This window comes from Citrobacter sp. BIDMC107 (assembly GCF_001037575.1).
GTDB lineage: Bacteria > Pseudomonadota > Gammaproteobacteria > Enterobacterales > Enterobacteriaceae > Citrobacter > Citrobacter freundii.
In genome coordinates this window covers 2,948,033-3,005,703 of the sequence record NZ_KQ089848.1, presented here as the reverse complement: position 1 = coordinate 3,005,703, position 57,671 = coordinate 2,948,033, and the positions used below count along the sequence as shown (strand labels likewise).

Here is a 57,671-nt window from a genome sequence, read left to right as displayed (position 1 = left end):
CATCGCCGACTATCTGCTGAACCATCGTCGCTATGCCGACTTCAGCAAAGCGCAATTTATTTCCGTAAACTGGATAGCGATCCTGTCCGTTGCATTGGGCATTGCCGCAGGTCACTATATTCCCGGTATTGTGCCCGTCAACGCCGTACTTGGCGGCGTATTCAGCTATATCCTGCTGAATCCACTTTTCAATCGCAGCCTTGCTAAATCACCAGAGGTCAGCCATGCAGAATAATAACATCACCCTTCGTCAGGCACGTTTACAGGGACGCGAAGGATTGTGGCAGCTCACGATTGAAAACGGGCGCTTCAGCCGGATTGAGCCACAGGACACCGCCACGTTACCGCAGGGCGAAGTGCTTGATGCCGAAGGCGGCCTGGCCATTCCACCGTTCGTTGAGCCACATATCCATCTGGACACCACGCAAACCGCAGGCGAGCCGAGCTGGAACCAGTCTGGAACGTTATTTGAAGGCATTGAGCGTTGGGCCGAACGTAAGGCAATGCTCACGCACGAAGACGTCAAAGCGCGCGCCATGCAGACGCTGAAGTGGCAGATGGCCAACGGCATCCAGTATGTCCGCACGCACGTTGACGTTTCCGATCCAACGCTGACTGCACTGAAAGCCATGCTGGAGGTGAAGCAAGAAGTCGCGCCGTGGGTAGAGCTGCAAATTGTCGCCTTCCCGCAAGAGGGCATTCTTTCTTACCCCAACGGTGAAGCGCTATTAGAGGAAGCCGTGCGTTTGGGCGCAGACGTCATTGGCGCGATCCCCCACTTTGAATTTACGCGTGAATATGGCGTTGAGTCTCTGCACAAAATTTTCGCTCTGGCGCAGAAATACGATCGGCTTATCGATGTGCACTGCGACGAAATTGACGATGAGCAGTCACGCTTTGTTGAAACCGTCGCGGCGCTGGCGCATCGTGACAATATGGGCGAACGCGTGACCGCCAGCCATACCACGGCAATGCATTCCTATAACGGCGCGTATGCTTCCCGCCTCTTTCGCCTGTTGAAAATGTCCGGCATTAACTTTGTCGCGAACCCACTGGTAAATATTCACCTGCAAGGGCGCTTTGATACGTATCCTAAACGTCGCGGCGTAACGCGCGTCAAAGAGATGCTGGAAGCGGAGATCAACGTCTGCTTCGGCCATGATGACGTCTTCGACCCGTGGTATCCGCTGGGCACCGCCAATATGCTGCAGGTACTGCATATGGGATTACATGTGTGTCAGCTGATGGGATACGGACAGATCAACGATGGGCTGAACCTGGTTACCACCCACAGTGCGAAAACTCTGCACCTGCAGGATTACGGTCTGAACGTGGGAAACTCCGGAAATCTGGTGATTTTAGCGGCAGAAAATGGGTTTGACGCGGTTCGTCGCCAGACGCCTGCACGTTATTCCATTCGTCACGGGCGAGTCATTGCTGAGACAGTGCCAAGCCAGACCACGCTGCATCTGGCGCAGCCGGAAGCGGTGACGTTTAAGCGCTAAGTTGTTCTATCCAGTGTCGGATGGCGCAAGCCTTGCCATCCGACACGGTCTCTCATCGTCAGGCTTGTAATAAGCTGGCGCGCACCTTGATCACGACCTTTTTGATTTCCCCCGGCCCTCCCACCATACAGCCCGGTTTATGCGGCTCGCCCGGCATAAAAATCGCAAATCTTCCCGGCTTCAGTACGATCGCCTGCTCATCGGCAATCTCGCTGCACAGCTGATAGTCGTCCTCAACATGCATCTCATCGCACTGGCGAGCAGAATCGGTCATCCCGAACAGAATACGTTCTTCGCCGGACAACAGCACCTGAATATCAATGTACTGCTGATGCAGTTCCGCTTTCTTTTGCTCTGGGCTCTGCGTCGCAAACTGCATGACATTCATAAAAATAGTATCGCCCTGCAACGCGTAGCGCCCTGGGGTCTTCTCCTGAGGATTCGCCGCAATGGCAAGCGTTAATGCCTGCTGCAAGACCGGATGTAATCCGGCAGAGGGCAGTGAACGCAACTCATCTGACATCATAATCAATCTCCCTGGGCCAACAACGCGGCCCCCAGTAATCCAGCGTCATGGCGGTAATGCGCTGCCAGTAATTCCACGTGATAGACCAAAGGCTCTTGTGCCAGATAATGTTCCACCAGCGCCAGATACCCTTCAGCCAGCCCAACGCTGCCGCCGATCACCACAATCTGGCAATCGGTCGTGGCCTTCACATCGGCGACAAGCCTTGCCAAAGTACGCGCCGAGCGATGGATCAACCTGCTTGCCTGCTCATCTCCTTGCCCGGCGCGGCTAAAAATGGTTTTGGCATCGCATCCAGCAAGTGTACCTTCGGCTGCAGCCGCGATCCCTCGACCGGAAGCAATCGCCTCGACGCAGCCCATACGCCCGCAGCCGCAGGCCGGTCCATTGAGATCCGCCAGCGTATGTCCTAAGTGCCCAGCCAGACCACCAGACCCGGTGAGTAACTTGCCGTTGCTGATCACGCCGCCACCGACGCCTGTCGACACGGTGATAAACACCATGTCGCTTATCTCATCCGCCATAGCGTGGTATTCCGCCCAGGCCGCTGCCTGTGCGTCATTGACTGCCAGCGTCGGCAGGCCGGTGATTTGTTCCAGCGTTTGTGTTAGCGGAAAATGCATCAACCCGCCAAGGTTATGCGGATTCAGCGCCAGTAAAGCCCCCTCACGGATAATCCCCGTCGAGGCGATCGCCACCCGATTAGCACGCCCCTGTAGCGGTGCAACCAGTGCTTGCAGCGCAGCGCGCAGCGCCTCCGGCGTTTTGCTGGCGGGCGTCAGCAATTCACGCCGCTCGCGAATTTGCAGATTACTGTCTAACAGCGCGGCAGCCAGTTTGGTACCGCCGATATCAATTGCCAATGTGGTCATGACACCGCCTTCTGCATCGCGGTGATACGCTTTTTATCCCGTTGCTCAAGTAACGACATACTTCTTCCCTTACGCTAATTGCCCGGTTCAACACCGGGCAATGGGATTAACTTTTGGATTTCACCATGGTGCTTTTGTCACCGCCGAACGGTACAGCCCCGCTAAACGGTCGACCATCAATGGCATCATGCGTACGTAACGCTTCAGGACGCAGCCAGCGCTGTACGCGGGACGGCATATCGAGACCAATCAGCAGGATCACCACAAATGTCAGACCGAAAGAGAGCGATCCCAGCGCGGTGCCCAGATCCAGACGTTGGGCAATCAGCGCGCCGATGATCGGTGCCAGAGCCCCCCCCAGCGCGCCCACGTTATAGGTGAAGCCCAGGCCCGCCGCACGCTGGTCGGTATCGAAATAGCCGCCAATCAATTTTGGTAAGATCCCGGAGATCCCCTGGCCGAGCATTTGCTGGAAAAACAGCAGCAAACCCAGTACCCAGACGTTTGAACCGCCTATCGCAAACACCGGAATAATCAGCAACTGCGAGGCCAGCAAACTGCAGACATAGGCTTTACGCGTACCCAGCCAGTCGCCAAGAAAACCGCCGACGCAACAACCGACCGCCGCACCAAAACCGCTAAAGAAGAGCACTCTGGCCACCGTGGAAGGATCGTACAGCAGTTCGGTTTTCAGATAGGTTGGCAACAGTGCCTGAATCGGCCACGAGTACAGGAAGGCGAATAGTACGACCACCATCAGCATGACGCCCGTCGGCCAGCGCTTCCCGCTGCTTTGCACCATAAAGCTAATGAAAATAAACGCACATATCAGGCCGAGGACCGCCACTATAGCCGCATTTTGCAGGTCGCCAGCAAAGCAGAACCACAGCGCGGTTGCAGCGGCGATCGTCATCAGAATATTAATTACCCGATGCTCGCCCCGGTAGAGAATATCCACCATCGTGCGCACTGGCGCTTTGCCTTCGTGTTTCTCTTTCCAGTCTTCCGCTTCCGGAATATTTTTACGCAGCCACAGGGCGAAGATAATTGGCAGGATGCCGATGAAGAACAGCGCACGCCACCCCCAGACCGGAACTACCAGGCTGTAGACCTGCGCGGCGATCACCGCGCCAACAGAGAAACCGGAAATCAGGAAGCCACTGGCTTTATTTCGCAGGTGTTTAGGCCAACTTTCAATAACATAGGTTGCACTGGAGCCGTACTCACCCGCCATTCCCATACCGATAACCAGACGGGCGATAAACATGGTGGTGTACCCCGGTGCGAAGCCGCAGGCCAGCGTCCCCACGGAGAACAGAATGATGCTGGTGACCATCGCCAGGCGACGTCCGTAACGGTCGCCCATTGCCCCCAGCATTAACCCGCCAAACCAGCGGGAGATAAAGGCGGCGGAGATCAAACTAGCCGCCTGCACCGTCGTCAGTCCGAATTCACCTTGTACTTCCGTCAGTACAAGGGCGATTAATACAAAATCAAAACCATCAAGCAAATATCCCAGCCAGGCGGCGGAGAATGCCCGCCATTGTGCCCGATTGAGATGGCGATACCACGGGATGCTCTGGGTAGAAGTACTCATTTTACTCTCCCGACGATCTTTGTTGTTGTGCCGGGTGGTGGCTTTGCCTTACCCGGCTTACGGTCGAAAAATCCAGGCCGGGCAAGCGAAGCGCCCCCGGCGACCCGCGATTACGCCTTTTCCGCCAGCAGTTGGTTTGCCAGCGCTTTCAGTTCCGGCAGATAGCGTTCATCTACCGGAGCAAAGGGTTTACGGCACAGTGGAACAGAAACCACATCCATATAGTGCAGTACTGTTTTCAGGCCGCGGAACACGCCAACTTTAATGAGCAGATCGATAACCTTATTGCACTCGGTTTGCAGCTTTTGCGCCGTGCGAATATCACCTTCTTTGAGCGCTTTCACAATTCCCTGATAACGCCATCCCATGATGTTGTAAGTGCTACCGATACCACCATCTGCGCCTGCTAGCAGTCCAGAAGCGAAGATCTCGTCATAACCGTTATAAAGCACCAGATCGGGATGAGCGCGGCGGATCTGTTCCATCTGATAGAGATCGCCAGAAGTTTGCTTCAGTGCGCCAACGCCCGGCAACGTCACCAGCGTGTTGATCTGATCCAGCGTCAGTTTTACGCCGCTCAGTGCCGGGATGTTATAGACCACCATCGGTAAGCCATCGGCGGAATCAATAATTGCGCGGTAGTGATCGCAGTGCTCTTCAAAGCTGAACGGATAATAAAACGGCGTGACGGCCGAAACCGCATCAAATCCGTAGCGATGCGCAGCGCTCGCCAGCTGTTGGCTCTCTTCGGTGCTCACCGTGCCAACATGGGCGATCAGCGTCACCTTGCCTTTTGCTTCTTCAGCAACAATTTCCAGAACCTGCTCTCTTTCAGCGCGGTTCTGGACAAAAGCCTCACCCGTTGAGCCACCAACGTAGAGCCCATCGATCCCCTGCCCAATGTTGAAACGCACCAGACGGCGCAGGCTCTCGATGTCCAGTTTCTGTTGGTTATCGAATGGAGTTAACAACGCTGGCATTACGCCTTTTAAATTTCTTGCCATAACGACCTCTGACGATGATTAGTGTTATCTGACTGCATACCTGTATACCTGTTATACCAGATCAAATAAGCAGCAATACAATAGAGAACGCTTATAGTGCGATCTACCTCACTAAACACTTCATCCTTCGAGCCGCCTCTGCGTTGGCTGCGTTCGCTCACCCCTGTCACATAGTTATCTATGCTCCAGGGGACTCGCTCTCTTGCCGCCTTGATGCAACTTGAATGATTTTGGGTTTAAAAGATCGTCAGGATCGCGATTACTTACGCAATTTTTTACTTTTGCTGAAGGCGTGCCAGGTTGCGGAAACGCTATTGAGATGTTCTTGCAGTGCACGGTCTGCTTCTTCAGGATCGCGCTGACGAATCGCATCGACAATAGCGATATGCTGCTGATAACTCACGTTATTGTGTTCATACAATTCTTGATCGGCAACGGCCGGACGGGCAGCAATTAACCAGTCTAACAGCGCAACATGGATCGCCATAAAGATGGGATTGCCCGGGATCTCCGCCAGTACGCGGTGAAAATCAACGTCCGAACGGATGAACAACGTATTGTCATCGAGCGACTGGCTGTTGATCTCCAGCGCTTTCGCCAGCCTGTCGATTTGCTCATCCGTCGCATGTTCGGCGGCGTATCGAACCAGGCTTGATTCAAAGAACAGTCGCAACTGCTCGAAGTGGGCAATGCCGCCGGGATGTGCGAGGAAATCTTTCGCCATACCAGACAGCTCGCTGATGATGGTATCAGCTGAAGGACGCGAAACGCGGGCGCGCTCGCCGTTGTTGATTTGTACCAGACCTTTGCGTTTTAACGCGGCCAGCGCTTCTCGTACAGAAGGACGGCCCACGTTAAAGAAGGCCATCAGCTCCCGCTCAGACGGCAACTGTTCGCCCTCGCCAAATTCCCGACGACGAATCATCTGCTCCAGTTCTTCCTCAACCATTTCAGACAGTTTTTTACGCGCAAGCGGGCGATTGCGTAAGCTACGGCCAATGGTGGATGGAGAGTCTTCAGCTTGCGAATCAAATGCGTTCATAGGGTCCATTCAGCTAAGTCGTGGTGACAAACAACAGCGGGTTTATCCTAACACAGGATCGAAAGCAGGGTGAAATGATGGTCGATCCGCCCCCGCTGGCTTATTGATAACATACGTAACAGCAATATTATTTTAAGCGAGTATCTTCCGCCTATTTTTAATTGAATAGAGTTATATCATCTTCATGAAATTTATGAACATTAACGTGATAATTTATCATAACCATCTATTTTATAACGATAAATAATTAAACCCTCGAATTAAAAATAAGATATTCACTCCATAAAAAATGCCCAGAAAAATATAACATCCGTTGGGATAACAGCGTTATTACCGGATTTATCTTCTTCTCTGGCATGGAGTGAAACAATGTTCGGCATCATTATCTCTGTCATCGTTTTATTAACGATGGGTTACCTGATCCTCAAAAACTACAAACCGCAGGTCGTGCTGGCCGCCGCTGGGATCTTCCTGATGATCTGCGGAGTCTGGCTGGGCTACGGCGTGTTGGTCGCTGACGATAAGAGCAGTGGCTATCTACTGGTCGATATTTACAACGAAATTTTGCGTATGCTCTCCAACCGCGCAGCCGGACTGGGGTTATCAATCATGGCAGTGGGTGGTTATGCCCGCTATATGGATAGAATGGGAGCCAGCAGAGCGATGGTTAGCCTGTTAAGCCGCCCGCTCAAGCTAATCCGCTCACCCTATGTTGTGCTTGCCGCCACCTATGTTATTGGTCAGATCATGGCGCAGTTCATTACCAGCGCATCCGGGTTAGGTATGTTGCTGATGGTGACGCTGTTCCCAACGTTGGTCAGTCTTGGCGTGAGCCGTTTATCCGCTGTTGCGGTCATTGCCACTTCGATGTCGATTGAATGGGGCATTCTGGAAACCAACTCTATTTTTGCCGCGCAGGTCGCGGGTATGAAAATCGCCACTTATTTCTTTCAATACCAGTTGCCCGTCGCGTCGTGTGTCATTGTCGCCGTCGCCATTGCGCATTTTTTCGTTCAGCGTCAGTTTGATAAAAAAGCCGCACCGGAAAGCAACGGATTTGCTGAACAAAAGACGCTGGAAAACGTACCTCCGCTCTATTACGCCATTCTACCCGTCATGCCGCTGATCCTGATGCTAGGCTCGCTTGCCCTTGCGCAAATGGGGCTAATGAAAGCAGAGCTGAATCTGGTGGTGGTGATGTTGATGAGCATGACGCTGACTATGTTTGTTGAATTCCTGCATAAACATAATCTGCGCGAAACGATGGATGATGTGCAGGCTTTTTTTGACGGCATGGGGACGCAGTTTGCCAACGTTGTCACGCTGGTGGTCGCCGGTGAAATCTTTGCGAAAGGGTTGACGACTATCGGGACTGTCGACGCCGTAATAAAAGGCGCAGAGCATTCCGGTCTTGGCGGCATCGGTGTGATGATCATCATGGCGGTGGTCATCGCCGCCTGTGCGATTGTCATGGGGTCAGGCAACGCACCGTTTATGTCTTTTGCCAGCCTCATTCCGGATATTGCCGCCGGGCTGCATATTCCTGCAGTAGTGATGATTATGCCGATGCATTTTGCCACTACGCTTGCCCGCGCGGTGTCACCCATAACCGCTGTAATTGTTGTGACATCAGGTATTGCCGGCGTATCGCCCTTTGAAGTGGTAAAACGTACAGCAATCCCGATGGCAGTAGGATTTGTGGTGAATATGGTAGCCACCATCGCGCTGTTTTACTGATCCCGAAGCCAGAAAACAGAACAGGCCCGAAAGGGCCTGTTTTTTTATTTCACTATTTATTTCACTACGCGCAGCGCTGGACGCCCACCGCGAGGTGGCGGCGGAGTGTCATCAGGATCGTTGTCGTCGCCATTGTCAGGCTTATCGCCATCAATGACCGACATGACTGTTTCACTCTCAAAACCAGACGCGTCGTTGTCGTCATCATTTAAGCTGGCGACATCTTCATCGTAGGCGGCTTCCGGTTCGAACATCGTACCAGCGCCATTTTCACGTGCATAAATTGCCAGAACAGCAGCCAACGGCACAGACACCTGACGCGGCACACCACCGAAGCGCGCGTTAAAGCGCACTTCATCGTTAGCCAGTTCCAGGTTGCCCACCGCACGCGGTGCAATATTCAGAACAATTTGCCCGTCACGCGCATATTCCATTGGAACCTGCACGTCCTGGAGCGTCACATCCACCACCAGATGCGGCGTGAGCTGGTTGTCTAGCAACCACTCATAGAATGCGCGCAGCAGATACGGACGGCGTGGTGTTAGCTGTGGCAAATCCATACAGGTTAACCCCGGCCCAGACGCATTTCACGTTCAGGCTCAGTCAGAGAAGCCAGGAAAGAGTCACGTTCGAAGACGCGAGTCATGTACCCTTTCAGTTCTTTCGAACCTGCACCGTTGAATTCAATACCCAGCTGCGGTAAACGCCACAGCAGCGGCGCCAGGTAGCAGTCTACCAGGCTGAACTCATCGCTCAGGAAGTAAGGTTTCTGGCCAAATACTGGCGCAATTGCCAGCAGTTCTTCGCGCAGACGCTTACGCGCGACTTCGGCTTCAGATGCAGAACCGTTCACGATGACATTCATCAGCGTGTACCAGTCTTTTTCAATACGCTGCATGTACAGGCGGCTTTCACCACGCGCAACCGGGTAAACCGGCATCAGCGGCGGATGCGGGAAGCGCTCATCCAGGTATTCCATAATGATGCGAGATTCCCACAGGGTCAGCTCACGATCCACCAGTGTCGGTACGCTCTGATTCGGGTTGAGGTCGATCAGATCCTGAGGTGGATTGTCCTTCTCCACGTGCTCAATCTCGAAACTAACACCTTTCTCAGCCAGCACAATGCGGACCTGATGGCTATAGATGTCAGTAGGACCAGAAAACAGCGTCATTACCGAACGTTTGTTGGCAGCGACAGCCATGAAAACCTCCAGGTATATTCAGAATTTTTACTGCTACCAGCCACTCAGTGGCCAGCCAGAAGTGATGTCACCCAGACTCGGGAAAGTCATTGCTGTTCAAAATACAAACAAAAAATGAACGATACCGGACATTTGGGCAGAAAATTGGATGATAGTTTACCAGATTTTGTGACCTTTGTGGTGAGTCGATTCTTGAAATGGGGAAAAAGAGGTGGCAATCAGCGGATTACCGTGGATCTGAGGCGAGAAATAACGATAAAAAAACCCGCCAAAGCGGGTTTTTTCGCAAATTGTCGTCTGCCGAAGCAGAGTACAATTAACGTTTGGAGAACTGAGGACGACGACGTGCTTTACGCAGACCGACTTTCTTACGTTCAACCTGACGAGCATCACGGGTAACGAAGCCAGCTTTACGCAGTTCGCCACGCAGGGACTCGTCGTACTCCATCAGAGCGCGGGTGATACCGTGACGGATCGCACCAGCCTGACCAGAGATACCACCACCTTTAACAGTGATGTACAGATCCAGTTTCTCAACCATGTCGACCAGTTCCAGCGGCTGACGAACTACCATGCGGGCAGTTTCACGACCGAAGTACTGTTCCAGAGAACGTTGGTTGATTACGATTTTACCACTGCCCGGTTTGATGAAAACGCGAGCTGCGGAACTTTTGCGGCGACCAGTGCCGTAGTATTGATTTTCAGCCATTGCCTATAATCCCGATTAGATGTCAAGAACTTGCGGTTGCTGTGCCGCGTGGTTGTGCTCGTTGCCAGCGTAAACTTTCAGTTTACGGAACATAGCACGACCCAGCGGGCCTTTTGGCAGCATGCCTTTAACCGCGATTTCAAGCACACGCTCAGGACGGCGAGCAATCATCTCTTCAAAGGTCGCTTGTTTGATACCACCGATGTGGCCGGTGTGGTGATAGTACACTTTGTCAGTACGCTTGTTGCCGGTTACAGCAACTTTGTCAGCGTTCAGAACGATGATGTAATCACCGGTATCTACGTGCGGAGTGTATTCCGCTTTGTGCTTACCGCGCAGGCGCAGAGCCAGTTCGGAAGCCAGACGGCCCAGAGTTTTACCGGTCGCGTCAACAACATACCAGTCGCGTTTTACGGTTTCTGGTTTAGCTGTAAAAGTTTTCATTAAAAGCTTACCCAAATAAATAAGTTACACGTTGGTGAACACCCAAACGTTTTGTCAGTTGAGGTTCACACGACATTGTCCAGCAAACCTACCCCTTCGAATAGCCTATGCCGGCGCATAGAAAGTTTTGGGAAAAAAACTCTCTCGTAACGTGGGGTCGCAAGATTATAGAGAAGTCAGGGTCAAAGATCGACCCCTTTATGTGATTTGCGGCAGGTTTAACCGGCTAAATGTTCCCGCTTCAGATACTCTTCGCTTTGCATCTCCTGCAAACGCGACAAACAGCGCTGAAATTCAAACTTCAGACGCTCGCCCTGATAAATTTCATAGAGTGGCGATGCCGCGCTGACCACCAGCTTGACGTGGCGTTCGTAAAACTCATCCACCAATGCGATAAAGCGCCGCGCTTCACTCTCCATCAGCGGAGTCATGACCGGCACATCAGACAACAGTACCGTGTGAAACAAACGCGACAGCGCAATGTAGTCATGCTGGCTACGCGCATCAACACAGAGTGTGGTAAATGACACCGCCAGCGTTTGGTTTTCGACGGCCAGCGTCTGCATCGGACGATGATTGATCTCCAGCGTCGGCGCATGTTCACCTTTGGTTCCCGCTAATGCCAGCCAGAGTTTATCCATCTGTTGGCGGGTTTCCTCATTCAGTGGCGACAGCCACAAATGCGCCTGCGTTAAGGTGCGCAGACGATAATCGACGCCAGCATCAACATTCATGATGTCGCAATGCTGTTTGATAGCATCAATGGCAGGAAGAAAACGCGCGCGTTGTAAACCGTTGCGATACAGCTCATCGGGCGGAATATTGGAGGTCGCCACCAGCGTAATGCCACGGGCAAACAGTGCCTTCATCAGGCCGCCGAGTAGCATGGCGTCGGTAATATCAGAAACAAAAAATTCGTCAAAGCACAGCACGTCCGTTTCGGCCTTAAAGCGATCGGCGATGATTTCCAGCGGATCGCTCTGCCCCTGTAAGGCAGTAAGCTCTTCATGCACACGCAGCATAAAACGGTGAAAGTGCAAACGCTGTTTACGTTCGCCCGGCAGACTATGGTAGAACAGATCCATCAGCCAGGTTTTTCCGCGCCCAACTCCGCCCCACATATATAAACCACGCACCGGTGTGTTGATCGGCGACTCACGCTTGCCCAGCAATTTGCCAAAACGCGCCATCAGTCCGCTCTCCTGCGGCGCAGGTCGCGCTGGCGTCGTAAGTGCCTGGAAAATTGTTTCCAGTCGATTCACGGCTTCTTGTTGTACATTGTCGGGCTGATGACTGCCGTCGTTGAGGGCTTGCTGGTAACGCGATGTCGGGGAAAGGCTTTGCATGATGTTATTGTTATTCCTTGAGAATCGATGTGCCGTCGCTCACGGTTGACGAAAAAAAGGCCGTTCTACATTACGTGATATAAACACGGGATTCCACTTCTACGGGATTAGCGGTTATAGTGGCATAATCAGGCGCAGGCATGGAGCCTAAAGCCAACACCCTACGGAAACACAAGACAACGGGAGATGTTCATGACCTGGGAATATGCGCTAATTGGGTTAGTCGTCGGTATCATTATTGGTGCTGTAGCCATGCGTTTTGGTAATCGGAAATTACGCCAACAGCAGGCATTGCAGTACGAACTGGAAAAAAATAAAGCTGAGCTGGAAGAGTACCGTGAAGAACTGGTGAGCCACTTTGCCCGCAGCGCTGAATTGCTGGATAACATGGCGGACGATTATCGTCAGATTTACCAGCACATGGCGAAAAGCTCCAGCAACCTGCTGCCGGGTATGTCGCCGGAAAACAACCCGTTCCGTAATCGTCTGGCAGAGTCTGAAGCAGGCAACGATCAGGCGCCGGTTCAGATGCCACGTGACTATTCTGAAGGGGCATCTGGCCTGCTGCGTAGTGGCGCAAAGCGCGACTAACCGCACATCGTTAAGAAATTTATTGGGCGCAGCAATTGCGCCCTCCGCTTCTCTTCCCGTCCCAGCTATTATTTAGTCGTTAGCCTCATTGTGACCAAACCGAAAATTCAATAACATCAAACTGTTTTGAATCATCTTCCGTTTACTCAAGGTACGAGAGCAGGATCCATGAAAAAACAAACCCAGCTGTTGAGTGCATTAGCGTTAAGTGTCGGGTTAACTCTCTCGGCGCCATTCCCGGCCGTTGCGTCGATTCCCGGCCAGGTTCCCGGTCAGGCTGCGCTCCCCAGCCTCGCCCCGATGCTGGAAAAAGTGTTGCCAGCCGTGGTGAGTGTAAGGGTCGAAGGCACCGCCACTCAGGGGCAGAAAGTCCCGGAAGAGTTCAAAAAGTTTTTTGGCGATGAACTTCCCGATCAACCTTCACAACCTTTTGAAGGACTGGGTTCAGGTGTCATTATTGATGCCGCCAAAGGCTACGTCCTGACCAATAACCACGTTATTAATCAGGCGCAAAAAATCAGCGTTCAGCTTAATGATGGTCGTGAGTTCGACGCAAAGCTTATTGGCAGCGACGATCAGAGCGATATCGCACTGCTACAAATTCAACACCCCAGCAACCTGACGCAAATTGCCATTGCTGACTCTGATAAACTCCGCGTGGGTGATTTCGCAGTGGCTGTGGGTAACCCGTTCGGTTTGGGTCAAACAGCCACCTCCGGCATTGTATCGGCTTTGGGTCGCAGTGGGTTGAACCTGGAAGGTCTGGAAAACTTTATTCAGACTGACGCCTCTATCAACCGCGGTAACTCCGGCGGCGCATTGCTTAACCTCAACGGTGAGCTGATCGGTATTAACACCGCGATTCTGGCCCCCGGTGGCGGCAGCATCGGTATTGGTTTTGCAATCCCGAGCAACATGGCGCGCACGCTGGCACAGCAGTTGATGCAGTTTGGTGAAATCAAACGCGGTCTGTTGGGTATCAAAGGCACCGAGATGACTTCCGATATCGCCAAAGCGTTCAAACTGGACGTACAGCGTGGCGCGTTTGTCAGTGAGGTTCTGCCTAACTCCGGCTCCGCAAAAGCGGGGGTGAAATCAGGTGACGTCATTACCAGTCTCAACGGTAAACCGCTTAACAGCTTCGCCGAACTTCGTTCACGTATTGCGACAACCGAACCGGGGACTAAAGTCAAACTGGGCCTGCTACGTAACGGTAAACCGCTGGAGGTTGAAGTCACCCTAGATACCAGCACATCATCGTCCGCCAGCGCAGAGATGATTGCGCCTGCGTTGCAAGGGGCCACGCTCAGCGACGGTCAGTTAAAAGATGGTACCAAAGGCATCAGAATTGATAACGTTGAAAAAAGCAGCCCTGCCGCACAGGCCGGACTGCATAAAGATGACGTTATTATTGGCGTTAACCGCGATCGCGTAAACTCGATCGCTGAAATGCGTAAAGTGCTGGAAGCGAAACCGTCGATCATTGCCCTGCAGGTGGTGCGCGGTAACGAGAGTATTTACCTGCTCCTGCGTTAACGCATGCAACCGGACATCAGCCCCTCGTGTGATGTCCGGTAAACTCGTGATATGCTGCAGCCGTTCCCTTTATTAATGACGCCGCCATCATGTTTGTGAAGCTTTTACGTTCGGTCGCGATTGGTTTAATCGTCGGCGCTATTCTGCTGGCCGCGATGCCCTCGCTGCGCAAAATTAATACGCTTACCGCACCGCAGTTCGACAGTGCAGATGAAACGCCCGCCAGCTATAACCCGGCGGTTCGCCGTGCAGCTCCTGCCGTCGTTAACGTTTATAACCGCAGTATGAACAGTACAGCGCATAACCAGCTTGAGATCCGCACGCTCGGCTCAGGCGTTATCATGGATCAGCGCGGCTATATCATTACCAATAAGCACGTCATTAACGATGCCGACCAAATCATCGTCGCATTGCAGGACGGTCGCGTATTTGAAGCGCTGCTTGTGGGGTCTGATACGTTAACCGACCTTGCGGTGCTGAAAATCAACGCCACTGGTGGACTGCCGACAATTCCAATTAATAACAAACGCGTGCCGCACATTGGTGACGTGGTACTCGCCATCGGTAACCCGTACAACCTCGGGCAAACCATCACCCAGGGGATTATCAGTGCCACCGGTCGTATTGGCCTGAACCCTACGGGGCGGCAAAACTTCCTGCAAACCGATGCCTCCATCAACCACGGTAACTCCGGCGGCGCGCTGGTCAACTCGCTGGGCGAGTTGATGGGTATTAATACCCTGTCATTTGATAAGAGCAACGATGGCGAAACCCCGGAAGGGATCGGCTTTGCTATTCCTTTTCAACTGGCAACCAAAATCATGGATAAGCTGATTCGTGACGGGCGCGTGATTCGCGGCTATATCGGCATCAGCGGCCGAGAAATTGCGCCACTGCACGCCCAGGGCGGCGGGATGGATCAAATTCAGGGGATTGTGGTTAACGAAGTAGCCCCGGACGGTCCGGCAGCGCAGGCAGGTATTCAGGTTAACGATCTGATTATCTCGGTCAATAACAAACCGGCGGTATCTGCACTGGAAACGATGGACCAGGTGGCAGAGATTCGACCAGGTTCAGTTATCTCCGTGGTCGTGATGCGAGATGACAAGCAGTTGACGCTACAGGTCACGATTCAGGAATATCCGGCGACCAACTAATACGGATATAAAAAAACCGGAGCAAGTGCTCCGGTTTTTTACTTTTGGGCAGTTCGTTACTTAACGAACTCTTCGCCCAGAGTGATATCTTTCTTCAGCGTATCCAGCATACCTTCCAGCGCAGCTTGTTCAAACGCGCTCAGCTTGCCGATAGACTGACGCTCTTCTACGCCGTTTTTACCCAGCAGCAGCGGCTGAGAGAAGAAGCGAGCATACTGACCATCGCCTTCAACGTAAGCACATTCAACCACACCTTTTTCGCCGCTCAGTGCGCGAACCAGTGACAGTCCGAAACGTGCTGCGGCCTGACCCATAGACAGGGTTGCAGATCCGCCACCGGCTTTAGCTTCCACAACTTCAGTACCCGCATTCTGGATACGTTTGGTCAGGTCAGCTGCTTCTTGCTCGGTGAAGCTTACGCCAGGAATTTGTGACAGCAGCGGCAGAATGGTCACGCCAGAGTGGCCGCCAATAACCGGGACTTCAACGTCGCCAGGCTGCTTGCCTTTCAGTTCCGCAACAAAGGTGTTGGAGCGGATGATGTCCAGCGTGGTCACGCCAAACAGTTTGTTCTTATCGTATACGCCTGCTTTTTTCAGGACTTCTGCAGCGATAGCAACGGTCGTGTTCACCGGGTTGGTGATGATACCGATACATGCTTTCGGACAGGTTTTAGCAACCTGCTGCACCAGATTCTTCACGATACCGGCGTTAACGTTGAACAGGTCGGAACGATCCATACCCGGTTTACGTGCGACGCCCGCGGAGATCAGTACTACATCAGCACCTTCCAGTGCAGGGGTAGCGTCTTCGCCACTGAAGCCTTTGATTTTCACAGCAGTAGGGATATGGCTCAAATCAACGGCCACACCAGGCGTTACTGGAGCGATGTCGTACAGGGAGAGTTCTGAACCTGAAGGCAGTTGGGTTTTTAACAGTAATGCTAGCGCCTGACCGATACCACCAGCAGCGCCGAGGACTGCAACTTTCATCCTAAACTCCTTATTATATTGATAAGCAAAGTGTCTATTGCTCCGCGGCGGCGACCTTAATTCACAAATCCAACGAATACAACAACCACGCGTCAAGAATGCGTAGTCACGCAAATTTGGCTTTTATGCATTTAACTTACGTAAAATAAAACCTAAGTTACGTAATTCAAAACCACCCGCACAGTAGAGCAACTTTCCAACAGGTGCTGACAATATACCCTACCCACCTCTCAAAACAACATCAATTTGATAACATTTAATTTACTTTTAACCTTATTTGCGAGCCGTGACACAGGCATGTTTCTTGATAACGAAATTTGATAAAATTCCGCTCTTTCATAACATTATTTCAGCCTTGAACAAGGCAGACTGTTTGCATAAAAATTCATCTGTATGCACAATAATGTTGTTTCTACCGCCATATTACGGGTGACTTATGCGAAGCTCGGCAAAACAAGAAGAATTAGTAAAGGCGTTTAAAGCGCTGCTTAAAGAAGAAAAGTTCAGCTCTCAAGGCGAAATCGTCCTCGCGTTGCAGGATCAGGGCTTTGATAATATCAATCAGTCCAAGGTTTCACGCATGCTGACCAAATTTGGCGCCGTGCGTACCCGCAATGCGAAAATGGAAATGGTGTACTGCCTTCCGGCGGAGCTGGGCGTGCCTACGACCTCCAGTCCGCTGAAAAATCTGGTGCTGGATATCGACTATAACGATGCGGTCGTGGTTATTCATACCAGTCCTGGCGCTGCTCAGTTGATTGCACGTCTGCTGGACTCATTGGGGAAAGCGGAAGGTATCCTGGGTACGATTGCCGGTGACGATACCATCTTTACCACCCCAGCTAAGGGTTTTACGGTAAAAGATCTGTACGAAGCCATTCTGGAACTGTTCGAACAAGAACTGTAATACCGCCTCCCCGTCGCCTCGCGGCGGGGGAAAACACTCTCTTTCTACCCCCTTCCGTCTATTTTTAACTGCTATTCATTTAACAAATGGTGCGTTTAACCGTCAAAAACCATTCACATAGTGAATGCGAAGGCTTAAAAACGCACATTTTGCAAAAAATCATATCCAGTTGATTTTATTTGATTTATTTCTTTTAAAATGTTCGAAACGCTCTTTTTAATTCCATTTGGTTATAAAAAATATTTTCCTTAACACCTAATACCCACAGAAACAATTAGCGTGGTATTAATTTATTAAGTTATTAGTGTATACTTGATTTTGTGATGAGGGTCACGAAACGCAGACCCCTATAAAAGAATTCGACGAGGTAAATATCATGAAAATCAAAACCACTATTGCAACCTTAAGCCTTCTTTCTGTTCTCTCCTTCGGTGCAAGCGCCGCGGTTACTCAGGTGAACTCACAAGAAGCACAGAATCTGCAATCTATGGGTAGCATCTCCGTATCTCAGATCGGTAGTTCACCAATGGACATGCGTCAGGCCATCGCCGCTAAGGCTGAAAAAGCAGGCGCCAGCAGCTATCGCGTCACCGAACTCCGTGAAGGTGCTCACTGGCACGCTACTGCAGAACTCTACAAATAAACCCTCGTCGTCTAAGTCCGACGACTTGCCCCCGCCTGCCGGGGGCTTTTTTATGTCTTACATTGAGTGACGAACGTTAAAACGCAACTGCCCTTCCAGCTCTTCTTCCGCTTCATCGAACAGTAAAATCAGCGCGCCGTATCGTCTGCGCAGCTTGTCCGGTAAATGGACAAATTCAATCTCCAGCGGCAACGGTAAAACTTCCCCGATAACCACCTCCCACAGAGAATCTAAATCAACCACCTTCTCCCTGGCGAGACCGAACGTGCGCGTAAACTCACGATAGAAATCACCCTGGTCTTCTATCTCGTCAAAATCAAATGTATAGATATTCATCTATAGCCACCATCCCGACGCCAGCCACTCTACAGACCGCCAATATGTAGGGGTCTCTCGCATTTTCAGGTAAGTATAGCCATAAAAAAACCGACGCTTTTAGCGTCGGTTTTCAACTCTTAATTACTGACCAGCGCATGCTGGTATTTGTGCAACATCCCACTGAGTCGTTTTACCGGCTCGGTCACCTGTGGTGGTGCTTGCCAGATGATTAATTTCTCCTGATAGATCTCAAGCTCTTCCAGCAACTGGCTAAAGTAGCGTCGGCGCTTGTCGTCATTTCCTGCAGAAATCACGCGATCGGCAGTGCGTCGAAGCTGGCGATGGAATGCGGAGAGATCTTCGTTTACCGGCACCGGCGCATCGCGCAGGCGCTGGTGTGCGATGATCATGGTCAGCGCCAGGCGAAACTTCGCCAGGTCGCCCGGAAATTTGTTCATCAGCAAAAACAGCTGCTGATAAAGCGCCGGGAGGTGGTTTTCTTTACGACGTACCACGTTGGTGGTCATCGCTGAAACCGCCGCCGAGACAAACTGGTTGAGCAACACACGACCCGTTCTGTCACGAGAGTTATCACGCACCAGCAGAATGACGATAAACGCCAACATGCAGCCAACAATCTGCCCCAGTGCACTGTCAAGGAACTGGCTAAAGTGGAAGGTCATCGGGTTATCCAGCACGATGATATTAATGGTGCTGGCCAGCGCCCCCATCGAACCCAGCCGTCGTTTCTGTACTTCAATCCCCAGAAAGAATCCCAGCACTGCCAGGCTCAGGCACAGCAACAACATGCTTTGCTGCGTATTAGGGATAATCACCAGGAAATAGAGTGCCCCGAGCGGTAACGCCGCCAACGTACCGTAGATAAAGTCTATCGCCACCATGCGCGGGTTGGGCAAACGCATTGCCAGCGAGGTGACGACCGCAATCATCACCATTGCGCCGCTGCCGGATGTCCAGCCGGTCCACAGCCAGAATAAGGTTCCCAGCACACAAGAAAGCGTGGTGCGCCAAAAGTTAACCATCGCATGGTGACGCTCGGCAGATTCCACTTTCACCACCGGTTCACCTTGCAGGATCTCTTCTTCGATAGCGCTAATTTTGGTGTTGCTGACAACTCCACGTTTAAGTAACAGATAGCGCGTTGCCGCCCCGGCCCAGGTGTAAATTGTGACAGGTGTGTCACGTTCACCGGTCCATGCAATCACCCGACGCATCCGCTTCAGCTGTTTATGGACATCCTGTACCGTTTCAACCGGCGTATCGAACAACTCGCGGAAGGTATCGGTGATCAGTTCTGGTCGGGTGTTCTGAATAAGATAGGTTTCGCAGGATTGTGTGATAAGCGTAAGCGACAGCGTATTCAATGCCTTGAGTCTGCGGTTAGCCCGCACCCAGCGCGAGGACTCCATATTCAGGTTACTACGCATCCCTTCCAGCGCCGCCGTACGCCGGACTAAATCTCCCCAGGCTTTGTCTACTTCTTCACTGTCGCCATGCTTAATGCACAGCTGCATAAGCTGATATTGCGCCACCAGCAGGCTATCCAGTTCAACATCAATCTCCTGCTTCACCGAACGGGGCGAAAAGAGCAGGTCGGCAACAATGGCACAGACAATACCCATCACAATTTCACTACAGCGTTCGAGCGCAAATTGCGGCGTCAGCAGCGGTTCAGCCTGGATAGTAATGACGATGATCAGCGCCGTATAGCCTGAAAGCCCCCAGGCATAAGAGTTTTCGATCTTCACTAACGACGAGATCCAGGTACAAAAACCGGCCCAGATACAACACACCAGGATCATCAATAGCGGGGCGCGGATCATGCTGATGATAATGATCAGGGCGGCAATACAGCCGATAAATGTCCCGACAATACGCAACATGCCTCGATAGCGGATAGCACCTGAATAAGGTTCTCCGCCAGCGGCAAAGGCCGGACCTGCCGCCACAATGGCCGCGGTCAGCACCGCCCAGCGCGGGGTCTCAAGCTGGAAGTGAAAGCCAACGAACAGCGCCAGTACAATCGCGCAGGCCAGTTTTACCGCAAAGCGGATATGCTGGTTGGCAATGGAGAAAATACCCATCGCGATTAACCAAACTCGCGCAGGCGGTGCGCCATTTTACGGAAGAAAGATTCCTGGCTGGCATCGCGATCCTGCTTGCCGGTAATGACTACGGTCGCCGTCGTCCCGGCAGGCCACAAGGTTCCCTGCTGCTCATCAAGACGAATTCGCACCGGCACACGCTGCGCCAGACGCACCCATTCAAGATTGGAGTCAATGGTCGCCATACCCTTGGCGTCCCGCGTGCTGCTGGCATTCGTTACGCCAGCCGCCACGCTATCAACCGTGCCCTTCAGCACATTATTACTGCCAAGCGGAGTGATTTCAGCGCGATACCCAGGGCGGACGCCTTCCAGTTTGGTTTCTTCCATATACGCCAGCACATAGAAAGAATGCTGTTTGACCAATGCCACCGCCGTGGAACCGCGCGTGATAAATTCGCCGCTATAGACATTCAGGTTAGTCACCCAGCCGTCTGCTGGCGCTCGGATAACGGTACGTTCCAGATCTAATTTCGCCAGGTCGCGGGTCGCTTGTGCCTTCGCAAGCTGGTGTAATACGGTTTGCAGGACGTTGTTTGATTGGTCAATCTCTTCACGAGACATAGCCTGCACGCCCAGTCGGTTACGACGACCGGCCTCCTGGCGTTTTTCCTGCGCCAGTACCTGATAATAGGCCACGTCAGCTTCGGCCTGCTCGAGGGCTTTCTTATAGCGTGGCTGGTCGATAGTGAACAGGATCTGATCCTTTTTCACCAGTTGGTTATCATGGATGTTAACGTTGGTAATAAGGCCCGCAACATCCGGCGCAATCGCGACGACATCGGCGCTGAAACGCGCATCACGCGTCCACGGCGACTCGGTGTAGAACACCCATGCGCGAAAAATAGCGATGAAGGCCAGAATGACCAGTATCACGGTAATGGCCGTGCGGGAGAGTTTTCTTGTTAGTGTTTTCACTTCAACCTCAAACGAACAGGCGCGTTATTAAATAGAACAGACAGCAATACAGCGCGGTGTTAAACAGAGCCGGATGCCAGACAAAATCATAGATGCCAGTCGGAACAAGCACCCGACGCACCAGCCAGAAAATCGCCAGTGACAAAAGTAATTCGAAAAAAATCGGTGGGAAGGACAGACCAAACACCACGATAACGGGAAACAGACTCATGTTGACCTTGGTAACGTAAGAGAGTGCAGATGATAGATTTTCTAGCGTATGTCACCGCAGAGAAGGGCAAGGATGAGCCAGGCGAGAGCGACATAGCCGTTATTTGAATAATAATATATTAACGTAACTGTTATGCTGTTATCTATATTATGTGATCTAAATCACTTTTAAGCCAGAGTGAACAATGGAACGATTAAAACGTATGTCGGTGTTCGCCAAAGTTGTCGAAATGGGCTCCTTCACTGCCGCCGCAAGACAGCTACAAATGAGCGTTTCATCGATAAGCCAGACGGTCTCAAAACTGGAAGATGAGCTACAAGTCAAGCTGCTAAACCGCAGCACGCGTAGCATTGGGCTAACTGAAGCCGGTAAAATATATTATCAGGGCTGCCGGAGAATGCTGCACGAAGCGCAGGATGTTCACGAGCAACTCTATGCCTTTAACAACACGCCCATCGGCACTCTGCGCATTGGCTGTTCTTCAACTATGGCACAAAATGTCCTCGCCGGATTAACCGCCACGATGCTGAAAGAGTATCCGGGATTGACGGTAAATCTGGTGACCGGCATCCCGGCCCCGGATTTAATCGCTGATGGTCTGGACGTGGTTATCCGCGTCGGCGCGTTGCAGGACTCCAGCCTGTTTTCACGCCGTTTGGGGGCTATGCCGATGGTGGTCTGCGCGGCGAAAAGCTATCTCGCACAGTTTGGCACCCCGGAGAAACCTGCCGATCTCAGCAACCACTCGTGGCTGGAATACAGCGTGCGCCCGGATAATGAATTCGAGCTTATCGCTCCGGAAGGAATTTCCACCCGCCTGATCCCAGAGGGTCGTTTTGTGACTAACGATCCGATGACATTGGTGCGCTGGCTGGCCGCAGGCGCGGGCATTGCCTATGTACCGCTGATGTGGGTGATCAATGAGGTCAATCGTGGCGAAGTGGAGATTCTGCTTCCCCGCTACCAGTCGGATCCGCGTCCGGTCTATGCGCTGTATACCGAAAAAGACAAATTGCCGCTCAAGGTGCAGGTGGTGATTAACTATCTGACAGACTATTTTGTCGATGTAGCGCAGCTGTTTCAGGGAATGTATGGTCGGGGAAAAGAGAAATAAAAAAAGTGTAGGCCGGATAAGGCATTGACGCCGCATCCGGAAAGATGCCCGATCGCACTGGTGCTTATCGGGCATACATCATGATGTTATGCGGTGCCACCCACGGTAAGGTTATCCACCTTCAGCGTGGGCTGACCCACGCCCACCGGCAGGCTCTGCCCTTCTTTACCGCACACGCCAACCCCGTTATCCAGTTTCAGGTCGTTACCCACCATCGAAATCTGCTGCATCGCTTCGATACCAGACCCAATCAGCGTCGCGCCTTTCACCGGTTTGGTGACTTTACCGTTTTCAATCAGATATGCTTCAGACGTAGAGAACACAAATTTCCCGGAGGTGATATCCACCTGGCCGCCGCCAAAGTTAGGCGCATAAATACCGTATTCAACGGATTCGATGATTTCCTGCGGCGTAGATTTCCCCGGCAGCATATAGGTGTTGGTCATACGTGGCATCGGCAGGTGCGCGTAAGATTCGCGGCGACCGTTACCCGTTGGCGCAACGCCCATCAGGCGCGCATTCAGTTTGTCCTGCATGTAGCCTTTCAGAATACCGTTTTCGATCAGCACGTTGTACTGACCCGGCGTGCCTTCATCATCAATAGCCACAGAGCCACGACGGTCCGCCATTGTGCCGTCATCCACCACGGTGCACAGTTCTGACGCTACCAGCTCCCCCATGTGACCGCTGAATACCGAGGTACCACGGCGGTTAAAGTCGCCTTCCAGACCATGACCGACCGCTTCATGCAGCAGAACGCCAGGCCAGCCAGCGCCGAGTACTACTGGCAGCGTACCAGCAGGCGCAGCTACCGCAGAGAGATTAACCAGCGCCATGCGTACGGCTTCTTTCGCCCATGCGTCAGCACGAACTTCACCATCAAGGTCGCCCAGGAAATAGTCATAGCCAAAACGACCGCCGCCACCGCTGGCGCCGCGCTCGCGCTTACCGTCCTCTTCCACCTGTACGCTTACGGACAGGCGTACCAGCGGGCGAACGTCAGCGGCCAGCGTACCGTCGGTCGCTGCTACCAGGATCAGTTCATAAACACCGGTCAGGCTGGCGGTTACTTCCTGGACGCGCTTGTCGGCGGCACGCGCCACGCTGTCTACGCGGCGCAGAATATCCAGTTTCTCTTCGCGGCTCATGCTCTGCAGGGGATCAACCGAGGTGTAAAGCGCCTGATGCTCCACAGCTCCCAGCGTTTTTACTTTGCCGTCACCGCTGTCACGCACGATAGTACGGGCAGCATGAGCACTCTGCTCCAGCGCCAGCAGGCTAATCTGGTCTGCATAGGCAAACCCTGTTTTTTCGCCGCTGATGGCGCGCACGCCAACGCCCTGATCGATATTGTAAGAACCATCTTTAATGATGCGGTCTTCTAAAACCCAGGATTCGTGATAGCTCGACTGAAAATAGAGATCGCCGTAATCAAGACGGCGTTCGGCCAGTTGGCCCAGGATGGCAAACAGATCCTGATGTTTCAGGCCATTTGCCGCTAGCAATTGTTCACTTACCAGGTTCAGACTCATCGTTTTGCTACTCATTAGTTACTGTTGTAGGCCTGATAAAACGCGCCAGCGTCGCCATCAGGCACTTCAATGCCGGATGGCGGCGTGAACGCCTTATCCGGCCTACGGACTGCGGTAGAGGATCTATGTTGAGATTGGGGCAATTACTCGCCCCCGTCAAATTATTGCTGGCTTTCTTTGCGCGGCTGACGCAGAACTTCGTTAATCTGCGGCTTATCGACCGGACCGGTGATGCGATAGCGCAGAATCGACACTTTGCTCCACAATGGTCCCAGAACCTTACTGGCAGCAAACACCGCCGCGCCGACAATCGGATTGACAGCAAACGCAGCGGCAACGCCTACGGTGGCAGAAATTTCCGGCGCGACAATGGCTTCCATATCCAGCTCCCGGCGTACCAGGTTCACCGAGCCTTTCATCGCAATGTCTGCCTCCAGACCGTCCACCAGCGTGTCATCGGTATGCATCACGCCATCTTTGATCCAGGCCGTGCTGCGAATCGAATCGAAATAGAAACCTTCGCTGAAGGTGTCGCTGAAATCAAAACGCAGTTTACGCAGCAACGCATCAAAGCTCAGCAGTCGCAATAGTTGCCCCGCATGTCCGGTGCTGAGTTCAGTAAGCTCACCTTTGCCCAACCGGGTACGCAAAATCCCATTCAGCGAAGCTTCATCTGGATCCCATGGCGGGTTACGCCAGTGCAGGTCATACTCCACGTTGAACGAAGAGTTACGAATCGGGGTCGATACGCCAAAGAAACTGGCAGCGGAGTCAATTTTACTGCCGCTCAGTTTACCCTTCAGTGATGTTCGTTCTTTGCCCGGCGCGTTCACCCACACACCATCGGTGGTCAGTCTGGCAAAGCCTGTATCCAACAGACCGTTACTCAGCGTTAGCGTGTCGCCTTTAATCGCCACATCGGCGTCAATGCGCCCGTATTTCTGTCCCCACATCCAGCACTCGGCACAGCGTAACTGAACATCCGGCCAGCCGTGGAAGCTGACGTTGCCCACGGCGGAAAACGGCGAGGCTGGAGTACTATTCAGTGGTGCTTTCGTCGGCGACGCTTTCGCCGCGCTGGGGTTGTAATAAAGATACTTAATATTGGCCAGCCACGGCGCATTATTGCGCATAGCCAGCGTGGCATTAATTTCACGTCCCTGCGCCTGCACGATGGAGCCATTGCTCGCAGGCTCAGACACGATACTCAAGTTATTCCACTGCTGACCGCCCAGGGATAACGATGGCGTACGCACCGTGATGCGCTGCGGGAAGTTGGCGTTGGTGCCAACGTTATCTGCTGCGCCTTTCTGGAACAACGCCAGCCATTGCGCGCCATCCATAGGGGGAAGGTTAAGCTCAATGCCTTGCTGATCGGGTAACGCGGGCACGGTGCGACTTTCCGACGTCCAGATTGCGCGGTCAAGCGTCAGTTTCTGATTCAGCAACCAGCGGCTGTTAAAGTGGTTCTTACTGCCCGCGTTGCCGGTCAGTGCAAAACTGCGCAGATTGCCGTTGGCCTTAACGTTCACCGGTAATGCCTCACCGGCTGCCTTATTCAGCGGAGCAGGTAAGTGGCTACTTACATTCTTCAGGTCGCCTTTAAGCTCAATGTCGTAGGTCGGTCCGGCATGATACGGAAGATCGATACCCACCTTGCCATTCCACGCCATGCTGCCGCTTAAGGCATCGTTGACCTGCGCTGGTAAAATCCCCATGCGGGTTGGCTGCCAGTCGCCTTGCAGGTTCACGGCTACCTGATAGGCTTTCGCCCCTTCGGTGGTGGAGAAGTCGACGTTCAGCGGCTGATTAAACCAGTTCGCCGTCATCGGCTCGCTCTTCAGATCGCCGTTGATAAAGCTGAATTTACCATTCAAATTCTTCAGCGTGCTGTCGAGCGGTTTAATAAACAGGCTGTTATTACGCAGGTTGACATCGCCTTTGGCGGTAACCAGCGAGCCGTCTAGCGGAATATCCAGATGTAAGCGAGCATTCACATCGCCGTCAATCTGCAACTGCTCAAGCGTAGCGCCGAGGGAGTCCTTCAACGGCGTCTCATCAAAATAAGGTCCGACCGCCTTGCCCGGCCCGTTGATATCGGCATCAATCAGCAGTTTTTCTTTAGCATAGTCGGGAATATTAGCCGTCAGGTTACTGGCCTTCACGCCGCCTAAATTGACGCTATCCGTCTTCATCCACAGACCATCGTTAATGAAGTTCAGTTCAATATTGAGATCGGTTAGCGCAGGCCAGTCGGGTTGGAAAGCAAATTTCGCGTTACGTAGCGGCACCAGAACCTGAAATTGCCCTTCGTTGTGCAGATACGGGAACAGATGCGGGTTACCGCCATACACCAGCGTGGCGTTATCCGCTTCGCCGCCCTGAATAGCGCCGCTGAGGTAGTCAACCAGCTCTTTGCCCATCAAGTTTTCCGGAAAATAGCGCCAGGCCTGAGAGCCGTCGTCGGTGCTAATGCCAGCCAGAATGCCTAACCACGGTTCATCTCCAGTGGGCTGCAGATAGCGAAAACCACCGCGTGCGCGTACCGCTTTCGCTTTAACATCGATGTTGCGCCCATCTAACTGAAAACCTTTATCATTTTTCAGCCAGCTTAGCGTCGCCATGCCGTTCTCTATTTCCAGCGGCGCGCGGAAGACAGTTTCATACGGCATTTTGGCTTGCTTCATGGAGGCGGTGAGCATCCCATTTTCAACGCTGCCCGCAAGCGTACCGGAGAAATGTTCTGCCCCCGGCAGCAGCTTCCACTGTTTCCAGGCCAAATCGGTCCACGATGACAGGAAGCGGGTTTTTTCTGTCGCCTGTAACGGGATATCCAGCGCCAACACATCGATCTTGCCACTTGGTTGCGTGGCCCGCCAGATATCACCCAACGCTGGTGATAACCTGGACGCCATCGGACGTAGCCCTTCTAACCCGGCCAGTTCCAGATTGCTGGCGCGAATGCGTAACTCGTCGCTGCGTTTGTTATTCTCGCCACCGACTTCCTGCTCAGGGATCCATGCCAGCGTTAATGCACCGCTCGGCCAGGGTTTATCATCCATGGTAATACGAGTATCGGGAATAGAGAATTGCCAGCCCGCCTCTTCACGGCTGATGTGCGCCGTCAGATTATCGACGGAGAGCGTGTGCGTACGATTTTCACCCAGCCAACTTGCTCCACCTTTTTTCAGCCAGACATCGCCACCAGAAACGACGCCTTTACTGATCGTCATCCATGCTTCCAGGCTAAAACGCGCGGTTTGCAGGGCGACATTATCCTGCATCCATTTGCCCAGCCATGGTTTGACGTCGATGTCGTCTGCCTGCAGCCAGACCCGACCGTTATTCAACAGCCCTTCGTCATCACGCAGATCCATACGCACCTGCATAACGCCGTGCTGTCCGGTCAGGCTGGAGAGGCTGACCTGACCCTCGGCGCGATGCCGATTTTTACCGTTCAGCCAGGTAAGCTGTGGGATCGCCAGTTCAGCACGTTGACCTGAGAGGGTTATAAAGCTGATATGACTGTCGCGTAGATCGAAATGATCAAACTGACGCAGGAAGAGATTGCTGAGATGGTCGGTTTCAATTCCATCTCCGCCTTCACTACGCTGGATAGGAGTATTGGTGCGCAACTGCAGTTGCCAAAAGGTGAGATCGCGAAACTGCCAACGCATGTGCAGCAAACTTTGCCAGACATCCAGCGCCAGCGTGACGCGTTTTACCGAAAATTCTCCCCCATCTTTTAGCTGCGCATGGATATTACGCGCTTCAAGCGTAGGACCGAAATTTTGCCAGCTGGCAGAAAGCTGACTGGCGGAAACAGGTAGACCTGTAGCGGATTCAATCTTGCCAAGAATGGCTGGACGCCAGCTATCAAGATGAGGTAACGCAAGGCGCAGTCCACTGACCAGCAGCGCTGCGATGACAACGAATGCGGCTCCAGTGAGCAGTAATATCCCCGGCAATCGCCTCACGCACCTCTCCTTGTCTACCAAAAAATATGACTCACACCCCTTGAGTGAATATTGCCGGATGACGGCGCTTGCGCCTTATCCGGCCTACATGCGCGGGTGCCACTACACGATTTACATCATGACGACGTCGAACTGCTCCTGGTTATACAGCGGTTCGATTTGTACTTTGACCTGTTTGCCGACAAAGATCTCAACCTCCGCCAGCGCATGTGACTCTTCACCTTTCAGGGTTTCAGCCACTGCCGGAGAGGCATAAACCAGGAAACGATCGGAGTCATATGCATGGTGTACCCGCACGATTTCGCGCATGATTTCATAACATACGGTTTCCACCGTTTTCACCGTACCACGCCCATGGCAGGTTGGACACTCGTTGCACAATACATGTTCCACGCTTTCACGTGTGCGTTTGCGCGTCATCTCCACCAGGCCCAGCTGTGAAAAACCGTTAATGCTGGTTTTTACACGATCCTTGCTCAGAGCCTGCTCCAGGGAGTGCAGCACCCGGCGACGGTGATCTTCATTATTCATGTCGATAAAATCGATAATGATAATGCCGCCGAGGTTACGCAGACGCAGCTGACGAGCAATGGCCTGCGTTGCTTCAATATTAGTATTAAAGATAGTGTCGTCGAGATTACGATGCCCAACAAACGCGCCGGTATTGATGTCGACGGTGGTCATCGCTTCAGTTTGATCGATGATCAGATAACCGCCGGACTTCAGCTCAACTTTGCGTTCCAGCGCGCGCTGGATTTCATTCTCTACGTCAAAGAGATCAAAAATAGGCTGACGCCCGCTGTAATGTTCCAGCTTGCTGGTCATCTCGGGGATATATTCCGCCGTAAATTCCAGTAACGCCTCATAGGTCAGACGGGAGTCGACGCGGATGCGGTCAAGCTGCGCATCAGCAAAGTCACGCAACACGCGCTGTGCCAGTGCCAGTTCACCGTACATCTGGTAGCGCGTTTGCGGGCGCTTTTTACGCTCCATGACTTTTGTCCAGACGCGTTTCAGGTAGGCAGCATCCGAGGCCAGATCCTCTTCGCATACGCCTTCTGCCGCCGTGCGAATGATGAAACCACCCTGCTCATCGCAGTAATCCGCCACCACTTTTTTCAGACGTTCTCGTTCCGTTTCGCTTTCGATACGTTGGGATACGCCAACGTGCGAGGCCCCCGGCATAAAAACGAGATAACGGGAAGGAAGCGTGATGTCCGTCGTCAGGCGTGCGCCCTTCGTTCCCAAAGGATCTTTTACCACCTGCACCATCAGATCCTGACCCTGGCGCACCAGTTCAGAAATGTCGCGTACGGTGAACTGTTTTTGTTCTTCACCCGCCACGCATTCGGTGTGCGGCATGATGTCAGAAGCGTGAAGAAATGCGGCTTTATCCAGTCCAATATCTACAAAAGCCGCCTGCATACCCGGAAGTACACGACTTACACGACCTTTGTAGATATTGCCTACGATTCCGCGTCGCGCCTCACGTTCAATATGAATTTCCTGCAGAATACCGCCATCAATGTAAGCCACCCGAGTTTCCGATGGCGTTACGTTTACCAACAATTCAGCCGTCATGTTTATCCCTTTTCTCACGCAGTGCGTTAAAATTGGTCAGCAACTCATACGTTTCTACCAGCGGTAAGCCGACTACGGCGTGATAGCTGCCATTTATCTTCCTGACAAAACAGCCACCCAACCCTTGAATACCGTATGCACCTGCTTTATCCATTGGTTCACCGCTGGCAACATAACCCGCGATGTCCTCATCGGTTAGTGCTCTGAATGTCACTTCCGTCACTACCAGGCAGTCCAGACTGTGCTGGCAATCGGCCAGTGCCACGGCCGTCATAACTTGATGCGTTTTGCCCGACAGTTTGCGCAGCATTGCTGCGGCGTGGGCAGCGTCGTGCGGTTTTTCCAGCACTTCGCCATTAAGGATAACGATGGTATCCGCACCCAATACCGGCAAATCGCGCGGTGCCAGCGCTACACCAGCCTGCGCTTTTTCGCGCGCCAGACGGGAAACGTACTGCTGCGCACTTTCCTGCGGGTGCCGCTGTTCTTCAATCCCAGGGATCAGCCGTTCAAACGTAACACCAAGCTGAGCAAGCAACTCCTGACGACGTGGAGAACCTGAAGCAAGATACAGAGTATTCATATCAACCTTATTGCACCGCAAACTGCTGACGGACTTTACGCATCAGTAAGAATAGCCATGGCCAAAGCACGCCATTCACTACACTACTCCAGAACACTTCAGGTCTGAAAGAGACGTTGATCACTAAAAACTCGGCCCAGAAAACAATAATATCCACGACCAGTGATAACAACATGACCACCAGCGCCTGTTGCCAGAGCGCGAGGTTTCGGAATAGCTGGAATTTCAGCGCGACCAGATAAGCAATGATACTCATCGACAATGCGCGCACGCCAAGCGTGGAGCCGCTGATGAGATCCAGTATGGCACCCACCACAAATCCCGTGCCCACATTTACGCGATGCGGCAGCGCCAGGATCCAATACAACAAGATGAGCAGTACCCAGTTTGGCCGGAAAACCAGAATGTCATCCGGCCAGGGCATGACTTGCAGCAACAGTGCAATAAGGAACGAGAGCCAAATCACCCAACGTCCCTGGCTACGATAGCTTGCCACTTACTGTCCTCCCGGCTTACGCGGAGCAGGTTGTGGCGGCGTGGTATCCACAGGCGCAGAAGTCACACCTGTTGCAGGAGTTGGCACTGGCGCAGGCGGCCCCATGGCATCTGGTGCTGGCAGAACTTGCGGCATCATTTGCATCAGACGTTCATTGGCAACGCGGTGTACTTCTTCCGGCGTCATCGGGTTCGCGCCATTACGATCGGCACCCCACAACAGCAACAGATAGCGCAAACGCTGCAGACCCGCGGTCGGGCGAGCCTGAATCACGGTATAAGCGCGCTGAGTGTCCAGCTTAACGGAAGAAACAACAGCAACCGGATAACCTTCAGGGAAACGTCCGCCCAGACCCGAGGTGACCAGCACATCGCCAACGCGAATGTCGGTATTGGCCGGCAGGTGTTCGAGCTGAAGATCGTCAGTGCAGCCGTTACCCGCAGCGATCACGCGAATATCGTTACGCAGAACCTGAATGGGCAGCGCATGCGTCGCATCGCAAATCAGCAGCACGCGGCTCGTCAGTTTAGCCACCGCCACGACCTGACCCACAACGCCTTTGTCACTAATAACCGGCTGACCTTCGTAGACGCCGTTAACGCTCCCCTTGTCGATCACCACCTGATCGCTGTAAGGGTCATTAACCGTTGAGATGACCTGCGTCACCATCTTTTGTTCGTCCTGACGCAATGGCGATCCCAGCAGCTCACGCAAACGCGCGTTCTCCTGTTTGTATTGCCCCAGCATCAGCAGTTCGCTATTTTTCAGCAGCAGTTCCTGACGCAATGCCCGGTTTTCAAGTTCGAGTTGGTCACGCGAAGCCAGCGTTTGCGACACGCCGTCAAGTAATTCACGAGGACCATTTGAGATAAAGTAGAAAGGACTGACGGCGGTATCCATGTACGTTCGGATTTGACTAAACGTACCCAAGCGGCTGTCGGCAATAATAACGCCGAGCGCCACCAGCACCGCCAGAATAAGGCGAATCTGTAGCGAAGGGCCACGGCTAAAAATTGGCTTCATAGTCTATGGGTATTCTCGTATCAGAGCGGAAGGGCAACCCGCGGGGGCTACCCAACCTGCATCCGATTACTCTTCGCTGAACAGGTCGCCGCCGTGCATGTCGATCATTTCCAGCGCCTTGCCGCCGCCGCGCGCCACGCAGGTCAGCGGATCTTCAGCAACAACAACTGGAATACCGGTTTCTTCCATTAACAGACGGTCAAGGTTACGCAGCAGCGCACCGCCACCGGTCAGCACCATACCGCGTTCGGAGATGTCAGACGCCAGTTCCGGCGGGCACTGTTCCAGTGCAACCATTACCGCGCTAACGATACCGGTCAGCGGTTCCTGCAGGGCTTCCAGAATCTCGTTGGAGTTCAGGGTAAAGCCGCGCGGAACGCCTTCAGCCAGGTTACGACCGCGAACTTCGATTTCGCGCACTTCGTCGCCCGGATAAGCGGAACCGATCTCGTGTTTAATACGTTCTGCGGTCGCTTCACCGATCAGAGAACCGTAGTTACGACGAACATAATTAATGATGGCTTCATCAAAGCGGTCGCCGCCAATACGAACAGAAGAGGAGTAAACCACGCCGTTCAGGGAGATAACGGCAACTTCAGTGGTACCACCACCGATATCAACAACCATTGAACCGGTTGCTTCAGAAACTGGCAGACCCGCACCGATCGCAGCCGCCATCGGCTCTTCGATCAGGAAGACTTCACGAGCACCTGCGCCCTGAGCTGATTCACGGATCGCACGGCGTTCAACCTGAGTTGCTCCAACCGGTACACACACCAGTACGCGCGGGCTTGGGCGCATGAAGCTATTGCTGTGCACTTGCTTGATAAAGTGCTGGAGCATTTTTTCAGTCACGAAGAAGTCAGCGATAACGCCGTCTTTCATTGGGCGAATTGCAGCGATATTGCCCGGCGTACGACCCAGCATCTGCTTCGCATCATGACCTACTGCAGCCACGCTTTTCGGCGAACCGGCACGATCCTGACGAATGGCCACAACAGAAGGCTCATTCAATACGATGCCTTGTCCTTTTACATAAATAAGGGTATTCGCGGTACCCAGGTCAATGGACAGGTCATTGGAAAACATGCCACGAAATTTTTTCAACATACTAAGGGATAATCCTGAAAGCTGGGGCGGAAAACAAAATCCGCTTACTTTACCAACCACACGCAGCAGCGACAAGGCGCAAAAATCATCTGCTACGGTGAAAATTAGTGCAGTTCGTTTCCTTTGTTACAAAACCGGCCTGAGTCCATCAGGGCTGAATAAATCAGCAGCACTCCTCGCTTTTGTTTGCAACCTGTCAAAGGTCATTCACCTGCATGTTTGCTGTTACAACCTGGCGAGCAGGCAAGCACACCCCCAGAAGGCACAGCGCGCGTTATTCTACGTGAAAACAAATTAAACGGCAGGTTAAACCGAGTATCTTTGCGAATATTTTTTCACGTTAGTGTCAAGTGGTTGTGATGCAGCAAAAAAATCCCCTTGCCCACCCGCAACTCCGCGTTCTGTCAGCGTATGCCACTCACTACGCGAACGTACGCCCGTAGCGTAAACCTGCGTGGGTGTTCCCGAACAGGCCTCCACCAGGCTTTGAACCAGAAGCTGATTTTCCGTTCGCTTATCAATGTTCCTCACCAGACTTGGATGCAGCTTCAATAACTCAACGTTAAGCTCTTTAATCCAACTGGTGCTCACCAGCGTTAACCCCGCCTGCGTAACGGCAATACGCACGCCCAGCGCATTCATCAATCTGATGACGGGCTGTAACCGGCTGATATGTTGACAGACATCTGCCTCAGCAAGTTCAATAATTATGCGTTTGCGTAATGATTTTTCGCACTGCATCAGCGTATCACGCAGCCAGCGCTGAAAACGTGGGCGAATAAGCGATTCAACCGTTATCTGCATCGCCAGATTTTCCTGCGGCCAGTAACCCAAAAGCAGGGTCAGACGGCTTATCTGCAAACGGTCATACTCTTCAGCCAGGCCAAATTGAAGGACCATCGGCATATATTCCGCCGAAATGACCTCTTCGTTACCATCAAAAATACGGCACATCAGCTCCCGATGGTGCACCCGCCCTTCACGGGTTACTGCAGGCTTTTGATAAATTCTCGGCCCGCCCCGGCTGAGCATCTGTTCGATCAGCGTTCGCCAGCGTACGTTGCCCCGACCTTTTTCCGGCAGCGAGTCATCATAGACCGACCAGCTATTTCCACCCTGCAATACCGAATTCCGGGTGGCTGCTTCAGCATGATCCATCACTTGCTCCGGCGACTGACCGCTGCGGCAAACGCAAATGCCAATATGAACCATATCGGCACGATCGATCATTTTATTAGCCGGAAGTGCATCTACCGCTTTTAATAATTGCCCGGCAATACTTTCCGCCTCTTTCAACGTGCGGTGTGGCAGCAGGATGGCAAAATCGCTACGGTGGTAGCGCGCCAGCAACGCGCCCGGATAGCGCGTCATAAAAGTCGACAACAAATTGATCAGCGTCGAGATTTGTTCTTCCGCGAGGGTGATTCCCCAGCTATCGCGCAGCAGCGTAAAGTCCGGCAGGCGTACCATCATCACGACGCCATGCGAGCCTACTTTTTCCTGATCTTCCAGCAGCGTGGCCAGTTGGTTATCAAAGAACAGGCGGTTACTTAGCCCAGTTTTTGTATCCTGCGCGACATAGGAACGAATCAGCGTATCCAGGCGGCTGCGTTGCTCGCGAGCATTTTGAATTTCAGTCAGCAGCATATCGAGCGCACTGCTGGTGCGCGCAGGCCATTCATAGACCGTTCCCCGCACGTTTGGCCCACGTTCGCCGTTCAGAATACGTGTGGAACGAATCTCCAGCAGCTCCTGACCCGAAAGCTGGCGCTGAAGCCAGCGCACAGACAAAAAGAGCATCAGAATAATGAAAGCAATGGCTATCGTGAGCGGTGCGGTGGTCAGCAGCGAATGGAAATAGTTACCCATCGGATCCTGATAAACCAGACGCAATGACATGCCCGGATGCTTGACCAACGGTACGGTGATCTCGCGGTAGAGATTGTTCGTCCCTGCCGGTCGGTAGCTACTGGTGCGCGAGTGGTCATACACCACGTGTTCGCCCTGCAACAGTTCGATGCGCACGATATCAACAGAAACCATCAGCTCATCGATTTGCGGGGTTAACGCAACGACATCTCTGGAGACCAGATGCGTATCAATCGCCGTCGCGACCGCCTGCACGCGCGTGGTGAACTTATATTGAATAGCGTTATAGAAACTCAGCGAACAGCCGATCAGAGTCACGAAGATCGTTAACCCAGTAAGCAGCGTGACAAAAGCTGAAAATTTCGTCGTTAATCGCATCCTTGTGTTAACTCCGACAGTTATGAAACAGGCCTGAAAGTGATAAAGCGACCCAAAAATGCAAAACTGAACGCAAAATCCGTCCATTTATACATACAGTGTGGGCATACTACCAAATCAGGTATATCTGGCAATTTATTGCGCAGAATCGGCATCATGTTTTGATTAGCGAGTATAGTCTTCATTAATAATTTTCCAATCCACTATACGAATTGAGGACAGGTTATGCAGGCTTTGATCTTAGAACAGCAGGACGGAAAAACCCTCGCATCCGTTCAACCCCTCGACGAAAATCAGCTACCTGAAGGCGATGTTACGGTGGATATCCACTGGTCAAGCCTGAACTATAAAGATGCTCTGGCTATCACTGGCAAGGGTAAAATCATTCGTAATTTTCCGATGATTCCTGGTATCGATTTCGCCGGTACCGTGCGTGCAAGCGAAGATCCCCGTTTTCATGCGGGTCAGGAAGTGTTACTGACCGGCTGGGGCGTGGGTGAAAATCATTGGGGTGGACTGGCAGAGCGCGCACGCGTGAAAGGCGACTGGCTGGTTGCGCTGCCAAAAGGACTGGATGGGCGTAAAGCCATGGTCATCGGTACCGCCGGCTTTACCGCTATGCTGTGCGTAATGGCGCTTGAAGATGCAGGTATTCGCCCGCAAGACGGTGAAATTGTCGTCACCGGCGCCAGCGGCGGCGTGGGCAGCACAGCCGTTGCGTTACTGCATAAGCTGGGTTATCAGGTTGCGGCGGTTTCGGGCCGTGAAAGCACCCACGACTACCTGAAAAGCCTGGGCGCTAACCGTATTCTTGGCCGCGATGAGTTTGCCGAGTCTCGTCCGCTGGAAAAACAGCTGTGGGCTGGCGCGGTGGATACCGTTGGCGACAAAGTTCTGGCAAAAGTTCTGGCGCAGATGAACTACGGTGGCTGCGTTGCCGCCTGCGGCCTGGCGGGTGGTTTCGCTCTGCCGACCACGGTGATGCCATTCATTCTGCGTAACGTTCGCTTGCAAGGTGTGGACTCGGTGATGACCCCGCCGGCACGCCGTGCAGAGGCCTGGGCGCGTCTGGTTAAGGATCTGCCGGAATCTTTCTATGCTCAGGCGGCAACGGAAATTACGCTGGCGGATGCGCCGAAGTTCGCCGATGCCATCATCAATAACCAGGTGCAAGGCCGTACGCTGGTGAAGGTGAAGTAACAGGCCCTGGCGCAGAAATTTACACTTAATTAACCAAATTTCGCGGCACATCTACAGACTCCCTGCCATATTAACTACGCGTCCCCTGTCAGTTATGACGCGTAAGCCGGGAGTCTGTTATGAAGAAATTACGTCCATTTACAGAAGCCGACGTCACTGACGAGTCGGCTTTTTTTATGCAGCGTCGCCAGGTGCTGAAAGCACTAGGGATCAGCGCAGCCGCGTTGTCTTTACCCCACCCTGCTCAGGCTGACCTTCTGAGTTGGTTTAAGGGTAATGACCGCCCGCCCGCACCTGCAGGTAAGCCGCTTGATTTCAGTAAGCCCGCCGCCTGGCAAAATTCACTTCCTTTAACGCCTGCGGATAAGGTTTCTGGCTACAACAACTTCTACGAGTTCGGTCTCGATAAAGCGGATCCGGCAGCCAATGCAGGCAGCCTGAAAACCGATCCGTGGACGTTGCAAATCAGTGGCGAGGTGGCAAAACCACTCACCCTCGATCACGATTCGCTGACCGCCCGTTTCCCGCTGGAAGAACGGATTTATCGGATGCGCTGCGTGGAAGCCTGGTCAATGGTCGTGCCGTGGATTGGCTTTCCGTTACATAAACTGCTGGCGCAGGTTGAACCCACCAGTAACGCAAAGTATGTCGCGTTCGAAACGCTGTACGCACCGGATGATATGCCGGGACAGAAAGATCGCTTTATTGGTGGCGGGCTAAAGTATCCCTATGTTGAAGGACTGCGTCTGGATGAAGCAATGCACCCACTCACACTGCTTACTGTGGGGGTTTATGGTAAGGCCCTTCCGCCACAAAATGGCGCGCCCATTCGCTTAATTGTGCCGTGGAAATATGGATTTAAAGGCATTAAGTCGATCGTGAGTATCAAACTCACGCGCGAACGCCCTCCGACAACCTGGAATCTGGCCGCGCCCAATGAATACGGATTTTATGCCAACGTGAATCCGCATGTCGATCACCCCCGCTGGTCCCAGGCCACTGAGCGTTTTATTGGCGCAGGCGGTATCCTGGACGTACAGCGTCAGCCCACGCTGATGTTTAACGGCTATGCCGAAGAGGTTGCATCACTGTATCGCGGACTCAATTTGCAGGAGAATTTTTAAGTGCGTCTGACCGCAAAGCACATTATCGGGCTGAAAGTTTGCCTGCATCTTGCCGGATTATTGCCGTTTATCTGGCTATTTTGGGCGGTAAATCACGGCGGCCTGAGCGCCGATCCGGTCAAAGATATCCAGCACTTTACCGGTAGGACAGCTCTGAAATTCTTGCTGGCGACCTTGCTGGTCTCTCCACTCACGCGCTACGCTAAACAGCCATTATTGATACGCACACGTCGTCTGTTAGGGCTATGGTGTTTCGCCTGGGCAACGCTGCATTTAACCAGCTACGCGTTACTGGAGCTGGGCATTAATAATCTGGCGTTATTAGGGCGGGAATTACTTACGCGACCTTATTTAACATTGGGCATTGCTAGCTGGGTCATATTATTCGCCCTCACCTTAACGTCTACGCAAGCTGCACAGCGAATGCTGGGTAAAAAATGGCAGTATCTGCACAACTTCGTCTATCTTGTGGCGATCCTGGCACCCATACATTATCTGTGGTCGGTAAAAATTATCTCCCCTCAACCGATTATTTATGCAGCGCTCGCGGCGGTGCTGTTAGCGTGCCGTTACAAGAAGTTTCGCCAGTGGTGGCGGTAGTTTCACGTTATGTGCAGTGCGTTGCAAAACACGGACGATCCGATTTTCTTTACATGTTAACGGTTGATTATCTTCCCTGATAAGACCAGTATTTAGCTGCCAATTGCTACGAAATAGTTATAATGTGCGACTTTGCTATCCCCGGTAGCGTTTTTAAAGCGCTGAAAGGGTGACAATCGCATATTGAAGGTATATTTTGTCTTTTACCCGAAAATGGCAGAAGATAGCCGCACAATGACTAACAAGTCTGGCAATCTCATTTAATGGCAGCAGCACCCAGTGCAGCGCCTGAGATGCGTGGCATCTTGTCACTCACTGTTATAAAAATGCTATACAGACGGCGGTAAAACGCTTGTCACAATCTCACTAAACAAAGAGTACGGAACCCACTCATGGATATTCGTAAGATTAAAAAACTGATCGAGCTGGTTGAAGAATCAGGCATCTCCGAACTGGAAATTTCTGAAGGCGAAGAATCTGTACGCATCAGCCGTGCAGCGCCAGCTGCAAGTTTTCCGATGATGCAACAGGCTTATGCTGCACCAGTGATGCAGCAGCCAGCTCTGTCTAACGCTGTCGCACAAACTGCCTCTCCAAGTATGGAAGCTCCGGCAGCAGCGGAAATCAGTGGTCACATCGTACGCTCCCCAATGGTTGGTACGTTCTACCGCACCCCGAGCCCGGATGCGAAAGCGTTCATCGAAATCGGCCAGAAAGTGAATGCGGGCGATACCCTGTGCATCGTTGAAGCCATGAAAATGATGAACCAGATCGAAGCCGACAAATCCGGCGTAGTTAAAGCGATTCTGGTAGAAAGCGGTCAACCGGTAGAATTTGACGAGCCGCTGGTCGTCATCGAATAACGAGGCGAACATGTTGGATAAAATTGTTATCGCCAACCGCGGCGAGATTGCCTTGCGTATTCTTCGTGCCTGTAAAGAACTGGGCATCAAGACTGTCGCGGTGCATTCAAGCGCGGATCGCGATTTAAAACACGTATTGCTGGCGGATGAGACGGTCTGTATTGGCCCGGCAGCATCCGTAAAAAGCTATCTGAACATCCCGGCTATCATTAGCGCTGCTGAAATCACTGGCGCGGTGGCAATTCACCCGGGTTATGGCTTCCTCTCTGAGAACGCCAACTTTGCTGAACAGGTAGAACGTTCCGGCTTTATCTTCATCGGCCCGAAAGCCGACACCATCCGCCTGATGGGTGACAAAGTGTCCGCAATCACCGCGATGAAGAAAGCAGGTGTACCAACAGTCCCAGGCTCTGACGGCCCGCTGGGTGATGACATGGACGCTAACCGCGCTCATGCTAAACGCATCGGTTATCCGGTTATCATCAAAGCCTCCGGCGGCGGCGGCGGTCGCGGTATGCGCGTCGTGCGCAGCGATGCCGAACTGGCACAATCCATCTCCATGACCAAAGCGGAAGCGAAAGCGGCTTTCAACAACGACATGGTTTACATGGAGAAGTACCTGGAAAACCCACGCCACATTGAGATTCAGGTGCTGGCAGACGGTCAGGGTAACGCAATTTATCTGGCAGAGCGTGACTGCTCCATGCAGCGTCGTCACCAGAAAGTTGTCGAAGAAGCACCAGCACCAGGCATTACTCCGGAACTGCGTCGCTACATCGGCGAGCGTTGCGCCAAAGCCTGTGTTGATATCGGCTATCGCGGGGCGGGTACTTTCGAGTTCCTGTTCGAAAACGGCGAGTTCTACTTCATTGAGATGAACACCCGTATTCAGGTTGAACACCCGGTAACCGAAATGATCACCGGCGTTGACCTGATCAAAGAGCAACTGCGCATCGCAGCGGGTCAACCGCTGTCCATCAAGCAGGACGAAGTTGTGGTTAAAGGCCATGCGGTAGAATGCCGTATCAATGCCGAAGACCCGAACACCTTCCTGCCAAGCCCGGGTAAAATCACGCGTTTCCACGCGCCGGGTGGTTTTGGTGTGCGTTGGGAGTCTCATATTTACGCAGGCTACACCGTACCTCCGTACTATGACTCAATGATCGGTAAGCTGATCTGCTATGGCGAAAACCGCGACGTCGCTATCGCCCGTATGAAAAACGCCTTGCAGGAACTGATCATCGACGGTATCAAAACCAACGTTGACCTGCAGATCCGTATCATGAATGACGAGCACTTCCAGCACGGTGGAACCAATATCCACTATCTGGAGAAAAAACTCGGACTTCAGGAAAAGTAAGCGTGCGTTAACCAAAAAGGCCGGAAATTCCGGCCTTTTGTTTTTCTCCCCTCCCGCACGTGCCATAAGGTACAATCCCCGCTTTCTTTATCCACAAGGGACAAAAAATGGACGCTCGTTTTGTTCAGGCCCATAAAGAGGCGCGCTGGGCGCTGTGGCTAACCCTTTTATATCTGGTTACATGGTTAGTGACCGCTTACTTACCTGATTCAACGCTGGGTTTTACCGGCTTACCGCACTGGTTCGAAATGGCCTGCCTGCTAACGCCGCTGGTTTTCATCGTGCTGTGCTGGGCGATGGTGAAGTTTATCTATCGCGACATTTCGTTGGAGGATGACGATGCAGCTTGAAGTTATTTTACCGCTGGTCGCCTATCTTCTGGTGGTCTTCGGTCTTTCTGTTTACGCCATGCGTAAGAGAGTGACCGGTACCTTCCTGAATGAATATTTCCTTGGCAGCCGTTCCATGGGCGGGGTCGTGTTAGCGATGACGCTAACGGCAACCTACATTAGCGCCAGCTCGTTTATTGGCGGTCCTGGCGCTGCTTACAAATACGGACTGGGATGGGTGCTGCTGGCGATGATCCAGTTGCCTGCCGTCTGGCTCTCATTGGGGATTCTTGGTAAGAAATTCGCGATTCTGGCGCGTCGTTATAATGCTGTTACCCTCAACGATATGCTGTTTGCGCGCTACCAGAGCCGCCTGCTGGTGTGGCTGGCGAGTCTCAGCCTGCTGGTCGCGTTTGTCGGAGCAATGACCGTACAGTTTATTGGCGGCGCACGTCTGCTTGAAACCGCAGCGGGCATTCCTTACGAAACTGGATTGCTGATTTTTGGCGTCAGTATCGCATTGTATACAGCGTTCGGCGGATTTCGCGCCAGTGTACTGAACGATACCATGCAGGGTATGGTGATGCTGATTGGAACTATCGTTTTGCTGGTCGGCGTCGTCCATGCTGCCGGTGGCCTTAGCAATGCGGTGGTAACCCTGCAGACTATCGATCCTAAACTGGTCTCGCCGCAGGGCGCTGATGACATTTTGTCACCCACGTTTATGACCTCATTTTGGGTATTGGTGTGTTTTGGCGTAATTGGCCTGCCGCATACGGCGGTACGCTGCATCTCTTATAAAGACAGTAAAGCGGTACACCGCGGCATTATCATCGGCACCATAGTGGTGGCGATCCTGATGTTTGGTATGCATCTGGCGGGTGCTCTTGGACGGGCGGTAATCCCTGACCTGACGGTACCAGACCTGGTTATCCCTACGCTGATGGTCAAAGTCTTGCCGCCGATCGCTGCCGGGATCTTCCTTGCGGCTCCCATGGCCGCGATCATGTCGACGATCAATGCCCAATTGCTGCAAAGTTCCGCTACGATCATTAAGGATCTGTACCTGAACCTTCGTCCGGAACAGCTTAAAAATGAAACCCGGCTGAAGCGCATGTCAGCAATGATTACCCTATTGCTGGGCGCGTTACTGTTGCTGGCCGCCTGGAAACCACCAGAGATGATTATCTGGCTGAATCTGCTGGCGTTTGGCGGGCTGGAAGCCGTCTTCCTGTGGCCGCTGGTGCTGGGCCTCTACTGGGAGCGGGCAAACGCGTCAGGCGCATTGAGCGCGATGATTGTCGGCGGCGTGCTTTATGCTTTACTCGCCACCTTTAACGTTCAGTTCCTGGGCTTCCATCCGATCGTGCCCTCGTTACTGATAAGCTTGCTGGCTTTCCTGATCGGCAACCGTTTCGGTTCCGCCGTCCCGCAAGTCGCCATATTGACTACTGATAAATAAAGAGTTTTGCCATGCCATGGATCCAACTGAAACTGAACACGACCGGTGCCAACGCTGAAGAGTTGAGCGATGCGCTGATGGAAGCGGGCTCCGTTTCCATTACTTTCCAGGATACGCATGATACGCCGGTATTTGAACCTCTGCCGGGCGAGACTCGCCTGTGGGGTGATACCGACGTTATCGGCTTGTTCGATGCAGAAACCGACATGAAAGAAGTTGTTGCCATCCTGGAACAGCATCCGCTGCTGGGTGAAGGCTTCGTGCATAAAATCGAACAGCTCGAAGACAAAGACTGGGAACGCGAATGGATGGATAACTTCCACCCGATGCGCTTTGGCGAACGTCTGTGGATTTGCCCGAGCTGGCGCGATGTCCCGGATGAGAATGCTGTCAACGTGATGCTGGACCCGGGTCTGGCGTTTGGTACAGGCACGCACCCCACCACCTCTCTGTGCCTGCAATGGCTGGACGGTCTTGATCTTAACGGTAAAACGGTTATCGACTTTGGCTGCGGCTCCGGCATTCTTGCCATTGCGGCACTGAAACTGGGTGCGGCGAAAGCCATTGGCGTGGATATCGATCCGCAAGCGATTCAGGCCAGCCGTGATAACGCCCAGCGTAATGGTGTTTCTGAGCGTCTGGAGCTTTATCTGCCGAAAGACCAGCCAGAGGCGATGAAAGCCGACGTGGTGGTCGCCAACATCCTTGCTGGCCCATTACGTGAACTGGCTCCGTTAATCAGCGTACTGCCCGTAGAAGGCGGTTTGCTGGGGCTTTCTGGTATTCTTGCCAGCCAGGCGGAAAGCGTCTGTGAAGCCTATGCAGATCTCTTTACGCTCGATCCGGTTATTGAGAAAGAAGAGTGGTGTCGCATTACCGGCCAGAAAAAATAATCCCTTCCGGCGTGGTTATCTGACCACGCCATTTTCAGACAATAGACCAGCATACCGACACTTTCCTCAGCGATATAATAATCAATTGATTTTATTATTTTTTATATTGATTTTCATTGAGTAAACGTATGCGTTTCAACTGTTTTACAACAACTTTGCTGGCAGCATGCCTGATGCCACTGACCACGCTGGCCGTACCATGGGGATATACCGAAGAAAATGGCCCCGCACGGTGGGGAGAAATCAGCAAAGCGTATGCAACGTGCCAGACAGGCATAAACCAATCCCCCATAGACATCCAGACCACCACAACCAGTAAACTCGGTCTTCCCGCGCTCAACATGCAGTACGTCGATGGCCCAACTAGATTTCGGAGCATTAACCATACGTTGCAGGCAACGATGAGTAGCTATACATCTAATTCCATTGAAATTGATGAAACGCTTTATTATTTAAAACAATTTGAATTCCACGCCCCGAGTGAACATGCCCTCAACGGTAAAACCTATCCGCTGGAGCTGCAGCTGCTCCACAAAAATCAATCCGGAGACATCGCTATCGTGGCGGTTATGTTTGACGTCGGCGAACCGAACCAGGCGATTCAAAATTTGTGGGAGTCCTTTCCAGCCATGGAAGACAGCAGTATGCCCATCTTCTCACCAGTTAATATCAATCAGCTTTTACCCGACAATAAAACCTACTGGCGCTACCGTGGTTCGTTAACAACGCCACCCTGCACCGAAGGCGTCACCTGGGCTATCCTGAAAACGCCTGTTGCTCTTTCAGCCGAACAGTTGGATAAATTTCACTACATTGTTGGGCCTGCAAACAATCGCCCGCTGCAGCCGTTGAATGAACGCAAGATTACGGACAGCTATTCTGGGGATACCGAGATCCTGTACTAAAATGAGGTAGCGATCACACAATGGCGAGGTGATTTGCTGATTAATTCAGCAGAATATCTTGTCAGTACCTTCTGCAGCTGAAGAAAAAATGAGAAGTTACGCAAAATTATATGTGTATATAAAATCGACACATTTTTATAATGCAATGATTTATATGATTAAATATTTTCATGCGTTCACATTTACGGCAATTCATTGATCCACCTCAGTGGATTGGTCAAAGTTTGGCCTTTCATCTCGTGCGAAAAATGCGTAATATACGCCGCCTTGCAGTCACAGTATGGTCATTTCTTAACTCATGCGCATCGGACAATACCAGCTCAGAAATCGCCTGATCGCAGCACCTATGGCTGGCATCACTGACAGACCATTCAGGACGCTGTGCTATGAGATGGGAGCCGGGTTGACGGTATCCGAGATGATGTCTTCTAACCCTCAGGTTTGGGAAAGTGACAAGTCTCGTTTACGGATGGTGCACGTTGATGAGCCAGGAATTCGCACGGTGCAAATTGCCGGTAGCGACCCTGTTGAGATGGCCGATGCCGCACGTATTAACGTGGAAAGCGGCGCCCAGATTATTGATATCAATATGGGGTGTCCGGCTAAAAAAGTGAATCGTAAGCTCGCAGGTTCAGCCCTCTTGCAGTACCCGGATTTAGTGAAGTCGATACTAACCGAGGTCGTCAATGCAGTGGACGTTCCTGTCACACTCAAGATTCGCACCGGCTGGGCTCCGGAACACCGTAACTGCGTAGAGATTGCCCAACTGGCTGAAGATTGTGGCATTCAGGCTCTGACCATTCATGGACGCACCCGCGCCTGTTTGTTCAATGGAGATGCTGAGTACGACAGTATTCGGGCAGTTAAGCAGAAAGTTTCCATTCCGATTATCGCGAATGGCGACATTACTGACCCGCATAAAGCCAGAGCTGTACTCGACTATACGGGGGCGGATGCCCTGATGATAGGACGTGCAGCTCAGGGAAGACCCTGGATCTTTCGGGAAATCCAGCATTATCTGGACACTGGGGAGCTGCTGCCCCCGCTGCCTCTGGCAGAGGTGAAGCGCTTGCTTTGTGCGCACGTTCGGGAACTGCACGACTTTTATGGTCAGGCAAAAGGGTACCGAATTGCGCGTAAACACGTATCCTGGTATCTCCAGGAACACGCTCCGGATGACCAGTTTCGGCGCACATTCAACGCCATTGAAGATTCCAGCGAACAGCTGGCGGCGTTGGAGGCATACTTCGAAAATTTTGCGTAAACAGAAATAAAGAGCTGACAGAACTATGTTCGAACAACGCGTAAATTCTGACGTACTGACCGTTTCTACCGTTAACTCTCAGGACCAGGTAACTCAAAAGCCCCTGCGTGACTCGGTTAAACAGGCACTGAAGAACTATTTTGCTCAATTGAATGGTCAGGATGTTAACGATCTCTATGAGCTGGTACTGGCTGAAGTAGAACAGCCCCTGTTGGACATGGTGATGCAATACACCCGCGGTAACCAGACCCGTGCTGCCCTGATGATGGGCATCAACCGTGGTACGCTGCGTAAAAAACTGAAAAAATACGGCATGAACTGATACTAATCAGTTAAATGTTTGTTTTAAAAGGCGCTACTCGGCATGGGGAAGCGCCTTTTTTATTAACTTCACACGGGAGGCTTTGGCGATGAACGCAAGATGTGAACCTGTCTATTTTGGCGATGAATCTAAAAAGATAATCCTGGGTGATGCACTGACTGAACTGAAAAAGCTGTCTTCTGAAAGCGTCGATCTCATTTTTGCCGATCCACCTTATAACATCGGTAAAGATTTTGACGGGATGGTGGAGTCCTGGGATGAAGAGGCTTTTCTGGCGTGGCTGTTTGAGTGCATTGACGAGTGCCATCGCATTCTCAAACCGCACGGCACCATGTACATCATGAACAGTACGGAGAACATGCCGTATATTGACCTCAAATGCCGCCAGCTCTTTACTATCAAGAGCCGTATCGTGTGGTCATACGATAGCTCAGGGGTACAGGCCAAAAATTACTTTGGTTCGATGTATGAACCGATCCTGATGATGGTAAAAGATCAGAAAAACTACACATTTAATCGTGACGATATTCTGGTTGAAGCCAAAACCGGGGCTCAACGCGCGCTAATAGACTACAGAAAAAATCCACCGCAGCCATACAATCAGAAAAAAGTGCCGGGAAATGTCTGGGAGTTCCCACGCGTTCGCTATCTGATGGACGAATACGAAAACCACCCCACCCAGAAACCCAAAGCCCTCCTGGAGCGTATAATTCTGGCATCCTCGAACCCAGATGACAGGGTACTGGATCCGTTTGCCGGCAGCTTCACCACCGGTGCCACCGCCGTGGAATTGGGTCGCAAGTTTGTCGGGATTGAGATCAATGTTGAATACGTAAAAATGGGGCTCAGAAGACTGAGTATCGGTTCTCATTTTTCAGAAATTGAGCTTGCCAAGGTGAAAAAACGTAAGACAAAAAACCTGTCTAAAAAGAGTCGATTGACGGCAAAGAGCAGCGATCTTTCAACAAAGTAAAGGCATTGTAAGTCTGCTTTTCAGGTTACAGATTTCGTGTATATTCCCTGCACGCTTGGGCATGAATACACAGGGTTTGGTAATGATTCGCAAGTATTGGTGGCTGGTTGTTTTTGCAGTATTCGTTTTTCTTTTTGATGCGCTGCTCATCCAATGGATAGAGCTGATGACAACAGAGCACGATAAGTGCCGGAATATGAACTCAGTGAATCCCCTTAAGCTGGTCAACTGCGTCGACCTCGAATAGCGCCACCAACCCCACTTCAGCAGCCGTCAGGCCTGGCGGCTAAAACTACCCCACCTGACTCTCACTCTGCGCTAATTGCCTTACGCTACCATCTGGGCTTAACATTTTTAATACATTATCAACTAATACTGGCGCTTGTTTATAAAGATCATAACTCATTGGATTAATGAGCCAGTTTTTAACAATGCCACTAAAACTCCCATGAAGAATAATTATTATAACGTCTAAATCAAGGCTGGTTGCGATAAGTCCGTCGTCCATACATTTTTGCAAGGCAATGCGCATACCCAGATGATTGATACCAATTTTTTCACGAATAGCCTGTTCCGATATCATATCGTTATGGAATTCACATTTATGATATAAAATTTGCATTAATGCCTGCTGGCGAGGATTCTGCGCAATATATTGCAACCCCACAACTAACTTTTCACGCAGTCGCTGTAAAGGATTATCTCCCCAACGGCCAATAAGCTGGTCCTGAATAAGATCGCGCAATGGCGGTTGTTGTAACCATAGTTCATTAAACAATTGCGTCTTGTTTTCAAAATGCCAATACAGCGCCCCCCGCGTCACGCTGGCGGCGTCTGCAATGTCGTTTAGCGTCGTATTGCTTACGCCACGTGCGGCAAACTGTACAATCGCTGTTTCTATCAGGTGCTGCCGCGTTTTGAGGGCATCAGCTTTCGTTTTTCTGGCCATGGTTTCAGCTGTCTGAGGTAAGGGTAAGGTAGAGAATGATTAACTTTCTTATCTAATATTTGCTAAACGCAATAAATGTATCACTTAGCATTTATTTAAACGAGCCCTAAAAAATATTATTACTGACTTTGCACACAAATAAACAAAACAAATACCAACAATAGATATATTCATAAACCAAATGCTTATTTCAATTTGTGTTTATACGCATCATAGTATTGCTATTAACACCTCAATGAAACAACAGTCGATTAATCTCTTTTTGCTTTTACGTGCCGTGAATCGCACCCATAAATAAGTATTGCTTACATCGCTAGCTAATAATTTGTAGGATAGCCAACTATTATTTTCTCTTGTGCGCGTTATCGCCCCAGCGTTACCCGGTTAATAACGAGCGTTCGGTTTTTTAAGGAATTGAAATGACGAAAAATGCCAGGTTTTCACTCCTGCCCTCATTCATCATCGTCTCCGCTGCATTACTCGCCGGTTGTAACGATCAGGGAGAAGCACAAGCTCATCCCGCAGAACCGCAGGTGACTGTCCATGTCGTCGAAAAGGCTCCTTTAGCCGTAACGACCGAATTACCCGGGCGCACAACGGCATTCCGAATTGCAGAAGTCCGTCCCCAGGTCAGCGGGATAGTGCTTAAACGAAATTTCACTGAGGGAAGTGATATTGAAGCCGGACAGTCGCTTTATCAGATCGATCCCGCGACTTACCAGGCCGACTATGACAGCGCCAAAGGTGAACTGGCGAAGAGTGAAGCGGCGGCTGCAATCGCGCATTTAACGGTAAAACGCTATGTGCCATTGGTTGGCACCAAGTACATCAGCCAGCAAGAGTACGATCAGGCAATTGCTGATGCTCGTCAGGCCGATGCCTCCGTGATCGCGGCAAAAGCGGCGGTCGAAGGCGCGCGTATCAATCTGGCCTACACAAAAGTGACATCGCCGATTAGCGGACGCATCGGTAAATCTAACGTCACCGAAGGCGCATTAGTCACGAATGGCCAGGCTACAGAGCTTGCTACCGTTCAACAGCTCGATCCCATTTACGTCGACGTAACACAGTCCAGTAACGACTTTATGCGCCTCAAACAGTCTGTTGAACAAGGGAGTCTGCATAAAGACAGCGCCAGCAGTACAGTCGAACTGGTGATGGAAAATGGTCAGTCATACCCGCTAAAAGGCTCTTTGCAGTTTTCTGATGTGACGGTTGATGAAAGCACCGGATCAATCACCCTCCGAGCCGTGTTCCCTAACCCACAGCATACGCTGTTGCCGGGCATGTTTGTGCGCGCACGCATTGATGAAGGTGTTCAGCCAAATGCCATTCTCGTTCCGCAGCAGGGAGTAACGCGTACGCCTCGCGGCGATGCCACCGTAATGGTCGTCAATGACAAGAGTCAGGTTGAGTCTCGCGCAGTCGTTGCCGCACAAGCCATTGGCGACAAATGGCTCATCAGCGAAGGCCTGCAACCGGGTGACAAAGTTATCGTGAGCGGCTTACAGAAAGCACGTCCAGGCGTTCAGGTTAAAGCAACCGCCGATACCGAAACTCCTGCCACGAAAGCCCAATAAGGTAACCGGACATGGCTAACTTTTTTATCAGGCGTCCTATCTTTGCCTGGGTACTGGCTATCATTCTGATGATGGCGGGTGCTCTGGCAATCATGCAACTGCCCGTGGCACAGTACCCGACCATTGCGCCTCCTGCGGTCGCCATTTCTGCCACCTATCCTGGTGCAGATGCGCAGACGGTTCAGGATACAGTCACACAGGTTATCGAACAGAATATGAATGGTATCGATAACCTGATGTATATGTCCTCCACCAGCGACTCAGCCGGGAGTGTGACTATTACGCTGACCTTCCAGTCCGGTACCGATCCCGATATCGCGCAAGTACAGGTGCAAAATAAACTGCAGCTCGCCACTCCGTTACTGCCGCAAGAAGTTCAGCAGCAAGGGATCAGCGTCGAGAAATCGAGTAGCAGCTTTTTGATGGTCGCGGGTTTTGTTTCTGACAACCCACAAACCACACAGGATGACATTTCCGACTACGTCGCTTCGAACGTTAAAGACTCAATCAGCCGTCTGAATGGCGTGGGTGACGTGCAGCTGTTTGGTGCACAGTACGCCATGCGCATCTGGCTGGATGCAAATTTATTGAACAAATATCAGCTCACGCCGGTTGATGTGATCAATCAGTTGAAGGTACAGAACGATCAGATTGCCGCAGGTCAGTTAGGGGGGACGCCTGCATTACCTAACCAGCAGTTGAACGCCTCTATCATTGCGCAAACGCGACTGAAAGACCCTGAAGAGTTCGGAAAAGTGACTTTACGCGTGAACAGCGATGGTTCGGTTGTTCACCTGAAAGACATCGCGCGCATCGAGTTGGGTGGGGAAAACTACAACGTCGTGGCGCGTATTAACGGTAAGCCTGCATCCGGCCTTGGAATCAAGCTGGCAACCGGGGCAAACGCGCTGGATACCGCTAACGCCATCAAAGCCAAGCTGGTTGAACTGCAACCATTCTTCCCGCAGGGAATGAAGGTGGTCTACCCGTACGACACGACGCCGTTTGTGACCATCTCCATTCATGAAGTGGTAAAAACGCTGTTTGAAGCGATTGTGCTGGTGTTCCTGGTCATGTATTTGTTCCTGCAAAACATCCGGGCAACGCTCATTCCAACCATCGCTGTCCCCGTCGTATTGTTGGGCACATTCGCCGTACTTGCCGCGTTTGGCTACTCGATAAACACCCTGACGATGTTCGGCATGGTGCTCGCCATCGGTCTATTGGTCGATGATGCGATAGTGGTAGTGGAAAACGTGGAACGCGTGATGATGGAAGATAATCTGCCGCCTAAAGAGGCGACGGAAAAGTCCATGTCACAAATACAGGGAGCACTGGTTGGTATTGCCATGGTGCTGTCTGCGGTATTTATCCCGATGGCCTTCTTTGGCGGTTCAACTGGGGCTATCTATCGGCAGTTCTCCATTACCATCGTTTCCGCCATGGCGCTTTCTGTACTGGTAGCGCTGATCCTGACTCCTGCGCTTTGTGCAACGCTGTTGAAGCCGGTATCGGCTGAGCATCACGAGAAAAAAAGCGGTTTCTTTGGCTGGTTTAATGCCAAATTCGATCACAGCGTCAATCACTATACCAATAGCGTCAGCGGTATTGTGCGTAAAACCGGACGTTACCTTGTCGTCTATCTGATCATCGTGATCGGAATGGCGGTTCTGTTTATGCGCCTGCCGACCTCCTTCCTGCCAGAGGAGGATCAGGGTGTGTTTATGACAATGATTCAACTTCCGGCAGGAGCTACGCAAGAGCGCACCCAGAAAGTACTGGATCAGGTTACTCAGTACTACCTGACCAATGAGAAAGCTAACGTCGAAAGCGTCTTCACGGTTAACGGTTTTAGCTTCAGCGGTCAGGGGCAAAACTCAGGTCTGGCATTCGTTAGCCTCAAACCCTGGGATGAACGTAGCGGCGAGGAAAATAGTGTTGAAGCGGTCATTGCACGCGCCACACGCGCGTTCAGCCAGATCCGCGATGGGTTAGTCTTCCCCTTCAATATGCCCGCTATTGTTGAACTGGGTACCGCAACCGGCTTCGATTTTGAGCTGATCGATCAGGGCGGTCTGGGGCATACGGCGTTGACGCAAGCGCGTAACCAACTACTGGGAATGGTGGCTAAACACCCCGATCTGTTGGTTCGCGTTCGTCCTAACGGACTGGAAGATACTCCGCAGTTTAAGCTGGATGTTGATCAGGAGAAAGCACAGGCACTGGGGGTATCGCTGTCGGATATCAACGAAACTATCTCCGCATCACTGGGCGGCTATTACGTCAATGACTTTATTGACCGCGGTCGTGTGAAAAAAGTGTACGTTCAGGGGGATGCAAAATACCGCATGCTGCCAGCGGACATCAATAATCTGTATATCCGCAGCTCCAATGGCGAAATGGTTCCGTTCTCTGCGTTCAGTGCATCACATTGGATTTATGGTTCACCGCGACTGGAACGTTACAACGGTATGCCATCCATGGAAATACTGGGCGAAGCGGCACCAGGGCGAAGCACTGGTGAAGCAATGGCGCTGATGGAAAGTCTGGCGGAAAAACTGCCGAATGGTATTGGTCATGACTGGACGGGTATGTCTTATCAGGAAAGGCTGTCGGGTAACCAGGCGCCTGCGCTGTATGCCATCTCGTTAATCGTAGTATTCCTTTGCCTTGCCGCATTGTATGAAAGCTGGTCTATTCCTTTCTCGGTGATGCTGGTTGTACCACTCGGTGTTGTAGGCGCATTGTTAGCAGCATCACTGCGCGGGATGAATAACGATGTTTATTTCCAGGTTGGCTTACTAACCACTATCGGCCTCTCGGCTAAGAACGCCATCCTGATCGTCGAGTTTGCCAAAGACCTGATGGATAAAGAAGGCAAGGGGTTGATTGAAGCGACGCTGGAGGCATCGCGTATGCGTCTTCGTCCTATCCTGATGACATCCCTGGCCTTTATTCTGGGGGTTATGCCTCTGGTTATCAGTCACGGAGCAGGTAGTGGTGCACAGAATGCGGTCGGTACAGGTGTTATGGGAGGAATGCTGACCGCAACATTGTTGGCTATCTTCTTCGTCCCCGTCTTCTTCGTTGTCGTAAGACGGCGTTTTAGTCGGCACAACGATTAATTTGTAAAATAAAGGCGTCTACGGACGCCTTTTTTACCTACGATGCTCCTCTTTATTTATTAGTAAGATAGCCATTTATTTCATTTAAACTACCCCTCTAAACTCGCCTACGACCTTTCTTTTTATCCATTATTTTTACAATCCACATGAATTGAGATTATTCCTCATGTCAGTCCTTTTTTAAGAAGTGGTAAAATAATCACCGAGTTCGCAGATGGCTTAGCGTTTGTCTTTGCTTAATTAGCGAAACGCTTATTTTGAGGTAACACCATGAAAAGATTAATATCCGTTGCATTGCTTACCGCATTCCTGGCTGGCTGTGCACACGATTCTCCTTGCGTACCTGTATACGACGATCAGGGGCGCCTGGTTCATACCAATACCTGTATGAAAGGCACTACCCAGGATAACTGGGAAACAGCCGGAGCCATCGCCGGTGGTGCTGCAGCCGTTGCCGGACTGACACTTGGGATTGTCGCCCTGACCAAATAAATCATCTCAAAAGCGCGGTTATTACCGCGCTTTGAGCACTAAGCATAAAATCTACATATAAGACAAAACGTTGCTTAATAGCGACTGACATATAATAAAATTATTATAGATTTCCCTCACACATCCACGATTTAAAATTAGCATTTTTTCTGTTTTTCGTTACACCACAGTTTCTTTTCATTATTCTCACGCCATTAATATTAACGCCAGAAATCGTTATCACGCGTCCTGTCTGATTTTTAAATTTTTTGCGCCGAAATGTGGCTTACGTTTCAATTTTGCACCACTTCAGGGCGCTGCATTTATTTTTTCCTGTCTACACTCTGCATATTGCGTCGAATAATCAGGCGCAAAAAACTGGCACTACCTTTGCTTAAAAGAGTATGGCCAAAGCCACAGACAGGTAAAAGACGTTTTCAGAACGTTTCCATAACAATAATTCCTCCACACAGGATGCTCTATGAAAAAGATGATAATCGCCAGCCTGGCTGCGGCCGGCGTGCTGCTTGCTGTTGCAAATCAGGCGCATGCCGGCGCAACACTTGATGCCGTAAAGAAAAAAGGGTTTGTGCAATGTGGGATCAGCGACGGCTTGCCTGGCTTTTCTTATGCCGATGCAAGCGGCAAGTTCTCGGGTATTGATGTTGATGTATGTCGTGGCGTTGCCTCCGCCGTATTTGGCGATGATAGCAAAGTAAAATATACCCCGCTCACCGCCAAGGAACGCTTTACTGCATTACAGTCTGGTGAAGTCGACATGCTCTCTCGTAATACCACGTGGACCTCCTCTCGTGATGCCGGTATGGGTATGTCCTTCACTGGCGTAACGTATTATGACGGCATTGGTTTTCTTACCCACAATAAAGCAGGTCTGAAGAGCGCTAAAGAGCTGGATGGCGCAACGGTCTGTATTCAGGCGGGAACCGATACCGAACTGAACGTGGCCGACTACTTTAAAGCCAACAATATGAAGTACACCCCCGTCACCTTTGACCGCTCGGATGAATCAGCCAAAGCTCTGGAATCTGGACGTTGCGATACGCTGGCTTCCGACCAGTCTCAGCTGTATGCCCTACGCATCAAGCTGAGCAATCCTGCGGAGTGGATCGTCCTGCCAGAAGTTATTTCTAAAGAACCACTGGGACCTGTCGTACGTCGTGGGGACGATGAGTGGTTCTCCATTGTTCGCTGGACGCTGTTCGCCATGCTGAATGCGGAAGAAATGGGTGTTAACTCGAAAAACGTCGATGAAAAAGCGGCTAATCCAGCAACTCCGGATATGGCTCACCTGTTGGGTAAAGAAGGGGATTATGGCAAGGATCTGAAGCTTGATAACAAATGGGCCTACAACATTATCAAGCAGGTTGGTAACTATTCGGAGATCTTTGAACGTAACGTTGGATCGGAAAGTCCGCTGAAGATCAAACGTGGACAGAACAACCTCTGGAATAACGGTGGCATCCAATATGCGCCACCGGTGCGCTAATGCGTAGTGATGTAACGGGCGCCGCAACTGCGGCGCTCAGCCCAGAGTCATAGTTACTGAGGTTTTCTTATGTTCCATCGCCGCTCAACCGTAAAAGGATCGTTATCCTTTTCTAACCCTGCGGTCCGCGCCTGGTTATTTCAAATACTCGCCGTCATTGCGGTTATCAGCATTGCGGTCTATCTCATTCATAACACGATAAATAACCTGAACAATAGCGGTATTACCTCGGGGTTTTCTTTTCTCGATCGCAGTGCCGGATTTGGTATTGTCCAGCATCTGATTGATTACGAGCAAGGCGATACGTATGGTCGTGTCTTTGTGGTCGGCCTGCTCAATACACTATTAGTTTCTGCATTGTGTATTGTTTTCGCATCAATTCTCGGTTTCTTTCTCGGACTGGCACGCCTGTCAGATAACTGGTTATTGCGAAAACTCTCGACGATCTACATCGAAACGTTCCGCAATATACCGCCGTTGCTGCAGATCTTCTTCTGGTATTTCGCTGTATTACGTAACCTGCCCGGCCCACGCCAGGCTGTTAACGCACTGGATTTGATGTTCCTGAGTAACCGGGGGCTCTATATACCAGCCCCGCAAATGGGAGAAGGTTTTTTTGCCTTTTGCACCGCTGTCGTTATCGCTATCGTCGTCACCATCGGATTATTTCGCTTCAACAGAATGCATCAGACCAAAACCGGCCAGCTACGTCGGACCTGGCCCACGGCTCTGGCGTTGATCGTACTTTTACCGGTGATTTCACAGTGGATGTTTGGCGCTGCGCTTCACTGGGATATTCCCGCGCTTCGTGGTTTTAACTTCCGTGGCGGTATGGTGCTTATTCCCGAACTGGCGGCACTGACTCTGGCGCTTTCGGTGTACACCTCGGCATTTATTGCAGAAATTATTCGAGCGGGAATTCAGGCCGTTCCTTATGGCCAACATGAAGCCGCACGCTCGCTGGGTCTGCCAAATCCGGTGACGCTACGCCAGGTAATCATCCCACAGGCGCTACGCGTCATCATTCCCCCACTGACCAGCCAGTACCTGAATATCGTCAAGAACTCTTCTCTTGCGGCCGCCATTGGCTATCCGGACATGGTGTCACTGTTTGCCGGCACGGTACTCAATCAAACAGGGCAAGCCATTGAAACGATCGCCATCACCATGTCGGTATACCTGATCATTAGTCTGAGTATTTCTTTGCTGATGAATATTTATAACCGCCGTATTGCACTGATTGAGCGCTAAGGAGCCATAATGACAAAAGCCCTGCTGTCTCACCCCTCACGCCAGCGCAGTAATCCGGCAAACCGCAGCCTACTCTGGGTGCGTAAAAACCTGTTCTCCAGTTGGTCAAATAGCCTGCTCACCCTACTATGCATATGGCTGATTTGGTCATTTCTTCCGCCACTGTTGAACTGGGTATTCTTTCAGGCCAACTGGGTAGGTTCAACCCGAGCAGACTGCACCAAAGCCGGAGCCTGCTGGGTGTTCATTCATGAACGCTTTGGGCAATTCATGTATGGACTTTATCCCCACGATCAGCGCTGGCGTGTAAATCTGGCCCTGATAATTGGTTTGCTGTCTATCGTTCCCATGTTCTTGAAAACAATCCCGCATCGTGGCCGCTATATCGCCGTCTGGGCCGTAGTTTATCCAGTGGTGGTTTGGTGGCTGATGTACGGGGGTTTTTTCGGGCTGGAGCGCGTAGAAACCCGGCAGTGGGGTGGATTAACACTGACGCTAATTATCGCATCCGTGGGGATTGCAGGCGCGCTTCCATGGGGCATTTTACTGGCGCTGGGACGTCGTTCCCATATGCCAGTCGTGCGGGTTTTATCCGTCATTTTCATTGAGTTCTGGCGCGGTGTGCCGTTGATTACCGTTCTGTTTATGTCCTCGGTCATGCTTCCTCTGTTTATGTCCGAAGGAACCAGTATCGACAAGCTTATCCGGGCCCTGGTCGGCGTTATTCTTTTCCAGTCGGCCTATGTCGCAGAAGTGGTTCGCGGAGGGTTACAAGCCCTACCAAAAGGTCAGTATGAAGCCGCTGAATCACTGGCGTTAGGATACTGGAAAACTCAGGGGCTGGTCATTCTTCCGCAAGCCCTCAAGCTGGTTATCCCTGGCCTGGTTAACACGATTATCGCCCTGTTCAAGGATACCAGTCTGGTCATTATCATCGGTCTGTTTGATCTCTTCAGTAGCGTGCAGCAAGCAACTGTGGACCCTGCGTGGCTGGGTATGTCGACAGAAGGATATGTTTTCGCTGCACTGATTTACTGGATCTTCTGTTTCAGTATGTCGCGTTACAGCCAACATCTGGAAAAACGTTTTAACACCGGGCGTACACCGCACTGAGGAATTTATGAGCCAATTATTAATGCCGTCTACCGACGCGATGATTACGCTGGAAAACGTCAACAAATGGTACGGACAGTTTCACGTCCTGAAAAACATCAACCTGAAGGTAAAACAGGGAGAGCGCATCGTATTATGCGGGCCTTCCGGTTCGGGTAAATCGACAACTATCCGCTGTATTAACCATCTGGAAGAGCATCAACAAGGACGCATTGTGGTGGATGGGATTGAACTCAATGAAGACATCCGCAATATTGAGCGCGTCCGACAAGAAGTTGGCATGGTCTTTCAGCACTTTAATCTCTTTCCTCATTTAACTGTCCTACAAAACTGCACACTGGCGCCTATCTGGGTGCAAAAGATGCCGAAAAAAGAGGCTGAAGTACTGGCAATGCACTACCTCGAGCGGGTCCGCATTGCCGAACATGCGCATAAATATCCCGGGCAAATCTCTGGTGGACAACAACAGCGCGTGGCCATTGCACGCTCGCTGTGTATGAAACCCAAAATCATGTTATTTGATGAACCCACATCAGCGTTGGATCCTGAAATGGTAAAAGAAGTGCTGGATACCATGATAGGTCTGGCACAATCGGGCATGACCATGCTATGTGTAACCCATGAAATGGGCTTTGCCCGCACAGTAGCTGACCGGGTGATCTTTATGGATCTTGGCGAGATTGTGGAACAGGCACCACCGGATGAGTTTTTTGCTCACCCCAAATCTGAACGCACTCGTGCGTTTTTATCGCAGGTTATTCATTAAAGCCATATGCCGGATACAGTTCCGGCTTATTCCCGCGTATAAACGCAAAAAGGCCATCCTTTCGGATGGCCTTTCGCTTTTATTTGATGTCTGGCAGTTCCCTACTCTCGCATGGGGAGACCCCACACTACCATCGGCGCTACGGCGTTTCACTTCTGAGTTCGGCATGGGGTCAGGTGGGACCACCGCGCTACAGCCGCCAGACAAATTCTTTTCTAAGTGCCGAACTTTAACCGAAAAACTGGTGCTGATACCCAGAGTCGAACTGGGGACCTCACCCTTACCAAGGGTGCGCTCTACCAACTGAGCCATATCAGCACACTAAATTTGATGCCTGGCAGTTCCCTACTCTCGCATGGGGAGACCCCACACTACCATCGGCGCTACGGCGTTTCACTTCTGAGTTCGGCATGGGGTCAGGTGGGACCACCGCGCTACAGCCGCCAGACAAATTCTTTTCTAAGTGCCGAACTTTAACCGAAAAACTGGTGCTGATACCCAGAGTCGAACTGGGGACCTCACCCTTACCAAGGGTGCGCTCTACCAACTGAGCCATATCAGCACACT

At 51.8% G+C, this 57,671-nt stretch carries 54 protein-coding genes, 2 tRNA genes and 2 rRNA genes (1 of these 58 cut by a window edge); 30 read left to right on the top strand and 28 right to left on the bottom strand.

What is annotated here, in order from left to right:
• On the top strand, window positions 1-235 hold the final stretch of the coding sequence (gene codB / locus SK39_RS14060) for a cytosine permease (protein ID WP_003844832.1). 1,016 nt of this gene lie to the left of the window's left edge; 235 of the gene's 1,251 nt are visible here — the last part of the coding sequence; its start codon lies off the left edge, out of view; its stop codon occupies window positions 233-235.
• Window positions 225-1,505: a cytosine deaminase gene (locus SK39_RS14055; protein ID WP_003025105.1), complete on the top strand. Its 1,281-nt coding sequence runs from the start codon at window positions 225-227 to the stop codon at window positions 1,503-1,505. Before codB ends, SK39_RS14055 begins: the two co-directional genes overlap by 11 nt.
• Window positions 1,506-1,563: 58 nt before the next feature.
• Here SK39_RS14055 and nanQ read toward each other — a convergent pair whose 3' ends face one another.
• From nanQ to nanR, 5 genes are all read right to left on the bottom strand, one after another.
• Window positions 1,564-2,031: an N-acetylneuraminate anomerase gene (gene nanQ, locus SK39_RS14050; protein ID WP_003844830.1), complete on the bottom strand. Its 468-nt coding sequence runs from the start codon at window positions 2,029-2,031 to the stop codon at window positions 1,564-1,566.
• A 2-nt stretch (window positions 2,032-2,033) separates the two neighbouring features.
• Window positions 2,034-2,903, bottom strand: coding sequence for an N-acetylmannosamine kinase (gene nanK / locus SK39_RS14045; protein WP_048217100.1), 870 nt, complete (start codon window positions 2,901-2,903; stop codon window positions 2,034-2,036).
• Window positions 2,904-3,009: 106 nt separating this feature from the next.
• A complete protein-coding gene (locus tag SK39_RS14040; RefSeq protein WP_003025119.1) occupies window positions 3,010-4,500 on the bottom strand; it encodes an MFS transporter in 1,491 nt (496 codons plus the stop codon).
• A 110-nt stretch (window positions 4,501-4,610) separates the two neighbouring features.
• Complete coding sequence (nanA, locus tag SK39_RS14035) at window positions 4,611-5,504, bottom strand: N-acetylneuraminate lyase (RefSeq protein ID WP_003844827.1); 894 nt, start codon at window positions 5,502-5,504, stop codon at window positions 4,611-4,613.
• Window positions 5,505-5,763: 259 nt separating this feature from the next.
• Window positions 5,764-6,555, bottom strand: coding sequence for a transcriptional regulator NanR (gene nanR / locus SK39_RS14030; protein ID WP_003844825.1), 792 nt, complete (start codon window positions 6,553-6,555; stop codon window positions 5,764-5,766).
• Window positions 6,556-6,915: 360 nt separating this feature from the next.
• Between nanR and dcuC the strand changes: the two genes are divergently transcribed.
• Window positions 6,916-8,283, top strand: a complete 1,368-nt coding sequence (dcuC, locus tag SK39_RS14025) for an anaerobic C4-dicarboxylate transporter DcuC (protein ID WP_032938268.1) — start codon at window positions 6,916-6,918, stop codon at window positions 8,281-8,283.
• A 56-nt stretch (window positions 8,284-8,339) separates the two neighbouring features.
• Here dcuC and sspB read toward each other — a convergent pair whose 3' ends face one another.
• The 5 genes from sspB to zapE all read right to left on the bottom strand — a co-directional run bounded on the left by sspB (window position 8,340) and on the right by zapE (window position 11,986).
• Window positions 8,340-8,843 (bottom strand): ClpXP protease specificity-enhancing factor, encoded by a 504-nt coding sequence (sspB, locus tag SK39_RS14020; RefSeq protein ID WP_003025130.1) that lies wholly within the window; start codon window positions 8,841-8,843, stop codon window positions 8,340-8,342.
• A gap of 5 nt (window positions 8,844-8,848) precedes the next feature.
• Complete coding sequence (gene sspA, locus SK39_RS14015; RefSeq protein ID WP_003025132.1) at window positions 8,849-9,487, bottom strand: stringent starvation protein SspA; 639 nt, start codon at window positions 9,485-9,487, stop codon at window positions 8,849-8,851.
• Window positions 9,488-9,803: 316 nt separating this feature from the next.
• Window positions 9,804-10,196, bottom strand: coding sequence for a 30S ribosomal protein S9 (gene rpsI, locus SK39_RS14010; RefSeq protein WP_003025138.1), 393 nt, complete (start codon window positions 10,194-10,196; stop codon window positions 9,804-9,806).
• 15 nt (window positions 10,197-10,211) lie between these two features.
• The gene (gene rplM, locus SK39_RS14005; RefSeq protein ID WP_003025141.1) at window positions 10,212-10,640 is read right to left on the bottom strand and encodes a 50S ribosomal protein L13; all 429 of its coding nucleotides are present in this window, start codon (window positions 10,638-10,640) and stop codon (window positions 10,212-10,214) included.
• A 218-nt stretch (window positions 10,641-10,858) separates the two neighbouring features.
• Window positions 10,859-11,986 (bottom strand): cell division protein ZapE, encoded by a 1,128-nt coding sequence (zapE, locus tag SK39_RS14000; protein WP_003839902.1) that lies wholly within the window; start codon window positions 11,984-11,986, stop codon window positions 10,859-10,861.
• Window positions 11,987-12,178: 192 nt separating this feature from the next.
• On the opposite strand from zapE, the gene zapG reads away from it, so the two are divergent.
• From zapG to degS, 3 genes are all read left to right on the top strand, one after another.
• Window positions 12,179-12,577, top strand: a complete 399-nt coding sequence (zapG, locus tag SK39_RS13995) for a Z-ring associated protein ZapG (RefSeq protein WP_003025147.1) — start codon at window positions 12,179-12,181, stop codon at window positions 12,575-12,577.
• 168 nt (window positions 12,578-12,745) lie between these two features.
• The gene (degQ, locus tag SK39_RS13990) at window positions 12,746-14,113 is read left to right on the top strand and encodes a serine endoprotease DegQ (protein WP_003025151.1); all 1,368 of its coding nucleotides are present in this window, start codon (window positions 12,746-12,748) and stop codon (window positions 14,111-14,113) included.
• Window positions 14,114-14,202: 89 nt separating this feature from the next.
• Window positions 14,203-15,270 carry an outer membrane-stress sensor serine endopeptidase DegS gene (gene degS / locus SK39_RS13985; protein ID WP_003025154.1) on the top strand — a complete coding sequence of 356 codons (1,068 nt, stop codon included), beginning with the start codon at window positions 14,203-14,205 and terminating at the stop codon, window positions 15,268-15,270.
• Between the two features lie 56 nt (window positions 15,271-15,326).
• Here the strand turns inward: degS and mdh are convergent, their stop codons facing one another.
• Window positions 15,327-16,262 carry a malate dehydrogenase gene (gene mdh / locus SK39_RS13980; protein ID WP_003025158.1) on the bottom strand — a complete coding sequence of 312 codons (936 nt, stop codon included), beginning with the start codon at window positions 16,260-16,262 and terminating at the stop codon, window positions 15,327-15,329.
• Window positions 16,263-16,698: 436 nt separating this feature from the next.
• Here mdh and argR point away from each other — a divergent pair, with 436 nt between their 5' ends.
• Together argR and yhcN are read left to right on the top strand one after the other, a co-directional pair.
• The gene (gene argR / locus SK39_RS13975) at window positions 16,699-17,169 is read left to right on the top strand and encodes a transcriptional regulator ArgR (protein ID WP_003025162.1); all 471 of its coding nucleotides are present in this window, start codon (window positions 16,699-16,701) and stop codon (window positions 17,167-17,169) included.
• A gap of 376 nt (window positions 17,170-17,545) precedes the next feature.
• The gene (gene yhcN, locus SK39_RS13970; RefSeq protein ID WP_003025165.1) at window positions 17,546-17,812 is read left to right on the top strand and encodes a peroxide/acid stress response protein YhcN; all 267 of its coding nucleotides are present in this window, start codon (window positions 17,546-17,548) and stop codon (window positions 17,810-17,812) included.
• A 57-nt stretch (window positions 17,813-17,869) separates the two neighbouring features.
• Here the strand turns inward: yhcN and SK39_RS13965 are convergent, their stop codons facing one another.
• From SK39_RS13965 to aaeX, 4 genes are all read right to left on the bottom strand, one after another.
• A complete protein-coding gene (locus SK39_RS13965; protein WP_003025168.1) occupies window positions 17,870-18,148 on the bottom strand; it encodes a barstar family protein in 279 nt (92 codons plus the stop codon).
• 119 nt (window positions 18,149-18,267) lie between these two features.
• Window positions 18,268-20,235, bottom strand: coding sequence for a p-hydroxybenzoic acid efflux pump subunit AaeB (aaeB, locus tag SK39_RS13960; RefSeq protein ID WP_003025171.1), 1,968 nt, complete (start codon window positions 20,233-20,235; stop codon window positions 18,268-18,270).
• Window positions 20,236-20,240: 5 nt separating this feature from the next.
• Window positions 20,241-21,173, bottom strand: a complete 933-nt coding sequence (gene aaeA, locus SK39_RS13955; protein WP_003025174.1) for a p-hydroxybenzoic acid efflux pump subunit AaeA — start codon at window positions 21,171-21,173, stop codon at window positions 20,241-20,243.
• A 7-nt stretch (window positions 21,174-21,180) separates the two neighbouring features.
• Complete coding sequence (gene aaeX, locus SK39_RS13950) at window positions 21,181-21,384, bottom strand: p-hydroxybenzoic acid efflux pump operon protein AaeX (protein WP_003025177.1); 204 nt, start codon at window positions 21,382-21,384, stop codon at window positions 21,181-21,183.
• 184 nt (window positions 21,385-21,568) lie between these two features.
• Here aaeX and aaeR point away from each other — a divergent pair, with 184 nt between their 5' ends.
• A complete protein-coding gene (aaeR, locus tag SK39_RS13945; protein WP_048217099.1) occupies window positions 21,569-22,498 on the top strand; it encodes an HTH-type transcriptional activator AaeR in 930 nt (309 codons plus the stop codon).
• 86 nt (window positions 22,499-22,584) lie between these two features.
• Here the strand turns inward: aaeR and tldD are convergent, their stop codons facing one another.
• From tldD to mreB, 7 genes are all read right to left on the bottom strand, one after another.
• Window positions 22,585-24,030: a metalloprotease TldD gene (tldD, locus tag SK39_RS13940; protein ID WP_003025183.1), complete on the bottom strand. Its 1,446-nt coding sequence runs from the start codon at window positions 24,028-24,030 to the stop codon at window positions 22,585-22,587.
• 161 nt (window positions 24,031-24,191) lie between these two features.
• Complete coding sequence (yhdP, locus tag SK39_RS13935) at window positions 24,192-28,007, bottom strand: AsmA2 domain-containing protein YhdP (protein WP_048217098.1); 3,816 nt, start codon at window positions 28,005-28,007, stop codon at window positions 24,192-24,194.
• Window positions 28,008-28,118: 111 nt separating this feature from the next.
• Window positions 28,119-29,588 (bottom strand): ribonuclease G, encoded by a 1,470-nt coding sequence (rng, locus tag SK39_RS13930; RefSeq protein ID WP_003025190.1) that lies wholly within the window; start codon window positions 29,586-29,588, stop codon window positions 28,119-28,121.
• Window positions 29,578-30,171, bottom strand: coding sequence for a Maf family protein (locus SK39_RS13925; protein ID WP_003839891.1), 594 nt, complete (start codon window positions 30,169-30,171; stop codon window positions 29,578-29,580). The genes rng and SK39_RS13925 overlap by 11 nt, the downstream gene beginning before the upstream one ends.
• Window positions 30,172-30,178: 7 nt before the next feature.
• The gene (mreD, locus tag SK39_RS13920) at window positions 30,179-30,667 is read right to left on the bottom strand and encodes a rod shape-determining protein MreD (RefSeq protein WP_003025196.1); all 489 of its coding nucleotides are present in this window, start codon (window positions 30,665-30,667) and stop codon (window positions 30,179-30,181) included.
• Window positions 30,668-31,690 carry a rod shape-determining protein MreC gene (mreC, locus tag SK39_RS13915; protein ID WP_003844819.1) on the bottom strand — a complete coding sequence of 341 codons (1,023 nt, stop codon included), beginning with the start codon at window positions 31,688-31,690 and terminating at the stop codon, window positions 30,668-30,670.
• A 66-nt stretch (window positions 31,691-31,756) separates the two neighbouring features.
• Window positions 31,757-32,800: a rod shape-determining protein MreB gene (mreB, locus tag SK39_RS13910; RefSeq protein WP_000913396.1), complete on the bottom strand. Its 1,044-nt coding sequence runs from the start codon at window positions 32,798-32,800 to the stop codon at window positions 31,757-31,759.
• Between mreB and SK39_RS27140 the strand changes: the two genes are divergently transcribed.
• On the top strand, window positions 32,778-33,098 hold the full coding sequence (locus SK39_RS27140) for a hypothetical protein (RefSeq protein ID WP_153752135.1): 321 nt from the start codon (window positions 32,778-32,780) through the stop codon (window positions 33,096-33,098). The two genes, mreB and SK39_RS27140, sit on opposite strands and share 23 nt — an antisense overlap.
• A gap of 8 nt (window positions 33,099-33,106) precedes the next feature.
• Here SK39_RS27140 and csrD read toward each other — a convergent pair whose 3' ends face one another.
• Window positions 33,107-35,047, bottom strand: a complete 1,941-nt coding sequence (csrD, locus tag SK39_RS13905; protein ID WP_016151068.1) for an RNase E specificity factor CsrD — start codon at window positions 35,045-35,047, stop codon at window positions 33,107-33,109.
• A gap of 225 nt (window positions 35,048-35,272) precedes the next feature.
• Between csrD and acuI the strand changes: the two genes are divergently transcribed.
• From acuI to SK39_RS25955, 13 genes are all read left to right on the top strand, one after another.
• Window positions 35,273-36,247: an acrylyl-CoA reductase (NADPH) gene (gene acuI / locus SK39_RS13900; protein ID WP_016151069.1), complete on the top strand. Its 975-nt coding sequence runs from the start codon at window positions 35,273-35,275 to the stop codon at window positions 36,245-36,247.
• A 119-nt stretch (window positions 36,248-36,366) separates the two neighbouring features.
• Window positions 36,367-37,371: a protein-methionine-sulfoxide reductase catalytic subunit MsrP gene (gene msrP, locus SK39_RS13895; protein WP_048217097.1), complete on the top strand. Its 1,005-nt coding sequence runs from the start codon at window positions 36,367-36,369 to the stop codon at window positions 37,369-37,371.
• Window positions 37,372-37,971, top strand: a complete 600-nt coding sequence (msrQ, locus tag SK39_RS13890) for a protein-methionine-sulfoxide reductase heme-binding subunit MsrQ (RefSeq protein ID WP_048217096.1) — start codon at window positions 37,372-37,374, stop codon at window positions 37,969-37,971.
• Between the two features lie 392 nt (window positions 37,972-38,363).
• Window positions 38,364-38,834, top strand: coding sequence for an acetyl-CoA carboxylase biotin carboxyl carrier protein (gene accB / locus SK39_RS13885; RefSeq protein WP_003025210.1), 471 nt, complete (start codon window positions 38,364-38,366; stop codon window positions 38,832-38,834).
• Between the two features lie 10 nt (window positions 38,835-38,844).
• A complete protein-coding gene (accC, locus tag SK39_RS13880; protein WP_003025213.1) occupies window positions 38,845-40,194 on the top strand; it encodes an acetyl-CoA carboxylase biotin carboxylase subunit in 1,350 nt (449 codons plus the stop codon).
• A gap of 107 nt (window positions 40,195-40,301) precedes the next feature.
• Entirely contained in the window at window positions 40,302-40,544 is a 243-nt protein-coding gene (locus SK39_RS13875; RefSeq protein WP_003025216.1) for a YhdT family protein, read from the top strand.
• The gene (panF, locus tag SK39_RS13870; protein ID WP_048217095.1) at window positions 40,534-41,985 is read left to right on the top strand and encodes a sodium/pantothenate symporter; all 1,452 of its coding nucleotides are present in this window, start codon (window positions 40,534-40,536) and stop codon (window positions 41,983-41,985) included. The genes SK39_RS13875 and panF overlap by 11 nt, the downstream gene beginning before the upstream one ends.
• Window positions 41,986-41,996: 11 nt before the next feature.
• The gene (gene prmA, locus SK39_RS13865; protein WP_003839878.1) at window positions 41,997-42,878 is read left to right on the top strand and encodes a 50S ribosomal protein L11 methyltransferase; all 882 of its coding nucleotides are present in this window, start codon (window positions 41,997-41,999) and stop codon (window positions 42,876-42,878) included.
• 128 nt (window positions 42,879-43,006) lie between these two features.
• Entirely contained in the window at window positions 43,007-43,783 is a 777-nt protein-coding gene (locus tag SK39_RS13860) for a carbonic anhydrase (protein ID WP_048217094.1), read from the top strand.
• A gap of 298 nt (window positions 43,784-44,081) precedes the next feature.
• Window positions 44,082-45,047 carry a tRNA dihydrouridine synthase DusB gene (gene dusB / locus SK39_RS13855; protein ID WP_003025224.1) on the top strand — a complete coding sequence of 322 codons (966 nt, stop codon included), beginning with the start codon at window positions 44,082-44,084 and terminating at the stop codon, window positions 45,045-45,047.
• 25 nt (window positions 45,048-45,072) lie between these two features.
• Entirely contained in the window at window positions 45,073-45,369 is a 297-nt protein-coding gene (gene fis, locus SK39_RS13850) for a DNA-binding transcriptional regulator Fis (RefSeq protein ID WP_000462905.1), read from the top strand.
• A gap of 88 nt (window positions 45,370-45,457) precedes the next feature.
• The gene (gene yhdJ, locus SK39_RS13845) at window positions 45,458-46,342 is read left to right on the top strand and encodes an adenine-specific DNA-methyltransferase (protein WP_048217093.1); all 885 of its coding nucleotides are present in this window, start codon (window positions 45,458-45,460) and stop codon (window positions 46,340-46,342) included.
• Window positions 46,343-46,424: 82 nt separating this feature from the next.
• Window positions 46,425-46,589: a DUF2556 family protein gene (locus tag SK39_RS25955; protein WP_003025279.1), complete on the top strand. Its 165-nt coding sequence runs from the start codon at window positions 46,425-46,427 to the stop codon at window positions 46,587-46,589.
• A 45-nt stretch (window positions 46,590-46,634) separates the two neighbouring features.
• On the opposite strand, the gene envR is transcribed toward SK39_RS25955, so the two are convergent.
• On the bottom strand, window positions 46,635-47,291 hold the full coding sequence (gene envR, locus SK39_RS13835) for an acrEF/envCD operon transcriptional regulator (protein WP_003025283.1): 657 nt from the start codon (window positions 47,289-47,291) through the stop codon (window positions 46,635-46,637).
• Between the two features lie 419 nt (window positions 47,292-47,710).
• Here envR and SK39_RS13830 point away from each other — a divergent pair, with 419 nt between their 5' ends.
• The 7 genes from SK39_RS13830 to SK39_RS13800 all read left to right on the top strand — a co-directional run bounded on the left by SK39_RS13830 (window position 47,711) and on the right by SK39_RS13800 (window position 57,104).
• Window positions 47,711-48,871 carry an efflux RND transporter periplasmic adaptor subunit gene (locus SK39_RS13830; protein WP_048217092.1) on the top strand — a complete coding sequence of 387 codons (1,161 nt, stop codon included), beginning with the start codon at window positions 47,711-47,713 and terminating at the stop codon, window positions 48,869-48,871.
• Between the two features lie 11 nt (window positions 48,872-48,882).
• Window positions 48,883-51,996, top strand: coding sequence for an efflux RND transporter permease subunit (locus SK39_RS13825; RefSeq protein WP_048217091.1), 3,114 nt, complete (start codon window positions 48,883-48,885; stop codon window positions 51,994-51,996).
• Between the two features lie 270 nt (window positions 51,997-52,266).
• A complete protein-coding gene (locus SK39_RS13820; RefSeq protein WP_003025292.1) occupies window positions 52,267-52,488 on the top strand; it encodes a lipoprotein in 222 nt (73 codons plus the stop codon).
• A 460-nt stretch (window positions 52,489-52,948) separates the two neighbouring features.
• Window positions 52,949-53,974 carry an amino acid ABC transporter substrate-binding protein gene (locus SK39_RS13815; protein ID WP_003025295.1) on the top strand — a complete coding sequence of 342 codons (1,026 nt, stop codon included), beginning with the start codon at window positions 52,949-52,951 and terminating at the stop codon, window positions 53,972-53,974.
• Between the two features lie 69 nt (window positions 53,975-54,043).
• Window positions 54,044-55,225, top strand: a complete 1,182-nt coding sequence (locus SK39_RS13810) for an amino acid ABC transporter permease (protein ID WP_003844801.1) — start codon at window positions 54,044-54,046, stop codon at window positions 55,223-55,225.
• A 9-nt stretch (window positions 55,226-55,234) separates the two neighbouring features.
• Complete coding sequence (locus SK39_RS13805) at window positions 55,235-56,338, top strand: amino acid ABC transporter permease (RefSeq protein ID WP_003844800.1); 1,104 nt, start codon at window positions 55,235-55,237, stop codon at window positions 56,336-56,338.
• A gap of 7 nt (window positions 56,339-56,345) precedes the next feature.
• On the top strand, window positions 56,346-57,104 hold the full coding sequence (locus SK39_RS13800; RefSeq protein ID WP_003025300.1) for an amino acid ABC transporter ATP-binding protein: 759 nt from the start codon (window positions 56,346-56,348) through the stop codon (window positions 57,102-57,104).
• A gap of 88 nt (window positions 57,105-57,192) precedes the next feature.
• On the opposite strand, the gene rrf (SK39_RS13795) is transcribed toward SK39_RS13800, so the two are convergent.
• The 4 genes from rrf (SK39_RS13795) to SK39_RS13780 all read right to left on the bottom strand — a co-directional run bounded on the left by rrf (SK39_RS13795) (window position 57,193) and on the right by SK39_RS13780 (window position 57,666).
• Window positions 57,193-57,308: ribosomal RNA gene (gene rrf, locus SK39_RS13795) — 5S ribosomal RNA — on the bottom strand.
• A 38-nt stretch (window positions 57,309-57,346) separates the two neighbouring features.
• A tRNA-Thr gene (locus SK39_RS13790) sits at window positions 57,347-57,422 on the bottom strand.
• Between the two features lie 14 nt (window positions 57,423-57,436).
• A 5S ribosomal RNA gene (rrf, locus tag SK39_RS13785) occupies window positions 57,437-57,552 on the bottom strand.
• 38 nt (window positions 57,553-57,590) lie between these two features.
• Window positions 57,591-57,666, bottom strand: a tRNA-Thr gene (locus tag SK39_RS13780).
• Window positions 57,667-57,671 lie beyond the last annotated feature (5 nt).

What these genes read in the sequence shown, in the direction of transcription:
- SK39_RS14055 (WP_003025105.1), top strand. Translation starts at nt 225, where the DNA reads ATGCAGAATAATAACATCACCCTTCGTCAGGCACGTTTACAGGGACGC.
- nanQ (WP_003844830.1), bottom strand. Translation starts at nt 2,031, where the DNA reads ATGATGTCAGATGAGTTGCGTTCACTGCCCTCTGCCGGATTACATCCG.
- nanK (WP_048217100.1), bottom strand. Translation starts at nt 2,903, where the DNA reads ATGACCACATTGGCAATTGATATCGGCGGTACCAAACTGGCTGCCGCG.
- SK39_RS14040 (WP_003025119.1), bottom strand. Translation starts at nt 4,500, where the DNA reads ATGAGTACTTCTACCCAGAGCATCCCGTGGTATCGCCATCTCAATCGG.
- nanA (WP_003844827.1), bottom strand. Translation starts at nt 5,504, where the DNA reads ATGGCAAGAAATTTAAAAGGCGTAATGCCAGCGTTGTTAACTCCATTC.
- nanR (WP_003844825.1), bottom strand. Translation starts at nt 6,555, where the DNA reads ATGGACCCTATGAACGCATTTGATTCGCAAGCTGAAGACTCTCCATCC.
- dcuC (WP_032938268.1), top strand. Translation starts at nt 6,916, where the DNA reads ATGTTCGGCATCATTATCTCTGTCATCGTTTTATTAACGATGGGTTAC.
- sspB (WP_003025130.1), bottom strand. Translation starts at nt 8,843, where the DNA reads ATGGATTTGCCACAGCTAACACCACGCCGTCCGTATCTGCTGCGCGCA.
- sspA (WP_003025132.1), bottom strand. Translation starts at nt 9,487, where the DNA reads ATGGCTGTCGCTGCCAACAAACGTTCGGTAATGACGCTGTTTTCTGGT.
- rpsI (WP_003025138.1), bottom strand. Translation starts at nt 10,196, where the DNA reads ATGGCTGAAAATCAATACTACGGCACTGGTCGCCGCAAAAGTTCCGCA.
- rplM (WP_003025141.1), bottom strand. Translation starts at nt 10,640, where the DNA reads ATGAAAACTTTTACAGCTAAACCAGAAACCGTAAAACGCGACTGGTAT.
- zapE (WP_003839902.1), bottom strand. Translation starts at nt 11,986, where the DNA reads ATGCAAAGCCTTTCCCCGACATCGCGTTACCAGCAAGCCCTCAACGAC.
- zapG (WP_003025147.1), top strand. Translation starts at nt 12,179, where the DNA reads ATGACCTGGGAATATGCGCTAATTGGGTTAGTCGTCGGTATCATTATT.
- degQ (WP_003025151.1), top strand. Translation starts at nt 12,746, where the DNA reads ATGAAAAAACAAACCCAGCTGTTGAGTGCATTAGCGTTAAGTGTCGGG.
- degS (WP_003025154.1), top strand. Translation starts at nt 14,203, where the DNA reads ATGTTTGTGAAGCTTTTACGTTCGGTCGCGATTGGTTTAATCGTCGGC.
- mdh (WP_003025158.1), bottom strand. Translation starts at nt 16,262, where the DNA reads ATGAAAGTTGCAGTCCTCGGCGCTGCTGGTGGTATCGGTCAGGCGCTA.
- argR (WP_003025162.1), top strand. Translation starts at nt 16,699, where the DNA reads ATGCGAAGCTCGGCAAAACAAGAAGAATTAGTAAAGGCGTTTAAAGCG.
- yhcN (WP_003025165.1), top strand. Translation starts at nt 17,546, where the DNA reads ATGAAAATCAAAACCACTATTGCAACCTTAAGCCTTCTTTCTGTTCTC.
- SK39_RS13965 (WP_003025168.1), bottom strand. Translation starts at nt 18,148, where the DNA reads ATGAATATCTATACATTTGATTTTGACGAGATAGAAGACCAGGGTGAT.
- aaeB (WP_003025171.1), bottom strand. Translation starts at nt 20,235, where the DNA reads ATGGGTATTTTCTCCATTGCCAACCAGCATATCCGCTTTGCGGTAAAA.
- aaeX (WP_003025177.1), bottom strand. Translation starts at nt 21,384, where the DNA reads ATGAGTCTGTTTCCCGTTATCGTGGTGTTTGGTCTGTCCTTCCCACCG.
- aaeR (WP_048217099.1), top strand. Translation starts at nt 21,569, where the DNA reads ATGGAACGATTAAAACGTATGTCGGTGTTCGCCAAAGTTGTCGAAATG.
- tldD (WP_003025183.1), bottom strand. Translation starts at nt 24,030, where the DNA reads ATGAGTCTGAACCTGGTAAGTGAACAATTGCTAGCGGCAAATGGCCTG.
- rng (WP_003025190.1), bottom strand. Translation starts at nt 29,588, where the DNA reads ATGACGGCTGAATTGTTGGTAAACGTAACGCCATCGGAAACTCGGGTG.
- SK39_RS13925 (WP_003839891.1), bottom strand. Translation starts at nt 30,171, where the DNA reads ATGAATACTCTGTATCTTGCTTCAGGTTCTCCACGTCGTCAGGAGTTG.
- mreC (WP_003844819.1), bottom strand. Translation starts at nt 31,690, where the DNA reads ATGAAGCCAATTTTTAGCCGTGGCCCTTCGCTACAGATTCGCCTTATT.
- SK39_RS27140 (WP_153752135.1), top strand. Translation starts at nt 32,778, where the DNA reads ATGCCACGAAATTTTTTCAACATACTAAGGGATAATCCTGAAAGCTGG.
- mreB (WP_000913396.1), bottom strand. Translation starts at nt 32,800, where the DNA reads ATGTTGAAAAAATTTCGTGGCATGTTTTCCAATGACCTGTCCATTGAC.
- csrD (WP_016151068.1), bottom strand. Translation starts at nt 35,047, where the DNA reads ATGCGATTAACGACGAAATTTTCAGCTTTTGTCACGCTGCTTACTGGG.
- acuI (WP_016151069.1), top strand. Translation starts at nt 35,273, where the DNA reads ATGCAGGCTTTGATCTTAGAACAGCAGGACGGAAAAACCCTCGCATCC.
- msrP (WP_048217097.1), top strand. Translation starts at nt 36,367, where the DNA reads ATGAAGAAATTACGTCCATTTACAGAAGCCGACGTCACTGACGAGTCG.
- accB (WP_003025210.1), top strand. Translation starts at nt 38,364, where the DNA reads ATGGATATTCGTAAGATTAAAAAACTGATCGAGCTGGTTGAAGAATCA.
- accC (WP_003025213.1), top strand. Translation starts at nt 38,845, where the DNA reads ATGTTGGATAAAATTGTTATCGCCAACCGCGGCGAGATTGCCTTGCGT.
- SK39_RS13875 (WP_003025216.1), top strand. Translation starts at nt 40,302, where the DNA reads ATGGACGCTCGTTTTGTTCAGGCCCATAAAGAGGCGCGCTGGGCGCTG.
- panF (WP_048217095.1), top strand. Translation starts at nt 40,534, where the DNA reads ATGCAGCTTGAAGTTATTTTACCGCTGGTCGCCTATCTTCTGGTGGTC.
- prmA (WP_003839878.1), top strand. Translation starts at nt 41,997, where the DNA reads ATGCCATGGATCCAACTGAAACTGAACACGACCGGTGCCAACGCTGAA.
- SK39_RS13860 (WP_048217094.1), top strand. Translation starts at nt 43,007, where the DNA reads ATGCGTTTCAACTGTTTTACAACAACTTTGCTGGCAGCATGCCTGATG.
- dusB (WP_003025224.1), top strand. Translation starts at nt 44,082, where the DNA reads ATGCGCATCGGACAATACCAGCTCAGAAATCGCCTGATCGCAGCACCT.
- fis (WP_000462905.1), top strand. Translation starts at nt 45,073, where the DNA reads ATGTTCGAACAACGCGTAAATTCTGACGTACTGACCGTTTCTACCGTT.
- yhdJ (WP_048217093.1), top strand. Translation starts at nt 45,458, where the DNA reads ATGAACGCAAGATGTGAACCTGTCTATTTTGGCGATGAATCTAAAAAG.
- SK39_RS25955 (WP_003025279.1), top strand. Translation starts at nt 46,425, where the DNA reads ATGATTCGCAAGTATTGGTGGCTGGTTGTTTTTGCAGTATTCGTTTTT.
- envR (WP_003025283.1), bottom strand. Translation starts at nt 47,291, where the DNA reads ATGGCCAGAAAAACGAAAGCTGATGCCCTCAAAACGCGGCAGCACCTG.
- SK39_RS13830 (WP_048217092.1), top strand. Translation starts at nt 47,711, where the DNA reads ATGACGAAAAATGCCAGGTTTTCACTCCTGCCCTCATTCATCATCGTC.
- SK39_RS13825 (WP_048217091.1), top strand. Translation starts at nt 48,883, where the DNA reads ATGGCTAACTTTTTTATCAGGCGTCCTATCTTTGCCTGGGTACTGGCT.
- SK39_RS13820 (WP_003025292.1), top strand. Translation starts at nt 52,267, where the DNA reads ATGAAAAGATTAATATCCGTTGCATTGCTTACCGCATTCCTGGCTGGC.
- SK39_RS13815 (WP_003025295.1), top strand. Translation starts at nt 52,949, where the DNA reads ATGAAAAAGATGATAATCGCCAGCCTGGCTGCGGCCGGCGTGCTGCTT.
- SK39_RS13810 (WP_003844801.1), top strand. Translation starts at nt 54,044, where the DNA reads ATGTTCCATCGCCGCTCAACCGTAAAAGGATCGTTATCCTTTTCTAAC.
- SK39_RS13805 (WP_003844800.1), top strand. Translation starts at nt 55,235, where the DNA reads ATGACAAAAGCCCTGCTGTCTCACCCCTCACGCCAGCGCAGTAATCCG.
- SK39_RS13800 (WP_003025300.1), top strand. Translation starts at nt 56,346, where the DNA reads ATGAGCCAATTATTAATGCCGTCTACCGACGCGATGATTACGCTGGAA.